The organism is Pseudomonas syringae (genome assembly GCF_000737245.1).
In the GTDB taxonomy this organism is placed as follows: Bacteria; Pseudomonadota; Gammaproteobacteria; order Pseudomonadales; family Pseudomonadaceae; genus Aquipseudomonas; species Aquipseudomonas syringae_J.
Genome location: NZ_JPQU01000056.1, coordinates 172,853 through 226,200 on the forward strand (window position 1 = coordinate 172,853; position 53,348 = coordinate 226,200).

45 protein-coding genes (1 of these 45 cut by a window edge) are annotated in these 53,348 nt (G+C 58.7%); 23 read left to right on the forward strand and 22 right to left on the reverse strand.

Annotated elements, in window-relative coordinates; all coding sequences use genetic code 11:
- The 3 genes from IV01_RS06225 to psrA all read right to left on the reverse strand — a co-directional run.
- On the reverse strand, positions 1-320 hold the beginning of the coding sequence (locus IV01_RS06225; RefSeq protein WP_032630408.1) for an S-methyl-5'-thioinosine phosphorylase. 421 nt of this gene lie to the left of the window's left edge; the window shows 320 of its 741 coding nt (coding positions 1-320); the start codon lies at positions 318-320; its stop codon lies off the left edge, out of view.
- A gap of 9 nt (positions 321-329) precedes the next feature.
- A complete protein-coding gene (nagZ, locus tag IV01_RS06220; protein WP_195758810.1) occupies positions 330-1,328 on the reverse strand; it encodes a beta-N-acetylhexosaminidase in 999 nt (332 codons plus the stop codon).
- 86 nt (positions 1,329-1,414) lie between these two features.
- The gene (psrA, locus tag IV01_RS06215) at positions 1,415-2,131 is read right to left on the reverse strand and encodes a transcriptional regulator PsrA (RefSeq protein ID WP_032630410.1); all 717 of its coding nucleotides are present in this window, start codon (positions 2,129-2,131) and stop codon (positions 1,415-1,417) included.
- Positions 2,132-2,379: 248 nt separating this feature from the next.
- On the opposite strand from psrA, the gene lexA reads away from it, so the two are divergent.
- Together lexA and sulA are read left to right on the forward strand one after the other, a co-directional pair.
- Positions 2,380-2,988 (forward strand): transcriptional repressor LexA, encoded by a 609-nt coding sequence (gene lexA / locus IV01_RS06210; protein WP_032630411.1) that lies wholly within the window; start codon positions 2,380-2,382, stop codon positions 2,986-2,988.
- A gap of 9 nt (positions 2,989-2,997) precedes the next feature.
- Entirely contained in the window at positions 2,998-3,468 is a 471-nt protein-coding gene (gene sulA / locus IV01_RS06205) for an SOS-induced cell division inhibitor SulA (protein ID WP_032630412.1), read from the forward strand.
- A 7-nt stretch (positions 3,469-3,475) separates the two neighbouring features.
- Here sulA and IV01_RS06200 read toward each other — a convergent pair whose 3' ends face one another.
- From IV01_RS06200 to IV01_RS06170, 7 genes are all read right to left on the reverse strand, one after another.
- Positions 3,476-3,709, reverse strand: coding sequence for a hypothetical protein (locus IV01_RS06200; protein ID WP_032630413.1), 234 nt, complete (start codon positions 3,707-3,709; stop codon positions 3,476-3,478).
- A 109-nt stretch (positions 3,710-3,818) separates the two neighbouring features.
- On the reverse strand, positions 3,819-4,340 hold the full coding sequence (locus IV01_RS06195; RefSeq protein ID WP_032630414.1) for a DUF6586 family protein: 522 nt from the start codon (positions 4,338-4,340) through the stop codon (positions 3,819-3,821).
- A gap of 268 nt (positions 4,341-4,608) precedes the next feature.
- Positions 4,609-7,218 (reverse strand): type I DNA topoisomerase, encoded by a 2,610-nt coding sequence (gene topA / locus IV01_RS06190; RefSeq protein ID WP_032630415.1) that lies wholly within the window; start codon positions 7,216-7,218, stop codon positions 4,609-4,611.
- Positions 7,219-7,332: 114 nt separating this feature from the next.
- The gene (locus IV01_RS06185) at positions 7,333-7,569 is read right to left on the reverse strand and encodes a DUF1653 domain-containing protein (RefSeq protein ID WP_032630416.1); all 237 of its coding nucleotides are present in this window, start codon (positions 7,567-7,569) and stop codon (positions 7,333-7,335) included.
- 101 nt (positions 7,570-7,670) lie between these two features.
- A complete protein-coding gene (gene fadA, locus IV01_RS06180; RefSeq protein ID WP_032630417.1) occupies positions 7,671-8,846 on the reverse strand; it encodes an acetyl-CoA C-acyltransferase FadA in 1,176 nt (391 codons plus the stop codon).
- 21 nt (positions 8,847-8,867) lie between these two features.
- The gene (gene fadB / locus IV01_RS06175) at positions 8,868-11,015 is read right to left on the reverse strand and encodes a fatty acid oxidation complex subunit alpha FadB (RefSeq protein ID WP_032630418.1); all 2,148 of its coding nucleotides are present in this window, start codon (positions 11,013-11,015) and stop codon (positions 8,868-8,870) included.
- 607 nt (positions 11,016-11,622) lie between these two features.
- Complete coding sequence (locus tag IV01_RS06170) at positions 11,623-12,060, reverse strand: hypothetical protein (RefSeq protein ID WP_032630419.1); 438 nt, start codon at positions 12,058-12,060, stop codon at positions 11,623-11,625.
- 110 nt (positions 12,061-12,170) lie between these two features.
- On the opposite strand from IV01_RS06170, the gene IV01_RS06165 reads away from it, so the two are divergent.
- A complete protein-coding gene (locus IV01_RS06165; protein ID WP_032630420.1) occupies positions 12,171-12,611 on the forward strand; it encodes a universal stress protein in 441 nt (146 codons plus the stop codon).
- 168 nt (positions 12,612-12,779) lie between these two features.
- On the opposite strand, the gene IV01_RS06160 is transcribed toward IV01_RS06165, so the two are convergent.
- Positions 12,780-14,696, reverse strand: coding sequence for an ATP-binding cassette domain-containing protein (locus IV01_RS06160; RefSeq protein ID WP_032630421.1), 1,917 nt, complete (start codon positions 14,694-14,696; stop codon positions 12,780-12,782).
- Positions 14,697-14,910: 214 nt separating this feature from the next.
- Here IV01_RS06160 and IV01_RS06155 point away from each other — a divergent pair, with 214 nt between their 5' ends.
- Positions 14,911-16,839: a transglycosylase SLT domain-containing protein gene (locus IV01_RS06155; protein ID WP_032630422.1), complete on the forward strand. Its 1,929-nt coding sequence runs from the start codon at positions 14,911-14,913 to the stop codon at positions 16,837-16,839.
- A 117-nt stretch (positions 16,840-16,956) separates the two neighbouring features.
- Here the strand turns inward: IV01_RS06155 and IV01_RS06150 are convergent, their stop codons facing one another.
- Positions 16,957-17,766 carry an MOSC domain-containing protein gene (locus tag IV01_RS06150; RefSeq protein WP_032630424.1) on the reverse strand — a complete coding sequence of 270 codons (810 nt, stop codon included), beginning with the start codon at positions 17,764-17,766 and terminating at the stop codon, positions 16,957-16,959.
- Between the two features lie 94 nt (positions 17,767-17,860).
- Positions 17,861-18,790, reverse strand: a complete 930-nt coding sequence (locus IV01_RS06145; RefSeq protein WP_032630425.1) for a chemotaxis protein CheV — start codon at positions 18,788-18,790, stop codon at positions 17,861-17,863.
- Between the two features lie 324 nt (positions 18,791-19,114).
- On the opposite strand from IV01_RS06145, the gene IV01_RS06140 reads away from it, so the two are divergent.
- Positions 19,115-19,570 carry a hypothetical protein gene (locus IV01_RS06140; protein WP_032630426.1) on the forward strand — a complete coding sequence of 152 codons (456 nt, stop codon included), beginning with the start codon at positions 19,115-19,117 and terminating at the stop codon, positions 19,568-19,570.
- Positions 19,571-19,573: 3 nt separating this feature from the next.
- On the opposite strand, the gene yegS is transcribed toward IV01_RS06140, so the two are convergent.
- Entirely contained in the window at positions 19,574-20,479 is a 906-nt protein-coding gene (gene yegS, locus IV01_RS06135; protein WP_032630427.1) for a lipid kinase YegS, read from the reverse strand.
- A 482-nt stretch (positions 20,480-20,961) separates the two neighbouring features.
- On the opposite strand from yegS, the gene IV01_RS06130 reads away from it, so the two are divergent.
- From IV01_RS06130 to IV01_RS06080, 11 genes are all read left to right on the forward strand, one after another.
- Positions 20,962-22,398 (forward strand): undecaprenyl-phosphate glucose phosphotransferase, encoded by a 1,437-nt coding sequence (locus tag IV01_RS06130; protein WP_032630428.1) that lies wholly within the window; start codon positions 20,962-20,964, stop codon positions 22,396-22,398.
- Positions 22,398-23,855, forward strand: a complete 1,458-nt coding sequence (locus IV01_RS06125; protein WP_032630430.1) for a mannose-1-phosphate guanylyltransferase/mannose-6-phosphate isomerase — start codon at positions 22,398-22,400, stop codon at positions 23,853-23,855. The genes IV01_RS06130 and IV01_RS06125 overlap by 1 nt, the downstream gene beginning before the upstream one ends.
- A gap of 200 nt (positions 23,856-24,055) precedes the next feature.
- The gene (locus IV01_RS06120; protein WP_229636145.1) at positions 24,056-24,835 is read left to right on the forward strand and encodes a polysaccharide biosynthesis/export family protein; all 780 of its coding nucleotides are present in this window, start codon (positions 24,056-24,058) and stop codon (positions 24,833-24,835) included.
- A 16-nt stretch (positions 24,836-24,851) separates the two neighbouring features.
- Positions 24,852-26,846 (forward strand): exopolysaccharide transport family protein, encoded by a 1,995-nt coding sequence (locus IV01_RS06115; RefSeq protein ID WP_032630431.1) that lies wholly within the window; start codon positions 24,852-24,854, stop codon positions 26,844-26,846.
- 1 nt (position 26,847) lies between these two features.
- Complete coding sequence (locus tag IV01_RS06110) at positions 26,848-28,026, forward strand: glycosyltransferase (RefSeq protein ID WP_032630433.1); 1,179 nt, start codon at positions 26,848-26,850, stop codon at positions 28,024-28,026.
- 1 nt (position 28,027) lies between these two features.
- On the forward strand, positions 28,028-29,335 hold the full coding sequence (locus IV01_RS06105; RefSeq protein ID WP_032630434.1) for a cellulase family glycosylhydrolase: 1,308 nt from the start codon (positions 28,028-28,030) through the stop codon (positions 29,333-29,335).
- Between the two features lie 2 nt (positions 29,336-29,337).
- Positions 29,338-30,549 carry a glycosyltransferase family 4 protein gene (locus IV01_RS06100; protein ID WP_032630435.1) on the forward strand — a complete coding sequence of 404 codons (1,212 nt, stop codon included), beginning with the start codon at positions 29,338-29,340 and terminating at the stop codon, positions 30,547-30,549.
- A complete protein-coding gene (locus tag IV01_RS06095) occupies positions 30,546-31,646 on the forward strand; it encodes a glycosyltransferase family 4 protein (protein ID WP_032630436.1) in 1,101 nt (366 codons plus the stop codon). Before IV01_RS06100 ends, IV01_RS06095 begins: the two co-directional genes overlap by 4 nt.
- Positions 31,646-33,049 carry an O-antigen ligase family protein gene (locus IV01_RS06090; protein WP_032630437.1) on the forward strand — a complete coding sequence of 468 codons (1,404 nt, stop codon included), beginning with the start codon at positions 31,646-31,648 and terminating at the stop codon, positions 33,047-33,049. The genes IV01_RS06095 and IV01_RS06090 overlap by 1 nt, the downstream gene beginning before the upstream one ends.
- Positions 33,046-33,867 carry an acyltransferase gene (locus IV01_RS06085; protein WP_032630438.1) on the forward strand — a complete coding sequence of 274 codons (822 nt, stop codon included), beginning with the start codon at positions 33,046-33,048 and terminating at the stop codon, positions 33,865-33,867. The genes IV01_RS06090 and IV01_RS06085 overlap by 4 nt, the downstream gene beginning before the upstream one ends.
- A gap of 9 nt (positions 33,868-33,876) precedes the next feature.
- Entirely contained in the window at positions 33,877-35,283 is a 1,407-nt protein-coding gene (locus IV01_RS06080; protein WP_032630439.1) for a lipid II flippase MurJ, read from the forward strand.
- 138 nt (positions 35,284-35,421) lie between these two features.
- On the opposite strand, the gene IV01_RS06075 is transcribed toward IV01_RS06080, so the two are convergent.
- The 7 genes from IV01_RS06075 to urtA form a co-directional block, all read right to left on the reverse strand.
- A complete protein-coding gene (locus IV01_RS06075; RefSeq protein WP_032630440.1) occupies positions 35,422-35,769 on the reverse strand; it encodes an FmdB family zinc ribbon protein in 348 nt (115 codons plus the stop codon).
- Positions 35,770-35,918: 149 nt separating this feature from the next.
- Entirely contained in the window at positions 35,919-37,148 is a 1,230-nt protein-coding gene (fmdA, locus tag IV01_RS06070) for a formamidase (RefSeq protein ID WP_032630441.1), read from the reverse strand.
- Between the two features lie 124 nt (positions 37,149-37,272).
- Positions 37,273-37,962 carry an urea ABC transporter ATP-binding subunit UrtE gene (gene urtE / locus IV01_RS06065; protein ID WP_032630443.1) on the reverse strand — a complete coding sequence of 230 codons (690 nt, stop codon included), beginning with the start codon at positions 37,960-37,962 and terminating at the stop codon, positions 37,273-37,275.
- A 13-nt stretch (positions 37,963-37,975) separates the two neighbouring features.
- Positions 37,976-38,737, reverse strand: coding sequence for an urea ABC transporter ATP-binding protein UrtD (gene urtD / locus IV01_RS06060; RefSeq protein ID WP_032630444.1), 762 nt, complete (start codon positions 38,735-38,737; stop codon positions 37,976-37,978).
- Positions 38,734-39,906 carry an urea ABC transporter permease subunit UrtC gene (gene urtC / locus IV01_RS06055; protein WP_032630445.1) on the reverse strand — a complete coding sequence of 391 codons (1,173 nt, stop codon included), beginning with the start codon at positions 39,904-39,906 and terminating at the stop codon, positions 38,734-38,736. Before urtC ends, urtD begins: the two co-directional genes overlap by 4 nt.
- An 11-nt stretch (positions 39,907-39,917) precedes the next feature.
- Positions 39,918-40,835, reverse strand: a complete 918-nt coding sequence (urtB, locus tag IV01_RS06050) for an urea ABC transporter permease subunit UrtB (protein WP_032630446.1) — start codon at positions 40,833-40,835, stop codon at positions 39,918-39,920.
- Between the two features lie 150 nt (positions 40,836-40,985).
- Complete coding sequence (urtA, locus tag IV01_RS06045) at positions 40,986-42,230, reverse strand: urea ABC transporter substrate-binding protein (protein WP_032630447.1); 1,245 nt, start codon at positions 42,228-42,230, stop codon at positions 40,986-40,988.
- A 533-nt stretch (positions 42,231-42,763) separates the two neighbouring features.
- Between urtA and IV01_RS06040 the strand changes: the two genes are divergently transcribed.
- The 3 genes from IV01_RS06040 to IV01_RS0125395 all read left to right on the forward strand — a co-directional run bounded on the left by IV01_RS06040 (position 42,764) and on the right by IV01_RS0125395 (position 47,046).
- Positions 42,764-46,165, forward strand: coding sequence for an ATP-binding protein (locus tag IV01_RS06040; protein ID WP_032630448.1), 3,402 nt, complete (start codon positions 42,764-42,766; stop codon positions 46,163-46,165).
- Complete coding sequence (locus IV01_RS06035; RefSeq protein ID WP_032630449.1) at positions 46,140-46,817, forward strand: response regulator; 678 nt, start codon at positions 46,140-46,142, stop codon at positions 46,815-46,817. Before IV01_RS06040 ends, IV01_RS06035 begins: the two co-directional genes overlap by 26 nt.
- A gap of 76 nt (positions 46,818-46,893) precedes the next feature.
- Positions 46,894-47,046 (forward strand): hypothetical protein, encoded by a 153-nt coding sequence (locus IV01_RS0125395; protein ID WP_032630451.1) that lies wholly within the window; start codon positions 46,894-46,896, stop codon positions 47,044-47,046.
- A gap of 121 nt (positions 47,047-47,167) precedes the next feature.
- Here IV01_RS0125395 and IV01_RS06030 read toward each other — a convergent pair whose 3' ends face one another.
- Positions 47,168-48,250, reverse strand: a complete 1,083-nt coding sequence (locus tag IV01_RS06030) for an MBL fold metallo-hydrolase (RefSeq protein WP_032630452.1) — start codon at positions 48,248-48,250, stop codon at positions 47,168-47,170.
- Between the two features lie 223 nt (positions 48,251-48,473).
- Between IV01_RS06030 and IV01_RS06025 the strand changes: the two genes are divergently transcribed.
- The 4 genes from IV01_RS06025 to IV01_RS06010 all read left to right on the forward strand — a co-directional run bounded on the left by IV01_RS06025 (position 48,474) and on the right by IV01_RS06010 (position 53,194).
- Positions 48,474-49,100, forward strand: coding sequence for a TetR/AcrR family transcriptional regulator (locus tag IV01_RS06025; protein ID WP_032630453.1), 627 nt, complete (start codon positions 48,474-48,476; stop codon positions 49,098-49,100).
- Positions 49,101-49,522: 422 nt separating this feature from the next.
- A complete protein-coding gene (locus IV01_RS06020; RefSeq protein ID WP_032630455.1) occupies positions 49,523-50,872 on the forward strand; it encodes a GntP family permease in 1,350 nt (449 codons plus the stop codon).
- On the forward strand, positions 50,873-51,733 hold the full coding sequence (locus tag IV01_RS06015; protein ID WP_032630456.1) for a MurR/RpiR family transcriptional regulator: 861 nt from the start codon (positions 50,873-50,875) through the stop codon (positions 51,731-51,733).
- 3 nt (positions 51,734-51,736) lie between these two features.
- On the forward strand, positions 51,737-53,194 hold the full coding sequence (locus IV01_RS06010; protein WP_032630457.1) for an N-acyl-D-amino-acid deacylase family protein: 1,458 nt from the start codon (positions 51,737-51,739) through the stop codon (positions 53,192-53,194).
- Positions 53,195-53,348: the final 154 nt, after the last annotated feature.

Consider the following 53,348-nt stretch of genomic DNA (forward strand, 5'->3'; position numbering starts at 1 on the left):
TCGATCAGGTCATGGGGCACACAGAAATGCCCGGTGCCCATGGTCGGGTGAATCCCGCCCACAGCGTTTACGGCCAGAATCGCCTCGGCTCCCGCTTGCTTCAAAGCCCAGATATTGGCCCGGTAGTTCACCTGATGAGGTGGCAAACGATGAGGATGGCCGTGACGGGCCAGGAACATCACTTCGCGCCCCGCGAAGTCGCCCACCTGGATTTCGCCAGACGGCACGCCATAGGGCGTATTCATGGGCAACGACTGACGAATGTTCAGCCCGTCCAGCTGGGTCAGGCCAGTGCCGCCGATAATCGCGTAGACCGTCATGGAGATTCCTTAATCAATCAACTGCGCACTGCGCAGGGCTTCAATGGCCGCAAGCCAGCGTGGATGCTGGCGGTATTCGGTGCTGGCAAAACCTTGACCACGCATACCGGCAATCCGTGGCGAAGGCTTGACCTTCAACCGTTGCACCGCACTCAGTGCCAGCTCCGCTGCCGCACGGTCATTGCAAACCAACCCCATGTCGCAACCAGCTGACAGGGCAGCCTCGATACGACTGGCGGCGTCGCCCACCACATGCGCACCGGCCATGGACAGGTCGTCACTGAAGATCACGCCCTCGAAGCCGAGTTCGCCGCGCAAAATATCCTGCAGCCAGCGTCGGGAAAAACCGGCGGGCTGCGAATCTACCTGCGGATAGATGACGTGAGCCGGCATGACCGCAGCCAATTGCTTGCTGAGGCGAGCAAACGGCACCAGGTCATTGGCGCGAATCTGCTCCAGACTGCGCTCGTCGGTAGGAATCGCTACATGAGAGTCAGCTTCGGCCCAACCGTGGCCGGGAAAATGCTTGCCGCAGGCGGCCATGCCCGCCGCATTCATGCCACGAATGAATGCACCGGCCAGCAGCGCGGCGCGCTCAGGATCCCCTTCAAAGGCACGAGTGCCGACCACTCCGCTACGTTGATAGTCGAGATCCAGCACCGGCGCAAAGCTCAGATCCAGCCCCACTGCCAACACTTCGGTTGCCATCAGCCAGCCGCACTGCTCGGCCAGGATTTCAGCATTGGGTTTGTCAGCAATGTGGCGCATGGCCGGCAGACGCACAAAACCCTGGCGCAGACGCTGCACGCGACCGCCTTCCTGATCAACCGCCAACAACAGGTCAGGACGCACCGCGCGGATGGCTGCACTCAGCTCACGAACCTGACGCGGATGCTCGATGTTGCGGGCAAAAATGATAAGGCCGCCCACTTCGGGCTGACGCAGAAACTGGCGGTCTTCAGCGGTCAACCAAGTGCCCGCCACATCCACCATCAAAGAGCCTTGCAGGCCAGAACTCATAAAAAAACACCATTGCCGATATCCAATCCGGGCAATGGTGCTTGATCATCGAGTCTGGCGCAATGCGCGAAGGCTCAGGCCTTGGCCGTGCTTGGCTGGCCGGTGCTGCTTTTGCTGCGCGGCTTGAGCTGCGCCGCCATCATCGCCTCATCGCTGACACCTGTTTCAGCCCGCATGCCTGCGGCCAGGAACGGGACCATCAACCGCATGACCTGTTCAATGGACGTGTTCACGCCAAAGTCGGTTTCGGCGATCGCGCGCAACGCCTTTATGCCGGACATGCTGAACGCAGCCGCACCGAGCATGAAGTGCACGCGCCAGAACAATTCGATGGGCGGGATGCGGGGTGCCGCTTCGTTCACCAGGGTCATGTAACGGCGAAACACCTTGCCGTACATGTCCTCAAGATACCGCCGCAAGTGGCCCTGGCTCTGACTGAAAGCCAGTCCCAGCAAACGCATGAAGATCGACAGGTCATTGCCGCTGCGCGGTTGCACCACCAGCGCCTGCTCGACCAGAATTTCGAGAAGCTCTTCAAGAGTGGGCTTGTGTTCGGGTTTGGCCGAACGACGCTCCAGCTCACGATCGAGACTGATGCAGAAAGGGCCGAGAAATCGCGAGAAAACTGCCTGGATCAGAGCTTTTTTTGAACCGAAGTGATAGTTCACTGCGGCCAGATTGACTGAAGCTTTGCTGGTAATCAGACGCAGTGAAGTCTCGGCGAAGCCCTTCTCCGCGAACAACTGCTCAGCAGCATCAAGAATGCGTTCAACTGTTTCCGACTGGGCCATGGTTTTCTGCCTGACAAACACTTGTTTGAAACATACGTTTCAAACTATATCGTTGTCAAGTGCGCCCACTCGTCAAACCCTGAAGAGGTCGCTATTTAACCATATAATCCGAGGCCTGTAGCCACTCACGCGACGATTGCCCAAGCCAATCGGCTCGTCTCTGCACTTGATTATCAAAAAGGAAGATTGCCAAGCCGCGCGCACTGTATATAATCCCAGTCACTGTATAAAAAGACAGAGCGATCAACATGATTAAACTGACGCCACGCCAAGCTGAAATTCTGGGATTCATCAAACGCTGCCTGGAAGATAATGGCTATCCGCCAACCCGTGCGGAAATCGCTCAAGAACTGGGTTTCAAATCGCCCAACGCTGCCGAAGAGCATCTCAAGGCGCTGGCACGTAAAGGCGCGATCGAAATGACGCCGGGCGCCTCTCGCGGAATTCGCATCCCTGGCTTCGAAGCCAAGACCGACGAAAGCAGCCTGCCTATCATTGGCCGGGTCGCTGCCGGCGCACCGATTCTGGCTCAGCAACATATCGAAGAGTCTTGCAACATCAACCCTGCGTTTTTTCACCCGAGTGCCGATTACCTGCTAAGGGTGCACGGCATGAGCATGAAAGACATCGGCATCCTTGATGGTGACCTGATCGCTGTGCATACCACCCGTGAAGCTCGCAATGGCCAGATTGTGGTAGCCCGCATCGGTGATGAAGTCACTGTAAAACGCTTCAAACGCGAAGGTAGCAAGGTATGGCTAATTGCTGAGAATCCGGATTTCGCACCTATTGAAGTGAATCTGAAGGATCAGGAACTGGTTATCGAAGGCTTGAGCGTCGGCGTCATTCGCCGCTAAGGAGACATTATGCAGTTCGTCCAGGCACCGCATGCGCAATTACCCCTTTTTGAAGCATTCATGGCACAGCCCATCGCGCCACTGCTCAAAGAGGCAGTCGAAACGTCATGGAACAATGAACCAGAGGTGTTCAGCGAGTTGTCATTGCGTGGTGCTGCGGGGAACTGCCTGAGTCTATTGGCACCCATTCTTCGAGAACTGAGCCAGGACAGCGATGCCCGCTGGCTAACCCTCATTGCGCCTCCGCCCAGCCTTACCCAGACCTGGCTGCGTGATGCGGGACTCAATCGGGAGCGCATTCTGCTGCTGCAACCCCGCGGGACGCAGAGCGCGCTGGAACTTGCCCGTGAAGCACTTCGACTGGGTCGGAGCCACACGGTGGTGAGCTGGATCAATCCGATCAGCGGGGCATCACGTCAACAGCTGATCAGCGCGGCGAAGCTTGGGGATGCACAGAGCCTGAATATCCGCCTGGGTTAAATCCTGCTCAGTGCAGGACTCGCGGACCGGTGTCCTTTTCCAGCTCGCCTTCAGCCATACGGCCAGCCATCTGAACACCCACGCTTAACATCGCCTTCGCGACTTCAACATGCTGGCCCTGAAGGAATTCCTTGGCATCGGCAGAGAAAGCCAGGGTCACCAAGGAACCCTCATCATCCGCACGGCGCAGCTCGATGCGGCCATCAGGCAGTTCGACAATTTCAAGAAAAGATGTTGGCATCAGGACAATACTCCACGAAAGGCGGCATTGTAGCAGCCAGTCGACTCAGTCCCTAGGATCTGTTCCCGTTTTATGACGAGCGCGCTGCCGGGATATTCATCATCGCGTTTCAGCACTCGCTCAAGCCTTCGCGGAAGCGGATGGCCAGCCCTTTGAGCTGCTGACGCCAGCTTTCCATTTCTTCGCGATTCAATTCAGTTTCAGGCTCTTCATCGAGATTCACCGCCACGATCAGCGGTTGAGTCACGTCGCCCTTGACCTTTTTCGGTGCACGGGGCGGTTCGAAAAGACCGTTATAGGCGGCCAGTAACTGTGCAAGCCAGGTTTCGCGGCTCTGAGCCAGCTCCACCAGTTCAGCCATTTCCGGAATAGCTAGAGCGTCCAGCACATCCTGGGTCAATAGCATCTCAGCACGCGGCGCATTGGCCTGAGGCAGACGATAATAACCGGCAATCTCGTGACACAACCCCAACAGCGCACCGTAAAGATGGAACAAGGCAGACTCGCGCTCCGCCTGTAACAGCGCCTGAGCATTCATTGCCCGCCCCTGCTCGGCCTTGCCCATGGACTCCAGAGCAAGTCCGGCGAAATAAATCTTCTGATTGGTACGGGTATAGAGTTCGTGGGCCATGGTGGCATCCTCTGCAACGCTGAGCTGAATAAAAGTCCGACATCTCTAAATTGGCATGCATTCCTGTGGGAGCGACCGGGGTGGCGCTACACCTTGCTCGCGAAGGAGCCGGAACAACCCAAGCATATCTTCAGACCTGAACACCGCCTTCGCGAGCAAGGTGTAGCGCCACCCCGGTCGCTCCCACAGATATCCCTCCCAAATAAAACAACAAAGCCCCCGGCACATGCAACATACCGAGGGCTTTGCGTTCAGTCAGGCGCCGGGATCAGCGCTTGTCTTCGACCTTCCACGCTTTGCCATCGTAGAAGGCTTTCCAGCCGGTCGGCTTGCCTTCGACTTCGGTCTGTACATATTGCTCTTTGGTCTTGCGGCTGTAACGGATCACCGATGGGCGACCGTCCGGATCTTTCTTCGGTGCTTCACAGAGGAAGTGGTACTTCGGATCGATCTCGTCCTTGTGCGGGGCGATTTCCATGACCAAAGGTGCGCGGGTCTCGCGGTTCTTCGGGAACTGACTGGCGGCCAGGAACAGACCTGACGCACCGTCACGCAGGATGTAGGTGTCGTCGACCTTATCGCATTTGAGCTCCGGCATTTTCACCGGGTCCATTTTCGGCGGAGCCGCATCACCGCTTTTCAACAGCTTGCGGGTGTTCTTGCAGTCCGGGTTGGTGCAGCCGAAGAACTTGCCGAACCGGCCCGTCTTGAGCTGCATCTCGCTGCCGCACTTATCGCACTCAAGGCTAGGACCTTCATAGCCCTTGATGCGGTAGGTGCCCTCTTCGACTTCAAAGCCCACGCAATCCGGGTTGTTACCGCAGATGTGCAGCTTGTGCTTCTCGTCCAGCAGGTAGGCATCCATTGCTGTGTTGCAGATATGGCAGCGATGCTTGCCACGCAGAACACGGGATTCTGACTCACCCTCATCGTCTTCGGCAATTTCGTCACCTGGCGTCAGGTTGACGGTCGCCTTGCAACGCTCTTTGGGTGGCAGGCTGTAACCGGAGCAGCCCAGGAACACGCCGGTAGAAGCGGTACGAATTTGCATTGGACGGCCGCACACCTTGCACGGGATGTCGGTCATCACCGGCTCGTTAGAGCGCATCCCGCTGTCCGGTGCCTCAGCAACTTCCAGTTTCTTGCGGAAATCCCCGTAGAACTCATCCAGCACGTTCTTCCAATCGCGCTCGCCCTGCGCCACGTCATCGAGGTTCTCTTCCATGCCGGCTGTGAAGCCGTAGTCCATCAGGTTGGAGAAGCTCTCGGACAACCGCTCGGTAACGATATCGCCCATTTTTTCCGAATAGAAACGGCGGTTGTGCAGCGCAACGTAACCACGATCCTGGATAGTCGAGATGATCGCCGCGTAGGTCGAAGGACGACCGATACCGCGCTTCTCCATCTCTTTAACCAGGCTCGCTTCCGAATAACGCGCAGGCGGTTTGGTGAAATGCTGGCTTGGATCAAGCTTGATCAGTTTCAGGCTGTCGCCCTGAGCCATGTCCGGCAGAACATCATCGTCGCCCGGTTTGGTCATCTGCGGCAGCGCGCGGGTGTAACCGTCGAACTTGAGGATACGGCCCTTGGCGCGCAGCTCAAACGTACCGGCTGCCACACTCACGGTGGTCGACAGGTATTGCGCAGGCGGCATCTGGCACGCCACGAACTGGCGCCAGATCAACTCGTACAAGCGCTCAGCGTCACGCTCCATGCCGGTCAGCTTGCTTGGATGGGTATTCACGTCAGAAGGACGAATCGCTTCGTGAGCCTCTTGTGCGCCTTCCTTGCTGCTGTAGACATTCGGCGACTCAGGCAGGTACTTCTTGCCGAACTCCGACTCGATGTAATCACGCACCATGCTGACCGCATCGGCCGACAGGTTGGTGGAGTCAGTACGCATGTAAGTGATGTAGCCTGCTTCATACAAGCGCTGAGCCATCATCATGGTTTTCTTCACGCCGAAGCCCAGGCGATTACTCGCAGCCTGTTGCAGTGTCGAGGTGATGAACGGTGCCGAAGGCTTGCTGCTGGTGGGCTTGTCTTCACGCTTGGCGATGCTGTAGCTGGAAGCCTTGAGCTTCTCCAGCGCGGCCATGGCCTGCGCTTCATTGAGCGGCTTGAACGCCTCGCCGTTTTCCCGAGCGACTTCGAAGCGCACATTGGCGCCCTTGGCAGTGCCCAGATCAGCGTGGACTTCCCAGTATTCTTCGGGGTTGAACGCACGAATTTCCCGCTCGCGCTCCACCACCAGCTTCACTGCAACCGATTGCACTCGACCTGCGGACAAGCCACGCGCGACTTTTTGCCAGAGCAGTGGCGAGACCATGTAGCCCACAACCCGGTCTAGAAAACGACGCGCCTGCTGTGCGTTGACACGATCGATGTCCAGCTCGCCCGGTTTAGAAAAGGCTTCCTGAATGGCCTTCTTGGTGATCTCGTTGAACACCACGCGCTTGTAGCGGCTGTCGTCACCCCCGATGGCTTCGCGCAGGTGCCAGGCAATGGCTTCCCCCTCGCGGTCCAAGTCCGTCGCGAGATAGATGGTGTCAGCATCTTTGGCGAGCCGGCGCAGCTCTTCGATCACCTTCTCCTTGCCGGGAAGGATTTCGTATTTGGCTTTCCAGCCGTGATCCGGATCGACACCCATGCGCGCCACCAGCTGCTTCTTCGCCTTCTCTTTCGGCGTGAGCACCGGGCCTTCGCCTACAGCGGCCTTGCCGCGTTTGACGGGCTCTTTGTTGGCGCTAGCCGAACCGCTGGTGGGCAGGTCTCGGATATGGCCGATACTCGACTTCACCACGTACTGGTTGCCCAAATACTTGTTGATGGTCTTGGCCTTAGCCGGGGATTCCACGATGACCAGCGATTTGCCCATGGATCAGAAAATTCCTGAATACTGAAAATGAAAGACGGTTGGAACCTGTCGAGGCCCCGCTATATATAGTGGCTGCAAGATGAGGTCAAGCACGGGTTTGCGATTGAACTCGTCTCACGGCCTTGAAAAGAGGCTCGGTTCAGCCTGAACCAAAGCAAAGCGCGGCACCTGCTCGCCGTCAACCTCGACGGACTCCAGGAACATGCTCAGCGGCCTGACCCACAGGCCATAGTCGCCATACAACGCCTGATAAAACACCACTTCTTCCTCGGTCTCGGAGTGCCTGGCAACACTAAATACGCGGTACTCGGGGCCTTTGTAATGGCGATAGAGCCCTGGCTGTAAATTCATGTTGCTGTCCTCTCAGGAAACACTGGAAACATTTTTAAAAAGGTTTTTGCAAAAATGCAAAAGCCGGGGCACTGGGCCCCGGCTTGTATCAGTCCGACAAATCAGACGCGTTCGAAGACAGTCGAGATACCCTGCCCCAAACCGATACACATGGTCGCAACCCCGAGACTGCCGCCATTTTGCTTCATGACATTGAGCAAAGTGCCGGAAATCCGTGCGCCGGAGCAACCAAACGGATGACCCAGGGCGATGGCGCCGCCGTTCAGGTTAACCTTCTCGTTCATCTTGTCGAGCACTTTCAAATCTTTCAGCACTGGCAAGGCCTGTGCGGCGAAAGCTTCGTTGAGCTCGAAAAAGTCGATATCCGAGATGGTCAGACCCGCGCGTTTCAAGGCTTTCTGGGTCGCCGGAACCGGACCATAACCCATAATGGCCGGATCCACACCCGCAACTGCCATGGAACGGATCACCGCCATTGGCTGAATACCCAGATCCTGGGCCCGCTGCGCGGACATCACGATCATGCACGAGGCACCGTCAGTAATTTGCGAAGACGTGCCCGCCGTCACAGTCCCGCCCTTTGGATTGAAGGCAGGTTTCAACGCTGCCAGGCTTTCCAGGGTGGTTTCAGGACGGATGGTTTCGTCGTAGTCGAAGACCTTGAGGAAACCGTTCTCGTCATACCCTTGCATCGGGATGATTTCGTCCTTGAACTTGCCTTCCAGGGTCGCCTTATGGGCAAGCTGGTGCGAGCGCACGCCGAATGCATCCTGCTGCTCACGGGTAATGCCATGCATTTTACCGAGCATTTCAGCGGTCAGACCCATCATGCCCGATGCTTTGGCCGCGTACAGCGACATGTGCGGGTTAGGATCAACGCCGTGCATCATGCTCACGTGACCCATGTGCTCAACGCCGCCCACGACAAACACATCACCGTTGCCAGTCATGATTGCTTGTGCGGCAGTGTGCAGCGCGCTCATGGACGAGCCACACAGACGGCTCACGGTTTGAGCGGCCGAAGTGTGCGGGATCTGGGTCAGCAACGATGCCATGCGTGCAATGTTCCAGCCTTGCTCCAGGGTCTGGTTGACGCAGCCCCAGATCACGTCTTCGACTTCGGCCGGATCGACCTTGCTGTTGCGCTCCAGCAGCTTGCTGATCAGATGCGCTGACATGTCTTCAGCGCGAGTATTGCGGTGCATGCCACCCTTGGAGCGGCCCATGGGTGTGCGACCGAAGTCGACGATCACCACATCTCTTGGATTCAAACTCATACATTCACTCCTGAAAGGCGCTTAACCAAAGAAGCTCTGACCATTTTTGGCCATTTCACGCAGCTTCGCGGTCGGGTGGTACAGAGCGCCCAAATCAGCATATTGATCGGCCAGGGCAACGAATTCGGCGACACCAACGGAATCGATGTAACGCAACGCACCGCCACGGAATGGAGGGAAACCAATACCGTAGATCAAGCCCATATCAGCTTCAGCGGCGGTCTCGACAATGCCGTCTTCCAGGCACCGCACGGTCTCCAGACACAGAGGAATCATCATCCAGTTGATGATGTCCTCGTCGGACACCTCACGCTGTTCGTAGATGACCGGCTTGAGGATTTCCAGAACGGCAGCGTCAGTGACTTTCTTCGGCTTGCCCTTCTTGTCAGTCTCGTAAGCGTAGAAACCTTTGCCGTTTTTCTGACCCAGGCGGTTGGCGTCGTAGAGCGCGTCGATCGCCGAGCGACGGTCGTCCTTCATGCGGTCCGGGAAGCCTTCGGCCATCACGTCGCGGCCGTGGTGGCCAGTGTCGATACCAACCACGTCCATCAGGTACGCCGGGCCCATTGGCCAGCCGAATTTCTCCATAACCTTGTCGATGCGTACGAAATCCACACCAGCGCTGACCAGTTTGGCAAAGCCGCCGAAATACGGGAACAGCACGCGGTTGACCAGGAAGCCTGGGCAGTCATTGACCACGATCGGGTTCTTGCCCATTTTCTTGGCGTACGCCACTGTGGTGGCAATAGCCAGCTCACTGGACTTCTCGCCACGAATGACTTCAACCAAAGGCATCATGTGCACAGGGTTGAAGAAGTGCATGCCGACGAAGTTTTCCGGACGCTTGAGGGCTTTGGCCAGCAAACTGATGGAAATGGTCGAGGTATTGGAAGCCAGGATCGTGTCTTCGCCCACCTGAGCTTCGACTTCAGCCAGTACCGCCTGCTTGACCTTGGGGTTTTCGACGACGGCTTCAACCACCAGGTCGACGTTGCCGAAATCGCCATAAGACAGGGTTGGACGAATCGCATTGAGCGCTTCAGCCATCTTCGGTGCGGTCAGACGGCCTTTTTCGACGCGATTGCCCAGCAATTTCGAGGCTTCGTTCAGGCCCAGCTGAATGGCGTCTTCACGAATATCCTTCATCAGGATCGGCGTACCTTTGACGGCCGACTGATAGGCAATACCACCGCCCATGATGCCCGCGCCCAGCACGGCAGCCTGCTTCACGTCTCTGGCAACTTCGTCGTAGACCTTGGCTTTCTTTTTCAGCTCCTGATCGTTCAGGAACAGGCCAATCAGGCTCTGCGCCGCAGAGGTCTTGGCCATCTTGACGAAGCCAGCAGCTTCGATTTCCAGCGCTTTGTCACGGCCGAAGTTGGCCGCTTTCTGGATGGTTTTGATTGCTTCGACCGGAGCCGGGTAGTTCGGCCCTGCCTGACCGGCCACAAAACCCTTGGCGGTTTCGAAGGCCATCATCTGCTCAATGGCATTGAGCTTGAGCTTTTCCAGCTTCGGCTGACGTTTAGCCTTGTAATCGAACTCGCCGGAAATGGCGCGCTTGATCAGGTCCAGAGCGGCTTCCTGAAGTTTTTCGGGAGCGACCACCGCATCGACTGCGCCGACTTTCAGGGCGTCATCAGCACGGTTCTCCTTGCCGGATGCAATCCATTCGATGGCGTTGTCGGCACCCACGATGCGCGGCAAGCGAACGGTGCCGCCAAAGCCCGGGTACAGACCCAACTTGACTTCCGGCAGGCCGATTTTCGCAGTGCTGGACATGACGCGGTAATCCGCAGCCAGACACATCTCCAGCCCGCCACCCAAGGCAATACCATTGATGGCCACCACGGTCGGCACGCCAAGGTCTTCAAAATCGCTGAAAATCCGATTGGCTTCCAGATTACCGGCCAGGAGTTCAGCGTCCGGCAACTTGAAGTTGTCGACGAACTCAGTGATATCAGCACCGACGATAAATACGTCTTTGCCGCTGGTGACAATTACACCCTTGATCGAACCATCAGCTTTGATGGTGTCCACGGCCTGACGAAGGTCGTTGAGGGTGAGACGGTTGAACTTGTTGACGGACTCACCCTTGAGATCGAAATTCAATTCGACGATGCCACTCTCAAGAGCCTTAACCGTGATGGCTTTACCTTCGTAAATCATCAACTGATCTCCACGATATGGAAGCTGAACAATACACACCGGACGCTGGGGTCTGGCGAGACTACGACGTCCCCGTCGATGAAACGCCAAATCTTCAGGCACACCCGTCGATGCAGTAGCCGGGATCTGTAAGAACTGTCTTACTACCAAACGCTCAATTCATACGCCCGTTTGATTTGGGTACGCACACCTTCATGCAAATCCTGCAAATTGTCAATTCGACGAATCATCAATAAATCCGGGAAATCGGCGATTAACATCACAGCAATATCACAGCAATCGGCCGCTGCGTATGGGCGTGATCGACCTCTATTCACTGCGTTTATGGTGAATGGAAGATGAACGGCTGAGGAAGGTTTTGCACCGTTGGTGCTCACAGCTGAAAATAAACTCGCCAAAGCGCGACAAAACGGAGCAAAAGGTCTACATTCAGCGCACGAAAGCACGATGCAGCTTGCTACGACAGCTGCCAACTGCTCTAGTCGGCGACTTTGGGTATTGCACCGCAAAGCGCTACAGATTACGGCCTGCCTGGCCAACCCCGGCCCGATGTTGTTATCGGGCTTTTTAATGCCTGCGATTTAAGCCCTGCCCATGAGGCACACCCTCAGGCGAGGGCTTTGAGCACCGCTGCAATACGCTGCAAAACTTCTGTCTCGCCCCTCTCCGACCAATACAGAGCAATCATCTGTTGATCCGCTTCGACCTTGAAAACGTCGGCCGGCAGGGTGCTGAACTGCGCCATCAACAGCGCGTCTTCACAGGGTTCACGCCAGCGATTGAGCCAAACGCCCGAATCGGCTTGCCAGTACGCCCATGAAGTGGCCTGAGCGCTACGACGGGGACGATGGTATTGCGCGCATGGGCTCGGCGGCTCCTTCGAGAGCCAGTGCGGCCATTCCTGCGGCGCGAGCTGCATGGCCAGGCCGATGCGCCGAGCCTCAAGGCGTAGAGCCATTTTGCCACCTTGCTGGCGAGAAGGCTTGAGCCACACCAGCGGACTCAACATCACACCAATGATTGACAGGATGATCCAGAACGTCATATTGCTTGCTGCCTTTTTAGCTACACACCCGAATTTGAAAACAATGGCCTGCCCAGATTGGCATCAGCGGGCCATACTAAATGCATCGCAACCCTACGGAGGACTTCCTCATGAAGTATGAACATATCCTGGTCGCCGTTGACCTTACTGAAGAGTGCAGCCCTGTCCTTGCCCGCGGTCGCGAAGTGGCAGTGCGCAACGGCGCCAAGCTGTCCCTCGTTCACATCGTAGAACCCATGGCCATGGCCTTCGGTGGCGATGTGCCCATGGATCTTTCCCAGCTGCAACAGCAGCAGTTCGATCAAGCCAAGGAAAAACTGTCGGCCCTCAAAGCTCAGTTCCCTGAAGTAAACATCGGCGATGCGCACCTGGTTTACGGCCAGCCACGCCAGGAAATTCACGAATTGGCGCAAAAGCAAGGCTGCGATCTGATTGTGGTCGGCAGCCATGGCCGCCACGGCCTGGCATTGTTGCTTGGCTCTACCGCCAATGACGTGCTGCACGGCGCGCCTTGTGACGTACTTGCAGTGCGCCTTAAAAAGGCTGAGTGATTCAACGCATTTCCTGTAGAAGCTCACGAGCAACGCGAGGCAGCGATAGCGATTTTTCTGACACACCGCTATCGCGGCCTCGCGCTGCTCGTGAGCTCCTGCAAGAGCCGTGTTTGAACCAATAAAAAGCCCGGATCACTGATCCGGGCTTTTTATTTGCTGCTTATATCAGGCATCCAGCTCGGCCCAACGCTCCAGCAACCCGTCCAGATGTGCCTGGCGGTTTTCCAGTTGCGCCATCACCGCCGCAGTTTGCTCGGCAGGACGCTGATAGAAGGCAGGCTGAGCCATTTCGGCGGTGAGGGCTGCGATTTCCCCTTCCACTGCGTCGATCTCCTCCGGCAGCGCTTCCAGCTCGCGTTGCAGCTTGTAGCTGAGTTTTTTCTTCGGGCTCGCCACTGGCATTTCCTTGGCTGCCACCGGTGCAGCCTCAACCACAGCGGTCGCCAGCTCGGCTTTGCCGGATTTGGTGTCGCTCACGCCCAGCAAGCGCGGAGAACCGCCCTGACGCAGCCAGTCCTGGTAGCCACCAACGTATTCACGAACCTTGCCTTCGCCTTCGAACACCAGAGTGCTGGTGACCACGTTATCGAGGAATGCCCGGTCGTGACTGACCATCAGCACGGTACCCTTGAAGGTCAGCAAGACCTCTTCAAGCAGTTCAAGGGTCTCGACATCCAGATCGTTGGTCGGCTCATCGAGCACCAGCAGGTTAGCTGGCTTGCTGAACAGTTTCGCCAGCAACAGACGCGCTCGCTCACCACCAGACAACGCCTTGACCGGCGTACGGGCACGTTGCGGGCTGAACAGGAAGTCGCCCAGATAGCTCAGCACGTGGCGGCTCTGGCCGTCGATGTCGATGAAATCACGACCTTCTGCGACGTTGTCGATGACTGTCTTCTCGAGGTCGAGCTGATGGCGCAACTGGTCGAAGTAAGCCACGTCCAGACGTGTGCCGACGTCAACCGAGCCGCTGGTGGGCTGCAGATTGTCGAGCATCAGCTTGAGCAGCGTGGTCTTGCCAGTACCGTTGGCACCCAGCAGACCGATACGGTCTTCGCGCTGCAGGACCATGGAGAAGTCTTTGATCAACATCGGGCCGCCCGGATGGGCGAAGCTGACGTTATCCAGAACCATGACCTGCTTACCGGACTTGTCGGCGGTATCCAGCTGGATATTGGCCTTGCCGGTGCGCTCACGACGCTCGCCACGTTCAACACGCAATGCCTTGAGGGCACGCACACGGCCTTCGTTACGGGTGCGACGGGCCTTGATGCCCTGACGGATCCAGACTTCTTCCTGGGCCAGACGCTTGTCGAACAGTGCGTTGGCGGTTTCTTCCGCTGCCAGGCTGGCTTCCTTGTGGACCAGAAAGCTGGCGTAGTCGCCGTCCCAGTCGATCAGGCCGCCGCGATCCAGCTCGAGAATGCGCGTCGCCAGGTTTTGCAGGAAGGAACGGTCGTGCGTAATGAACAGCACAGCCCCCTGGAAATCCTTGAGGGCTTCTTCCAGCCAGGCGATTGCACCGATGTCCAGGTGGTTGGTTGGCTCGTCGAGCAGCAGCAGATCGGGCTCGGATACCAGCGCCTGAGCCAGCAACACGCGGCGACGCCAGCCACCGGAGAGCTCGGCCAGGGTTTTGTCGGCCGGCAACTGCAAGCGACTCAGGGTGCTGTCGACCAGTTGCTGCAAACGCCAGCCGTCGCGGGCTTCGAGGTCCTGCTGGACGTGCATCAGTTTGTTGAGGTCTTCCTCGGTAACGCAGTTCTGCGCCAGGTGATGATACTGAGCCAACAGCTCGCCCACGCCATCCAGACCTTCGGCAACGACGTCGAATACTGTCCGATCGTCGGCTACTGGCAATTCCTGGGGCAGCTCGCCGATCTTGAGGCCCGGAGCACGCCAGACAGCGCCGTCGTCGGGCTTCTGCACGCCTTTGACCAGCTTCAACATGCTGGATTTGCCAGTGCCGTTACGGCCGATGATGCACACCCGCTCACCACGGGCGATCTGCCAGGACACCTTGTCCAACAACGGCATAGCGCCGAATGCAAGGGACACATCGCTGAATTTGAGCAGGGTCATGAGCTTCTCCAAAAACCGGGGGCGCATTCTACCTGAGATAGCCAGGGGATGTCGGGATTGAATGACGACGGCCCTGCCCTGACGACTCAAGTCGCGTCCTTTATAGCGTTCAATTATTTCCAAGTGAGTAACCCCCGTCGGCAATGCTTTCACCCGGAGCTGGCAAAAGGCTAAGCTAGCGACACTTTTCACGGTTCATCTGCTCGGAAGTCTCATGCGCAGTCGCTTGTTCAGCCTTTTCTCATGCCTGCTCCTCGCGGCTACCGCGGCCCAATCCGTTCACGCGGTAGATCTCAGCCAACAACGTCAGTATTACGATGAGGCCAAACGCGCACTGGCCAAAGGTGACACTGGCCCCTATCGCATGTATGCCTCTGCCCTGGCGGACTATCCCCTGGAGCCGTACCTCGCTTACGACGAGCTGACCGCACGGCTGAAAACCGCGAGCAATGCGGAAATCGAGAAATTCCTGGCCGAGCATGGCGACCTGCCCCAGGCCAACTGGATGAAACTGCGTTGGCTGCGCTGGCTGGCCGAACGTGGCGACTGGCAGCCCTTCGTCAAGTACTACGACCCGAAGATGAATTTCGTCGAGCTTGACTGTCTTTACGGTCAATACCTGTTGGGCCACGGCAAAAAAGCCGAAGGCTATGCCAGCGCTGAAAAGCTGTGGATGACTGGCAAGACCCTGCCCGCCGCCTGTGACGGCTTCTTCGCCCAATGGGCAACTGACGGGCAACTACCGGAACAGAAACGCTGGCAACGGGCGAAATTGGCGGCGACAGCGGGTAACTATTCCCTGGCGACCACTCTGGTCAACAGCCTCAATAGCCTCGCCCCCCAGGGCAAGCTGTTGCTGGATATCGCCAAGAAACCGGAGATGCTCAACAATCCGGCCCAGTTCGCGCCGGTGGACGAAGCCATGTCCGACGTCGTAGGCCTCGGCCTGCGTCGCCTGGCCAAGCAAGACCCGCAAAAAGCCATGGAGATGCTCGACGGCTACGCTGCCAGAATGCATTTCTCCCACGAAGAAAAAGTGCAGATAGCCAAGGAAATCGGTCTGACTCTGGCCCGTCGCTACGATGGCCGCGCCTTGGAGGTCATGACTAAATACGACCCGGACCTGCGGGATAACACCGTGACCGAATGGCGCCTGAGGTTGCTCCTGCGTTTAGGCCAATGGGAAGACGCCTACGAGCTGACCCGCCGGCTGCCCAAAGACTTGGCTGACACCAATCGCTGGCGTTATTGGGAAGCCCGCTCGCTGGAACTGGCGCAGCCGAAAAGCCCACTTATCCCGTCGCTGTACAAGGACGTGGCCAAGGAGCGGGACTTTTATGGCTTCCTGGCAGCCGACCGGACCCAAAGCTCATATCAGTTGAACAACAAACCCCTGCTGCTCAGCCAGGCGCTGATCACCAAGGTGCGCAACACGCCCGGCGTGCGTCGCGCGCTGGAGTTCCATGATCGCGGGCAGATCGTCGATGGTCGCCGCGAGTGGTATCACGTCAGCCGCCACTTCAGCCGTGATGAAATGGTTGCTCAGGCCAAGCTGGCCTATGACCTGAAATGGTACTTCCCGGCGATTCGCACCATCAGTCAGGCGCAGTACTGGGACGATCTGGACATCCGCTTCCCCATGGCCCACCGTGAAACCCTGGTGCGAGAAGCCAAGGTCCGCGGCCTGCATTCAAGCTGGGTGTTTGCAATCACCCGCCAGGAAAGCGCATTCATGGACGATGCCCGCTCAGGCGTGGGTGCCAGCGGCCTGATGCAGTTGATGCCTGCCACGGCCAAGGAAACGGCGCGCAAATTCAGTATTCCGCTGGCTTCGCCGCAGCAGGTATTGGATCCTGACAAGAACATCCAGCTGGGAGCCGCTTATCTGAGTCAGGTGCACAGCCAGTTCAACGGCAACCGCGTGCTCGCCTCTGCTGCCTACAACGCTGGCCCCGGCCGTGTGCGGCAGTGGCTCAAGGGCGCCAACCACCTTGCGTTCGATGTCTGGGTGGAAAGCATCCCGTTCGACGAAACCCGACAGTATGTGCAGAACGTGCTGTCTTATTCGGTGATCTACGGGCAGAAGCTCAATTCGCCGCAGCCGTTGGTAGATTGGCATGAGCGGTTTTTTGATGATTTGTGAAGTGTATCGGCCTTAGCAACGGGGCGACCTTATCGCGGGCAAGCACCGCTCCCACTGGGGAATGCAATCACCTGTGGGAGCGGTGCTTGCCCGCGATAAGGGCACCACTTTTTTAATTTACTCCAACACCACCACCGGCATCCCCACCTCAATCACTCCCGGTCCATCACTGACCATGTTCTGCCCAAACCACACATCCCCTTCCCGTTCACGATAGGTCTTCAACGTGGCAAGCGGTTCGCGATCAGCATTGCGCTCGCCTGTTGCAGGATCAATAGTGGTGAGGATGCAGCGCGTACAGCCTTTGAGCAGACGGAATTCGATGTCGCCTATGCGAATACGCTTCCAGCCGTCCTCGGCAAAGGCTTCAGCGCCCTCCACCACCAGATTTGGCCGAAAGCGCAGCATCTCCTGAGGCTTGCCGATTCTGGCCGACAAGTCATCCAGCGACGCCTGACCGATTAACAGCAAAGGAAAGCCGTCGGCGAAACCAACCCGGTCATCCACAGTGCCGTAACCGCTGGGCAGCCAGCGGGCGCGATCGGCAGGGACATGGACCATGCGGGTGGGCTTGCCTATGAATTCAGTGACCCAGCTGGCAGCCTCGTCACCCGCGTCGGGCACACGCAAGGTATCGCGCCACACGGTCACGCCGCGCAGTTGCTGTTCTTCATTGACCGGGATGGGTACATCGAGGGCCGCAAAGCCAGGCGCCGACAGGGTAACGCCGCCAGCATCGTTCCACAGCACCGACAGCTGCGACATCTGCGGCAAGGCGCGTTGGGTCAGGAATCGCCCGCTGGCTTCGTCTACCAGCATCCAGCGACGGTCGCCTGTCATCCCCAGTTCGTCAAACGACGCCTGTTGCAATACATCGGCTTTGCAGGATTTAAGCGGGAAGCGATAGAGCGCGCTGAGGTACGACATGACCTGTTCCTTGTCTGGCAGGGGTAAAGCGAAGTGAATGAAACACTAGCTTATACGACCCACCACCAGACAAGTCACGCCACAGAGTTCTGAATCAGCCCTGAACCATCATCAAACGCTCGCGCACCATGTCCACCAGTTTGTCTGGCTGGAACTTGGAGAGGAAATTGTCGCAACCGACTTTCTTGACCATGGATTCGTTGAAGCTGCCAGACAGCGACGTATGCAGTACCACATACAGTTCGCGCAAGCGCGGGTCGTTACGAATTTCCGTGGTCAGGCGATAACCGTCCATTTCCGGCATTTCAGCGTCGGTGAAGACCATAAGCAGTTTGTCGGTCATGACCACGCCACTGTCGGCCCAGCTCTTGAGCATGTTCAGCGCCTTGAGGCCATCGCTGGCGACGTGTAGCTTGAGGCCGAGCTGAGTGAGGGTGTCGCGCAACTGGCTCAGTGCGACCTTCGAGTCATCCACCAACAGAACTTCACGGCCCACAGCACCGGCGAGCAACGGATCTTCAAGCTTCTCGCTGGAGACCTTGGCGTTATAAGGCACGATCTCGGCCAATACTTTTTCCACATCAATGACTTCAACCAGTTGGTCATCCACTTTACTGATAGCAGTCAGATAATGCTGGCGACCGGCGCTGGCCGGTGGCGGCATGATCGCATCCCAGTTCATGTTGACGATGCGGTCCACGCCACCCACTAGGAAGGCCTGCACCGAGCGGTTGTACTCAGTCACGATAATGGTGCTGTTTGGCCCCGGCACCAGCGGGCGCATACCAATGGCCTGGGACAGGTCGATCACCGGCAGGGTCTGCCCGCGCAGGTTGACCACACCACAGACGAAAGAATGACGCTGAGGCATCAGGGTCAGTTTTGGCAGCTGCAGCACCTCCTGAACCTTGAACACGTTGATGGCAAATAGCTGACGGCCCGCCAGGCGGAACATGAGGATTTCAAGGCGGTTCTCGCCCACCAATTGTGTGCGTTGATCTACCGAGTCGAGAATGCCAGCCATTTATAGCTCCAGAAGCGTGGTCACAGTGGGTCTGCCAAGACGTTATCGGCTGAAATGGGCAGGACCTTAATCGTTATAAAAATGCCCCGCGCTGGCGCTGGTGGCGCATTAGCATCACATCTAATTTCACTCTCATCAACGTCAAACGCTTCTTTGAATTGAATTGCTTTCCCCGTAGGAGCTCACGAGCGCCTACAAACACTGTGCCTGGGGCAATTTCACCATTTTCAGAATTGCCCTACAGACTTTCTCTTCAGGTACACATTAACGTTCAAGTTCCAAGCGGACACTGATCGTTATCCATGATGTCTGGAGAGAGAAAGCATGCTAAACGGCACAGACTGGCAAACCACTCACCCGGAATTTATCGGCGATGCACAGCGACTCCTGGCCCGATGCCAAGAGTGCCTGGCACACCTGGAGTTGATCACCGATGACGGCGACGCTGTGGATTGTCTGCTTGCCAGCCTGACTCGCCTTTCCGAAACAGCCGCAAATGCGCAGGTCGATTGCATGGCCATGCTTTGCTGCGATATGCGGCAAACCCTCAGGCTCGCGTGGGTAGGTCAGTGTCTGAGCGGCGAAAGCCTGCCGATTGTGAAGAAATGTCTGACCTTGCTGGCCTGGCAGCTGGAGCTGATAGATCTGCGCACCGGTCAGTTAGCGCTGGATGACGGTGAGCAGAAAGACCTGCTGGAAGAACTGGCCATGACTTGCGGATCAGCCAGCCCTCAGCAACAGCCTGAACAGTGCCTCGCAGTTGCGCAGACAGTCAGGTAAACATCAAGCGATCCGCTGCACAGGAGTGAATAGTGGCGAGTCGCTTGGCAAATGCACATTCAACGCCGCTGGTCGGGCCGAGAATCGCAGGTTTTCTCCGGACAAAGGTTCGCCATCCAGATTGATGTCCAGACCTTGGGTTGACTTGAGCTCAATCCAGGGCAAGCGTGCACGAATGAACATGTTGTCGATGCCGAGACCGCCTTCCAGCAGACTGCGCAGTGTGCCGACCAGCTCTTGAGGTGCCGGCAGGATACTGATGTCCAGCAGGCCGTCGTCAGCCAATGCCGATGGACAGAGCACGTGCCCGCCCCCTGCCTGCCGACCGTTGCCGATACCGAGAGCCAGCAGGTCGCCGCTCCAGTGGAAATCCGGACCGTTCAATTCGCCATACACCGCACTCAACTCACTGAAACGCGACAGGCCGGTGAACAGATACGCCGCGCCACCCAAGACCTTCTTCAAGTCCTCGGAGGTATTGGCGGTGACCTGACTGCCGAACCCGCCGGTGGCCATGTTCATGAAAATCTTGCCATTGACTTCGCCCAGGTCGACGGCACGCGCTGGTACATCAAGCAAATCAAGCGCAGCCTCAGGCTCAAGGGGTACCCCGGCCGCCTTGGCAAAATCGTTGGCGGTGCCCAGCGGCATGATCGTCAGCTGGGCATCGGTATTGGCCAGCGCAAGGGCCTCGGCAATGTCGCGCAGTGTGCCATCGCCACCGCCGGCGATTATCTGAGTGTGCCCGGCGGCAAGCGCCTCACTTACCAGACGCTGAGCATCGCCGCCTTCCCAGGTCAGACGCACATCCAGTTCCCAGCCTTGGTCGCGCTTGCTGCTCACCGCTGCGCGTACCTCTTCGTTGAGTGATTGCTTGCCGTGCAGAATCAGAATTGCCCGTTTTGTCATTGCTACGCCTCCCATCATTGCTGCGCCTGCCCAGTGATTCGATAGATGTGACCTCGGCAGGAGAGAAAAAGCCCCTTTAAATCAGATAATTTTTTCAGGATTTTTTGCCTGGAGAGAAATCGTGGTATTGCCCTGCAAACATTAGGCGAAGAATTGACGAGGCGGCGATCCAAAGCACGCTCCGCGACAAAAACCCTGATTAAACCCGAGACAATATTTGAGTCATAGGCTTTACTCCCCACAGCATTCATTCGAGGGGGAATCCTACAAGAAGTAGCGAAAAACCCTACATTCCTAAAGCATTAAGCCTTTTAACCCACTCAAAAGGACATTCCACGAGAGAAGCTAACGAAATGTCAGTTAATTGACTAATTGAAAATAAAGCCAGTAAAAAGATGGTTTATTGACTATAAGTGTTGAGCGCCTCGAATTAATCGTGGACCGCAGTCGAGCAGTAATGGACCGACGAAGTGAGGTAGTAGATGCGATTGCAGCCTGTTGACAGCCTTCTGCAGACCCGAAGCAGCATGATTGAGTACTTCTTGTTTGGAGTCCGCATGGTTCACGGGATTACCTGCATTCTGCCCGGCATTTTCATATTGGTGCTCGCTGATGGCAGCATCACCGAAATCCCTCAAAGTTACTTTGGGGCGCTACTGTTTTTTGGCCTCATCAGCGTACTGATTTTCCAGGCTCTGGGATTGTATTCAGAAGCGCTGTTCAGCAACGCACCCAGGTTTCGCCAGCTCATCCTCGCCTGGTCCGGGGCGTTCTGCCTTCTACTGTTTATCCATGAAAGCCTGGATTTCGTGGCCTACATCTCCCACGAGGAATTAGTGCTCTGGTACATCGCCAGCCTGGCGCTGTTCGGCATCGAGCGGCTGTTCATGCTGGTGGGTTTCAAGCACCTGATGCACAAAGGCTTCTTCCTCCAGAACGCGGTGATTCTGGGTGCAACCGAGAATGGTCAGCGGCTGGCCGAATACCTGTTGCAAAACCAGGACATCCGCTCCGGCGTCTCAGGCTTCATTGATGACCGCATCGGGCGCCTGCCGAAAACCATGGCGGGGCTGCCGCTGCTCGGCAACAGCGATGATCTGGAACGTCTGATTCGCGAAGAAAAGGTCACTCAGGTCCTGGTCGCCCTGCCCTGGTCGGCTGAAAACCGCATGGATTACATCATCCGCGAGCTGCGCAGATTCCCGGTCAATGTCCTTCTGGTTCCGGACATGATCGCCTTCCGCCACGCTCACAACCGAATCACCGAAGTCGCCAGCCTGCCGATGTTCAATGCGTCCGATGTACCGCTTTCCGGTTGGTCGCCGTTTTTCAAACGCGCTGAAGACATGTTGCTGTCAGTCCTGGCGTTGGTGCTGTTGTCGCCGGTGATGCTGTGTACGGCCATTGCCATCAAACTGGATTCGTCCGGTCCGGTGTTTTTCTGGCAAAACCGTTATGGCTATAACAACCGCATGATCAAGGTCTGCAAATTCCGCTCGATGCACCACCACCAGGCCGATGCCACGGCGGAAAATCAGACCACCCGGGGTGATGCCAGGGTTACTCGGGTCGGACGTTTCATTCGCAAGACCAGCCTGGATGAGCTGCCGCAGTTGTTCAACGTATTGGCAGGCACCATGTCCATGGTGGGTCCGCGCCCCCATGCAACCGCCACCAAGGCGGCCGGCATTCTCTTTGAGCAAGCGGTGAAGGAGTACACGTCACGCCATCGAGTCAAACCAGGCATTACCGGTCTGGCGCAGATCAATGGCTATCGTGGTGAGACAGACACCGTAGAAAAGATCGAAAAGCGGGTGGAGTTCGATCTTGAGTACATAGAAAACTGGTCCGTCTGGTTCGACATTTATATCCTTCTGCGCACTGTTCCGGCAGTGCTCTTTACTCGTGAGGCTTATTGATGAGCATCCTCATCCCTTGCATCATTGCCGGCGGTGCCGGCACCCGACTCTGGCCAGTCTCGCGCGAAGCTGTGCCCAAGCCGTTCATGCGCCTTCCCGATGGCGAAAGCCTGCTGCAAAAAACCTTCATGCGCGCGGTCGGCCTGCCCGACGTGCAGCGCCTGCTGACCGTGACCAACCGCGAAGTCTACTTTCGTACCGTCGACGACTATCGCCTGCTCAACAAAGGCAAGGTCAAGCTGGACTTCATCCTTGAGCCGTTCGGCCGTAATACGGCCCCGGCCGTCGCGGCCGCGGCGCTGCATGTCGCCCGGTTGTATGGCAAAGATGCGCAGTTGTTGATCCTGCCCGCAGACCATCTGATTGCCAATGGCCCGGCCTTTACCCAAGCCGTTCAAAGCGCCCGGGAGCTCGCAGCCGAGGGCTGGATGGTGACGTTCGGCATCGTCCCCGGCAAACCGGAGACCGGATTTGGCTACATCGAAAAAGGTCAGTCGCTCAACAGCCAGGCTCATCAGGTCGCGCGTTTTGTCGAAAAGCCGGACGCCACAACGGCTCAAGCTTACGTGGATGGAGGTTTGCACCTGTGGAACGCGGGCATGTTCTGTATGCGCGCCGACACCTTGCTGCGGGAATTCGAAACCCATGCGCCGGAGGTATTGGCTGCCGTCAAAGCCTGTCTGGAGCAAAGCGGCACCAAGGAAGGCAATCAAGAATTGCAACTGGAGCTGGACAGCCCGTCATTTGCCCAGGCGCCCGACATCTCCATCGATTACGCCTTGATGGAGCGCTCGCAAAAGGTCGCCGTCGTGCCTTGCGATCTGGGCTGGAGCGACATCGGCTCGTGGCAGGCCGTGCGCGAACTGACGGCGGTGGACGAGCATGGCAATCAGTGCAATGGCGAAACCGTTCTGCATGACGTCAGCAACTGCTACATCGACTCCCCCAAGCGGCTGGTGGGTGGCGTTGGCCTGGACAACCTGATCATCATCGACACCCCAGACGCCTTGCTGATTGCTGATGGCACACGCAGCCAGGACGTGAAGTTCATTGCTCAGGAACTCAAACGCCAGGGCCATGACGCCTATCGCCTGCATCGCACCGTCACCCGGCCGTGGGGCACCTACACCGTGCTGGAGGAAGGCAAGCGCTTCAAGATCAAACGCATCGTGGTGCGCCCGCAAGCGTCACTGTCCCTGCAAATGCACCATCACCGCAGCGAGCACTGGATCGTCGTCAGCGGCATGGCCCAGGTCACCAACGGCGAGCGGGAATTCATGCTCGACACCAACGAATCCACGTTCATCAAACCGGGGCACACCCATCGCCTGGTTAATCCCGGGGTCATCGATCTGGTCATGATCGAAGTGCAGAGCGGTGAGTATCTGGGTGAGGATGACATCGTGCGCTTCACTGATATTTACGGGAGGGTGCCCGCTGAAACCAGCAAGGCCTGACTGTTGAGCCCACAGTGAACTGGCCTGGCACCGCCTGGCCGCAGTGACCCTCAGCCTGACAACAGGTCAATAGACTGGCACGAAAAACGCAATCCACGACGCCACAGGATCCGAGGCGCCAGAAAAACAGCACGCAGTTCCGGCCCACATGAGTGTTTTACCCGTACGGGAGTAGTTTCATGCGAGACAGGAGTTTAGGGTTGGCCAGGTATACGGTGCTCGCGTTATGCGCGTTCCTGCTCAGCGCCTGCAATACGCCGGCGCGAGTCGGCGTACCTGACAATGATGCTGAAATCGACGCAGGTCTGGCGGCCGGGCGGGCCCTGGCCGGTCAGCCTGCGCCGCTACAGCGGGTTCGTCCAGGCGATACCTTGCGCATCGTGCGCAATACCGGGGAAGCCCCGTCGATTTCCGCCTTCACGGCCAATTCGATTTACGAGCTGACCCTGTTTCCGGTCCTTAGCGATGGCACCTTCACCTATCCCTATATCGGCACCGTGCGAGCGGCAGGTCTGACCCTGCCTCAACTGACCGAGCTCCTGCAGGACAAACTCAAAGACGTTTATCGCGACACCGCGATGACCATCAATATCTCGCAATCCCCCGGCAACACGGTGTTTGTCGGCGGCGCCGTGCGCAATACGGTTTCGCTGCCGGTGACCGTGGCCACCACTCTGGTGCAGGCCATCGTCGGCGCTGGCGGTGTCGCTCCGGAGGGCAATGCGAGCCTGGTTGCGCTGCTGCGCCAGGAAGACACTGGCCTCTATAAGACCTATTTCTTCGATTACAGCAAGTTGCTCTGGGCTGACAGTTCAGGCCCTCGAGCTCCGGTGCTGCTGCAACGTGGCGACGTGGTCTTCGTCCCCAAATCCTCGGCGGGTGACAAGTCCGACGGTGTGAATCTGTATTTCAACCAACTGATTCCTTTCGCGAAATCGCTGGGTTTCGGGGTGAACTACAACTTGCGCAGCCAAGATTAATCGTCGGGGAAAAGTCATGATCAATATCCGTTCATTGCGCGACTTGCTGCGTCTGTTTTTTATCTTCAAGCGCGAAGTCAAAATCACCGTCCTGCTGACCTTCATCGTCATCGTGCTGGGTGCATTCCTGCTGCCAAACCGCTACGAGTCCACCGCTCTCCTGCTGGTCAAGCCTGGCCGTGACAGCAGCACCGTGCCCATCGAGTTCGCAGACCGCCAGGCCATCGTGATCCCCAGCGCCCAGCGCGATCCGATTCTGGACGAAGAACGCATGCTCACCGGGCGTCCGATCATGCGCATCGTCGCTGAGAAGTACCTGGCTGAATTGTCCAATCGCCCGGTGGAGCAAGGTTTCCTGGCATCGGTGAAAAATATCGTCAGAGATACCCTGGCGTCGGTGGTAAACGTCATGCGTGGCGCTTTGCAACTGGTGGGTCTGGTCGAAAAACGCTCCCCGGAAGAACGCCTGGCGGAGGATCTGGGGAAAAACTTCAAGGTGTCCCATGAACCGGGTTCGACGGTGATGGAGCTGACGTTTTCCTGGAACGATCCGGCAGTGGCGCGTCAGGTGCTGGAAACCTGGATCGAACAGTACGAACAGGAGCGCACTCGGGTTCTGGGCCGCGTGAGCCTTTATCAGTTCTACGAAACGGAAGTCAAAGCCACTCAGGCGCGAATTCTCAGCTACAAGAAACAGATTCAGACTTACCTCAATCAGCTGGGCGCGGTGAGCATTGCCCAGCGTCTGGCAGATACGTCCCAGGGCCTTAACGACCTCACTACTGAGCGCAACAACACCATGCGCTCCATCGCGTCTACCAAAGCGGGTCTGGATAAATTGCTGGAGCAACTGGCCAAGCAATCGAAGACCGTCAGTGCCGGTCGTGAGTTGAGCCTCAACCCCAATCGGCAGGATCTGCAGAACCGCATCAACGGTAAGGAAGTCGAGCGTCAGGAACTGCTGCGTTCCTTCAAGGATTCAGCGCCGCCGGTGCGCGCCCTCAATGAAGAAATCAGCAATCTGCAAAAACTGCTGAACAAGCAGGATGAAACCATCCAGCGTTCGGAAAGCATTACCCCCAACCCGATCTACAACCGTATGCAGAACGTACTGGCCGACCAACAGACCAGCTATGCACGACTGCTGACGCAACTGAACCAGCAGAATCTGCAACTGGCGCAGTGGGAAAAGGACCGTCAACTGGCGCTGAATCTGGAGCCGGAAATGTCGCGCCTGCAAGGCGAACTGGACGCCAGCGAGAAGAGCTTCGCGCTGTACAGCAGCAGCCTGGAAAAAGCTCGCATCGACCGCGAGCTGGATCGCAGCCAGATCAGCAACATTGCGATTATCGAGCAGGCCACTTACAACCCCAGTCGAGTGTTCCCCAAAAGCCTGGCGATGTTGCTACTGGCGTTCCCGCTCAGCCTTGGCGTAGGGCTGGTCGCGCTGTACTTCTTCTATCTGCTGGATCAGCGGATCCACGACGGTGACAAGATCGAATCGCGCTTTGGGGTGCCGGTCTGGACCAGCCTTCAAGAACTCAATGCGACTCAGGGCACCCACAACACCGCTTTCTCGGCGAGTCTGCACCGGCTCTACGGCACCTTGCCGTTGCGTCAGGTCGCAGAAAAAGGCCTCGCACTGGGCTTCACGTCGTCCCGCGCTGGCGAAGGCGTAAGCTTTGTGATCGACAATCTGACCCGATTGCTGGTCGAGCACGGGCACGTGGTTCGCTCCGAGAATTCGGGACCTGCCGCCCCGGGTGAAATTGTGCTGATCGATGCGTCAAATATCTTCACCAATGAGGATGCTTTCGCCCATCTGCGCGAAGCCGACCTGATTCTATTGGTGGTTGAAGCCGAAGAAACCACCGTGCCGATGCTGGAAAACGTGCTGTCGACGCTGCAGACCGCGTTCAAGAAAGTCGACGGCATCATCATCAACCGCCGCCGTTATAAAGTGCCGGCGCGGGTGCTGGACTTCCTCAAGCGCTTCCAGAGCAGGGGTTGATATGCATATCGCACTCCTCGCTCCATTGCCGCCCGAGCAAAATGGCATTGCCGATTACGCAAGCCATCTGAAACACGCCCTGGAAAACCTCGGTATCCAGGTCAGTACACCGTTACAGGGGGTGGGCAACGACCCACTGCTCGCGGTTAGGCGGGTGGCCGAAGTGGACTGGCAGGGTATCGATCTGGTGCATGCCGAAATCGGCGGCGGCCGGTTAGCAGAGTTTCACGCCTTGCGTGCCTTGCGCAAGCGCTTCGACCGATTGCCGCTGACCGCCACGGCGCATGACCCGGAACGTCTGGTGTGGCGGCGGGCCAAATTACCCTGGCCGCTGTCCATAGCCAATGCGATGCCTTCACCCCTGCCGCAAATTGCCACAGTGCTGGCCGACCCGCTTTGCCTGCGTGAAGAACAGCAACTGGCCCGCAGCCTCACCCGCTTGGTGACTCTGACCCAGGCCGGCAGTGTTGCCTTGTGCCAGCGCATGGGCCTGAATCAGCAGCAAATGGCGGTAATCGCCCACGGCAACCTGGCGATCGAGCCTGTGCCGCTGCCACCTGCGCGACCTTTGAAGCTGCTGTATTTCGGATTTATCTATCGCGGCAAAGGGATTGAAGACCTGCTCGATGCCATGGCCGAGCTGATCTTGCGTCAACCCGAATTGCGTCCGCGTCTGCGCCTGACGCTGGCAGGCGGCAGTGAACCGGAAATGGCGTTCGGCCCGTCCGGCAGCTACCTGGACCAGTTGCGCCTGCGTATTCGCCGACTGGGTCTGAGCGATCTGATCGACTGGGATCTGGACCTGCCCGCCGACACCATTGCCAAGGTGATCCAGGCCCATCACGTGATGATTCTGCCCTACCGTGAGTCCAGCAAACTGAAGATTCTTGGCCAGTTACGCGGCACCAGCGGCGCGCTGTCCTGGGCGGTGGCCTGTGGTCGCGGGGTGATTACCTCCGATGCCCGCTCTTTTGCCGAAGAGGTTTCCCACGGTAATGGCCTGATTTACCCACAGGGTGACGTGCCCGCGCTGACCGACGCCTTGAGCCAACTCTGCACCCAGCCAGAGCTCGCCAACCAGTGGGCGGAACAGGCCGCAGCACTGGGTCAGCAGAGGGTCTGGAGCCAGACAGCAGATCACTTTTATCGTTTGTTCCGACAAGCATGCGAGGCGACCTGAGATGAAATCTGCAGCCGGTTTGTGGTTGGCAACACTGCTTGCCTGTTCGGCCCTGGCCCCCGTCGCCGGAGCGGAGACCATCCTGCGTGGGCCACGCACAGTGGTCTGGCAGGACTTTCTCGGGGTCAACGCGCAGTTTCAGTATTTCTCACCCGCCGCCTATCAGCAGCAGATGGATCAATTGGACGCTCTGGGCCTGAACTGGGTACGCCTGACCATTCACTGGCCGCTGATCGAGCCGGTGCAGAACAGCTTCGACCTCCGGGATCTGGACGGCGCCATGGCGACCATGAATGCCCACCACTACAACATCCTCGCGTACATGGTCGGCTCCGCACCCTTCGCCAGCAGTGGGCCGGAAGGCGCGTCCAGCCGCGACCAGTACCCGCCCCGGGATTTCAATGTCTTTGCGGCGCGCATGACCTCGCTGGTCAAACGCTATCCGCAGGTCAATAACTGGCAGGTCTGGAACGAGCCGAACATCGTCTGGCTGCCCAAGGAGGACCCGGCCGCCTACGACACCTTGCTGACCACCACCGCCGACGCCATTCGGGCCGCCGAACCGGATAAAACCATCGTCACCGCCGGCATGGCCTATTACAGTCAGATGCACAGCACGCCGGGCTATATGTTGCAGACCCTGCTGGAACGAGGCCTGGGCACGCGCAATATCGTGGCCGCCTACCACCCCTACTCCGAGTTTCCGGAGGGCGACTCACCGCCAGACCGCGACTTCCTGGTCCGAGCCAACGCCATGAACAACTTGCTTCACAGCAGTGGAGTGCAGCAGGTCTGGGCTACTGAATGGGGCTGGTCCAGCTACAACGGGCCGGTGGAAATGCAGGCCATCATCGGCTTGCAAGGTCAGGCGGACTACACGCTGCGCCGGCTCGCGCTGATGAGCGCCCTGGATTTTCAAAGGATCTTCCTGTTCAACCTCAGCGATCTGGACGCCCGCGCCAGTGCCCGGGACCAGGCCTATGGTTTGCTCGATCTGCAAGGCAATCCGAAGCCGGTCTACACTGCGTTGCTCAATTTCCTGAACATCACCGGGCCACGCCTGGAGCCCTCCGACCCGCCCGGCGTCAGCGCGGTGCCCAGCGATTTGTATGCCGTCGCCTGGACCCGGGACGACGGTAAAAAACTGCTGATGTTCTGGAGCGCCACCGGCACGACCCTGACCTTTCCCGGTATCAAGTCGGCCGTGGTTCATGACCCGCTGACGGGTTCACATACCGAGGTAGACAGCGCCCAAGGCATCAGCCTGGCGCTCAAGCCGACCCTGCAAATTCTGGAATGGAAGCCTTGAGCATGCGAATTCTCTGGACACTGCCTTACCTTCCCTGGCCCACCACCAGCGGCGGCAAGACCCGGGAATATCACCTGCTGCGCAATCTTGCGGCCCGTGGTCACCAGATCACCTTGCTCGTGCAGTCTAAAACCGAACTGGATCAAGCCGCGCGGGAGGCCCTGGAACCCTGGCTCGAACGGCTGATCGTGCTGCCCCGTCGGCCCCTGAAAAGTGCCCGAACGTTATTGGCCGTCGCCGTCGCCCCGGTGCCGATGCTGGCTTGCATCAACGGCTACGCCCCACGTCTGAGCGAGGTCTTCGAGGGTTTGCTGGAAGAACCCTGGGACATCATCCAGATCCAGCACACTTACGCCTTTGAACCGCTGGAGATCCCGTTGCACAAGTCCGGCAAACCGTTTGTGCTCACTGAGCACAACGTTGAATCAGCGCTGGGCGCTGCCAGCTATGATCGCCTGCCACGCTGGGCCAGCCTGTTCGCCCGTTTTGATCGCTGGCGTTACCGGCGCTGGGAGAAACAGGTGTTTGATCAGGCCAGTCAGTTGATCGCGGTCACCGAAGACGACGCCAGGGAAATCAGCCGTTTGAGTGGCAAGGCCACGGCGGTAGTGGTCAATAGCGTCGATTGCACCTATTACGCACAGGTCAAACCTGACCATTACTGCCGCCGTCTGCTGTTCATTGGCAACTACGAGTACGGCCCTAATGTCGATGCCGTCGAATGGGCACTGGACGAGATTCTGCCGAAAGTCTGGCAACAGGTGCCGACCCTGCGCTTCGCCATTTGTGGCTATGCCCTGCCCGAAGCGTGGCGTGAACGCTGGCCCGACCCGCGCATCGAATTCCAGGGATTTGTACCGGACCTGCGCGCCCTGCAAAGCAACACTGCGGTGTTTTTCGCGCCGTTGCGCCAGGGCGGCGGCTCCAAGCTGAAAGTGCTGGAGGCCATGGCCGCCGGGCTGCCGGTAGTGACGACGGCACAGGGCGTTTCCGGTCTGGCGGTGGTCAACGGCGAGCATTACCTGGGCAGCGACGATGCGACCCAACTGGCGCGGATCATTGTCGAGGTCATCGATCAGCCCGCGCGACTGGCACAGATTGGCGAGGCCGGTCGCGCGTATGTTCAGGCGCGACACGACTGGTCCGCTTCCGCCGCTCAACTGGAGCGTATCTATACCCAGCTCACGCCCGCCAAGGAGCAAGCGCGCCCATGATGACAGGACTCGATTACCGTCCGGCCACCGGTTACCCCAACAGCGGCATTGGTCGGCAGAACCTGGCTCTCGAATATGCATTGCGCGCCAACCCCAGCACACGGGTTCAATTGTTTACCGTCGCCCCGCAAGATCACCCCATCCGGCGTCTGGCTTACTGCCCATCATGGTCGACGCCCTTGCATGGTCTGCATCGGCTGCCGGAGCGCCTGCGTTTCGAGGGCCTGTTTCTGCCCAAAGCGCTGCGCGATGCCGAGGTGCAGGTGTACATCTGCAACATGAACATGGGCTTGCCCCTGGGCCGCAAACCGGCGGGACTGCGCTATATCCTGCAATTGCAGGATCTGTTTCAGTTGACCCTGAAAAACAGCCACGGCTCAAGACTCAAGGCCGCGATCTACGGCGTCACGGATCGCCTGTCCATCGGCCATTCGGTGCGCGTGGCGGACCGGATCTGGACCCCTTCACAATTCACCGCTGATGAGTGCGCACGGCTGTTCCCTGAGAGCCGCGACAAACTGCGGGTGCTGCCGGCATTGGTCAGCGGCTGGAGCGATGCCCCGGCCGATCTGCAAGGCTGGAACCTGCCGCAGCGTTACTGGTTGTGCGTCGGTACCCGGGAGCCGCGCAAGAACATGCCGTGGTTCGTGGATGCCTGGCAGAACGCCCGCCGGCAATTTGCAAACATCCCGGACCTGATCCTGATCGGCGCGCCAGAGCATTTGCCGGCCGCGCAACAAGGCTTGGCGGGCCTGCATTTCCTGAGTGATATCAGTGACGCCGAACTCCACGCCCTGTATCGCGGTGCCAACCGTTTCTGGCACCCGTCTTACGCGGAAGGCTTCGGCTTGCCGGTGGTGGAAGCCATGAGCGTCGGCACCCCGGTCGCCATCGCCACCGGCTCTTCGCTGGATGAAATCACTCCTCCTGGAAGCCCACGCTTTTCACCCACCGACAGCCAGGCACTCATCACGCTGATGGGTGAGCTGGCCAGTGCCGAACCGCAAGATCCAGAAACACTCAAGCAATGGGCCGCGGGCTTTGGCCCTAGTGCATTTCAGCAACGCTTCGATGAGTTGATCGAGGAGTTGAACTGATGCCATTGGCAGCGCCGGTTGGCTTGCTGTTCGCTCTATTGTTCGGAGTGCTGATTCTGCTGCTGCCGCCCTTGAAGGTGATCGCAGCCATGATAGGCGTAGTGGCCATCGCGACGGTGATTCGTAAACCGATGCGCGGCCTGTTGCTATTCGGAGTGCTGGCCGCCTTTCTCCCCTACTCCACCGTCAATATCGGCTTTCGCACCACGGTCTCCGAAGCCCTGCTGATGCTGGTCTGGGCAGCGTATCTGGCCCATCGAATGTTCTCCAACCTGGCGCCTTTACCACCCTTGCTGCGCACTGAACGCTGGTTGATTGCACTCATGCTCTACAGCGCACTGCCTTTCGTCGTCGGCCAGTTGACCATCACCGCCCTGGGCAATGGCCCGATCAACTGGATACGCTGGCTGTTCAACCTGTCGATCCTGTTTCTGGTGCCACGCATGCTCAACACCCAGAAGGCCCGGGAGCAGATGATCCTCGCGGTGCTGCTGGGTACCCTGTTGCTGCTGTTGCTGTCGATTCCGTTGTTTCTGGTCCAGCGCAACGCTCAGGCCATGATTCCGGTGCTCACCAGTTTGGGCTATGGCGGCGTCGACGTGCTGGCTGAAAGCCTGACCTCCCTCGCCGACCGCATGGGTTCGCCGTGGATGCATCCCAACGTGGCGGGCGGTGCCATGGCGCTGGTGGTGCCATTGGCGTTCTGCATCGGCATGACCCGCACTGGCTGGGTGAAACGCCTGGGCTTCGCGGTGGCGATATTGGGTAGCCTTGGCCTGCTGCTGACCGGCTCCAGGGGCGCATTGGTCAGTCTGGTGCTGGTGATGATGTGGATGGCGCGCAAGCGGGTGCCATTCATTGGCCGCGTACTCATGGGCGGGCTGATTGCCGGTTCATTACTGCTGATGTTTTATCCGCCGCTTCAGGAGCGCCTGTTTACGCTGTTCACCAATGACGACACCAGCACCGCAATCCGCTTTCTGGAGTACAGCCATTTCCCTGACGCGGTAGCGATGTTCCCAATGGGCATCGGCTTCAAGATCGACCCGCCCGTGCCCGGCGCAACGCTGTTCGGGATCTCCAACCTGTGGCTGAACTTTGTCTACAAACTGGGTCTGCCCGGCATGCTGCTGTTCATCGCGGTGATCGGCAGTTGGTGGCGAGAAACCCGACCCGAGCAGGGCTTCATTGGTCTGAACCACGACAATGCCGTCTGGCTTGGCACCACCACTGGCGTGCTGGCTGCCCTGACCAGCGGCCTGTTCGACCACTACTTCAGCTTCACCAGCGTGTTGATCGCGCTGTTCTGGCTGATGCTTGGCATCAATCTTCATGAGGCCATACGCTTGAAGGCCGAGGCAGTCCTTCATAAAGCCTTACCAGAGCAAGGACCCCAGCCATGAAACACCGTTTGATGCATTCCCATGACCTGCGCCTGGCCTTGCCGGAGTACGCACGGAAAATGGGTGTGGAGCTCGAAGAACTGGAAGCCGCCTACCAGTGGATGCTGGAAAACGAAGTGTGCTTCGAAACCCGCATCAAGAATCGCACTCTGTCGTTCATCAGTTACCTGAATATCGAGCCGCGCATCACGCACCCGTTGGCGCGGCGCTTCTACCGCCTACTGGCGTCGGAAATGCAAGGAGCGTTGATCCCTCTTTACGGGATCAACTGGCCAACCTTGCGCGACCGCATGCTGCGCACCTGGGAGCAGGCTTACAACATTCTGATCTGCAAAATCCCCAGCCATACCGTACGTCTGGCCTGGTTACGCATGGGTGGGGCGAAGATCGGCAAAGGTTCCAGCGTGTGGCGCAATACCGAAATCCTTGGCGTCGACAGCCTGCGCATCGGTGAGGACTCCACCGTCGGTTGGCACTGCCAGCTGGATGCACGCGGCGGCCTGAGCATCGGAGACCACGTGACCATCGCGTCCCACGTGCTGATTATTGCGGGCGGCCACGATGTACACGCGTCGGAATTCTGGGCTGTCGGCGGGCCGGTGGTGATCCACGACTACGCCTGGATCTGTACCCGCGCCCTGCTCTCGTTCGGTGCCGAAATCGGCGAAGGCGCTGTCGTTGGCGGTGGCTCTGTGGTGTCCAAACCCATCCCGCCCTATGCCATCGTCAGCGGCCCGAATGCCGAGATCAAAGGCGAGCGCGCCCGTGGCCTGAATTACAAAGTGGGCGGCAAAGGCCTGTTCACTTTGTTTCATTGAGAACAGCGGATGCTCGGTTCCACGTTATGGCTGACCCTGGCGACTCTCACCGGCCTGGCGGCAGGCTTTGCCCGGGAATGGTTGCTGGTGGCGGCCTGGGGAGCAGGCGCGCAAAGCGATGCGTTCCTGGTCTCGATGTTTCTGCCCGAGGCCTTACGCATGGCGCTGGCTGCCGGGTTGTTGAGCGCCGCTGCGTTGCCGTTGTATCAGCAACGGGACCTGCGAGCGCAGCAACGCTGGCTGACGGCGCTGGCCCCTCGCCTGCTGATATGCGGGCTGGCGCTGGCGCTGTTGTTGAGCGTCGGTGCGCCGCTGTGGGTGCGCGGGGTCGGGCCAGGTCTGGATAGCGACGGCTACGCATTGGCCGGCAGCAGTCTGCATTGGCTGGCGTGGTGCGCACCGGGCTTTCTTCTGCATGGCCTGTTGTGTGTGCCGTTGCTGGCTCATTCGCGATTTGTCATGGCCGGTCTCGGCTCGCTGCTATTCAATCTGCCGCCGGTGCTTTATCTGGCCATCGCCAGTCATGGGGCGACACCGGAGGGGCTGGCGCTAGCGTGCGTATTGGGCAGTGTATTGATGCCGGCCGCGCTGTTGCCCAGCCTGCTGCGGTTAGGCTGGAAACCGTGGCAATGGCAAACCGAGCCCGGTGCGGGCCGCGAATTGCTGCAACGAATTGGCCCGTTGCTGAGCAGTAACCTGGCCAGCCAGGGCCTGGCGCTGCTGGAACGTATGGTTGCGTCGTTGCTCGGCGAAGGCGCGGTGACCTGGATCAACCTGGCGCGCAAGCTGATCAACTTGCCGCTGATTGCGTTGATGAGTCTGAATCAGGTTCTGCTGGGTTTGATGAGCGGCAGCGCTGTCGATCAGCGTCTGGGGCTGCTGCGCAAAGGCTTGAGTAGCGCCACCCTGCTGACCCTGCCCGCCATCGCTGGCTTGATCGGCGCGTCCAGTACGCTGGTAGTGCTGTTACTGCCCAGTCTGGCCCATGACGGACCGCTGCCGGAGCTGCTGGCCTGGTTTGCCGTGCCCTTGATGTTCGGTGCCTGGAACGCCCTGCTGGCGCGTTATGCCTATGCCGCTGGCGACACGCGCATGCCACTCAATTGCGAACTCACCGGCAGTTTGTGCAACGCAATTCTGCTGGGCGTGCTGCCGTTTTTTCTCGGGCTGATCGGCATTGCCATCGCGGCATTGGTGGGCGCTATTGTCACCGGCTTGCTGCTGATGCGTCGCCAAGGCTTGCTGAAGTTTGTCCCGTGGCGCAGCCAATGGGCACTGGGTGCAACCGTGATGTTAATGGCCGCGCTGGTGCTTCATCCGATTGGCAATATCTGGCTGCAGCTGGGGTTGAGCTGTGCTTATGGCGCGGTGTTGTTGGCAGGCCTTGCGCTGTGGCTAAAACCTTGGAAAGTCTGAATTTTTTCCTGATATCTGCAGACTCTGTGGGAGCAAGCTTGCTTGCGAAGACGGTGTCTCAGGCTCAGATACATTGTCGGATGTACTGACCTCTTCGCGAGCAAGCTCGCTCCCACAGGTATTGGCTTCAACAGCACCTCAATGACTAATCATCCAAGGCCTACCCGCCGCCTTGCCTTTAAGCGCATGAGGATTGGCCTTGGTCGGCACCACCGGCTTACTCGGCCCGCAGCAACTGCAACCACTGGGGTGGCGTTTGCTTTCCTGGTACTCGGCAACCGTCTTGGGCGCATGGGCGCTCCGCTCGTTGGTCTCGATAGCGCGGCGTTTATTGCCCGACACCGTGCTCAAGCCCGGCGCCGACAAAATTACCCGCATGCTCGACTCGCCGCATTGCGGGCAAGCGCATGGTTGACCGCTCTCGGCCATGGGCCTGAGCGCGGTGAAGTCCCCACAGCTGGGGCAATCGAATTCGTACATGGGCATGGGTACGCTCCAAGTGGGCTTTTATAACGTGGGGCGAGCTTGCTCGCGAAGAGGCCGGTACATCCACACACTTTTCAGCGCCTTGTAGAACGCCTTCGCAAGCAAGCTTGCTCCCACAGGTTTCGATGCCACGGTTTAACGGGGCCAACCTACAAATCGTAAGCAATCGGCAAATCCACCAGCCCATCGATGAACTTGGTAGGCCCGTTGGCGTTGGGGTTGATATCGAACTGAAAGATCTCGGTCGGCAACCACAACGTCGCGCAGGCGTTGGGAATATCGACGATGCCGCTGATATGCCCTTGCACTGGCGCCGAACCCAGCAGCGCATAGCCCTGAGCCGGCGAGTAACCGAACTTGGTCAGGTAGTTGATGGCGTTCAGGCAGGCCTGGCGGTAGGCGATGTTGACGTCCAGATAATGCTGCTTGCCTGACTCGTCCACCGAGATACCTTCGAAGATCAGGTATTTGTTGTAGTTGGGGACGATGGGGCTTGGCTTGAACACCGGGTTTTTGATGCCGTATTTCTCCATGCCGCCCTTGATCAGCTCGACGCGCATGTGCACCCAGCCGGCCATTTCGATAGCGCCGCAGAAGGTGATTTCGCCGTCGCCCTGGCTGAAGTGCAAGTCGCCCACCGACAGCCCCGCGCCATCCACATACACCGGAAAGAACACCTTCGAACCGCGAGACAAGTCCTTGATGTCGCAATTGCCGCCATGCTCACGGGGCGGCACAGTGCGTGCGCCGGTAGCGGCGGCCATATCCCGGGCCGGGCCTTTGAGTTTGCCCAGGTGCGCGGTTTTCGCAAAAGGCGGGTTAGCCAGTGGCGGTACACGGCCTGGGTCGGTATCGATCAACTCCTGCTCGCGCTTGTTCCACTCGGCGAGCATCTTGTGGTCCGGCAGACAGCCGATCAGGCCGGGGTGAATCAGGCCGGCGAACTCGACACCGGGAATGTGCCGGGAGCTGGTCATCATGCCTTTGAAGTCCCAGATGGCTTTCTGTGCCGACGGGAAATGATCGGTGAGGAAGCCACCGCCGTTGTTGCGAGAAAAGAAACCGTTGAAGCCCCATTGCGAGTCGGCGCGAGCACCGATGTCCAGCAGGTCCACGATCAGCAGATCCCCAGGCTCGGCGCCATGCACGCCAATCGGCCCGGACAGGTAATGCACGGTGGACAGGTCCACATCGCGCACGTCGCTGGCGTCGTCATTGTTCTTGATCGCACCGGCAGTCCAGTCGTAGGTTTCGAGGATAAAGTCATCCCCCGGCTTGACCCACGCCGCCATCGGAATATCCGGGTGCCAGCGGTTGTGGATGTTCTCGTTCTCGGTGGCAGGCTGGTTGAGGTCAACTTTGATCAGGGTTTCGGTCATGGCGTTTCTCCTTTGGGATAGATGGCGCCCCTATCGCGGGCAAGCGCGCTCCTACAGGCAACCCCATGTAGGAGCGCGCTTGCCCGCGATGACGGCAGGTCGAACAACAAAAAACTTTGATCGGCTACACCGACAAATACCGACTGATCGTCGCTTCATCGACATTGGCCCGGGTCTCTTCAATCACGAAACGGCCCTTCTCGATCACCAGGAAGCGGTCAGCGATTTCCAGGGTGAACGACAGCACTTGCTCGGAGACCACAATGGTCAGGTTGCGCAAGGTGCGGATCTCTTTGAGGGTGCGGGCGATGTCCTTGATGATCGACGGCTGGATGCCTTCGGTGGGTTCATCCAGCAGCAGCACCTTGGGATTGGTGGCCAACGCCCGGGCAATCGCCAGTTGCTGTTGCTGCCCGCCGGACAGATTGCCGCCGCGCCGACCACGCATGTCGTAGAGCACTGGAAACAGCGCATACAAATCTTCCGGGACGATGCCGCGAGCCGATGCGGGTAAGCCGGTCTGAATGTTTTCCAGCACGCTCATGGCCGGGAAAATCATCCGCCCTTGCGGCACGTAGGCCATGCCGTGTTCGACCCGGGAATGAGTTTCCATACCGGACACATCGACACCCTCGACCTGAACCTGCCCGCTCCATTGCGGCAGGATGCCCATCAGACTTTTGAACAACGTGGTCTTGCCCATGCCGTTGCGGCCCATGACCGCGACGATTTCCTGCTTTTCGACGCTCAGGTCCAGACCGTGAAGGATCTGGCTCTGGCCATAACCGCACGCCAGCTGATTGATCTTGAACATGCCGCGCTCCTGATTAGTGGCCCAGATAGACTTCAATGACTTTCGGGTTGGCCTGCACCGACTCCATGCTGCCCTCGGCCAGCACCTTGCCCTGGTGCAGCACCGTGACCTTGTGGGCGATGCTTTTGACGAATTCCATGTCGTGTTCGATGACCAGCACCGAGCGGCCCTGGCTGATGCGATTGAGCAGCTCGGCGGTTTGCGAGCGCTCACTGACGCTCATGCCTGCCACCGGTTCGTCGAGCATCAACAGTTGCGGGTCCTGCATGAGCAACATGCCGATTTCCAGCCACTGCTTCTGGCCGTGGGACAGCAGCCCCGCCTGCTGCTCCAGCAAATCGCCGAGGAAGATATCCGCCGCCACCGCCCTGACCCGGCTCACCACGTCTTCGCTGCGCTTGAAGAACAGTGCACCGAACACCGAACGTCCGGCAGGAAAGGACATTTCCAGGTTTTCGAACACGCTCAAGTTGTCGTAAATCGACGGGGTCTGAAACTTGCGGCCAACTCCCGCACGCACAATGTCGTACTCGTGCATCTTGGTCAGTTCACGACCTTCGAACTGGATGCTGCCGCCCGTGGCGCGGGTCTTGCCGCAGATCAGATCCAGCACGGTGGTCTTGCCTGCGCCGTTGGGGCCGATCACCACGCGAACCTCGTTGCGATCGATGTAGAGATTCAGATCGTCTACCGCCTTGAACCCGTCGAAGGACACCGTCAGCCCCTCAATGGCCAGCACCGGTTTGTGCATCTGGAAACCTGTCGGGCTGGTCATTGTTGAGTCTCCAGTGGCGTGACGCTGGCTTTGGGCATGGCCTGAACCGGTGTGATATGGGTTTTTTCGAGCACTGGCACAGGTTTAGCCCGCACCCCGGCCAACCACTTGCGCCCATGGCTTTCCCACAAACCGGCCAGACCGTTGGGGAAGTACATGACCACCGCGATGAACAGGCCGCCCATCAGGTACAGCCACAATTCCGGGAAGGACTCGGAGAAGTAAGTCTTGCCGTAGTTGACCAATAGCGAGCCGTACACCGCGCCCAGCAGCGACATGCGCCCGCCTACTGCGGCGAAGATCACCATCTCAATGGACGGCACGATGCCCACGAATGACGGCGACATGAAGCCCACCTGCAAGGCGAACATCGCCCCGCCAATCGCCGAGAACGCGGCCGCTACGCAGAACACGAAGATCTTGAAACTGGCCACGTCATAACCAGAGAAACGCACCCGTTCTTCCTTGTCGCGCATGGCCATCAACAGCCGGCCGAGCTTGGAGGCGAGGATGAATTTGCCGATCAGAATGCAGGCGAACAGCAACGCTGCGTTGATGAAATACAACGCCAGTTTTGCGCCGTCGCTGCGGATGTCCCAACCCAGCAAAGTCTTCAAGTCGGTGATGCCGTTGACACCGCCGGTGAGGCCCTGCTGACCGATGATCAATACGGTGAGAATCAGCGCGATGGCCTGTGTGACGATGGAGAAATACACATCACCGACCCGGCGTTTGAACATCGCCAGGCCGATCACCAGAGCGAGGACTACCGGCACGGCAATCACTGCAATCACGGTGAAGGTGAAGCTGTGAAATGGCACCCACAACCACGGCAGCTCGGTGATCTGGTTCCAGTCCATGAAGTCCGGAATGCCGGGAGTAGACTGGATCTTGGTACTTTCCGGGTCTGAGGCTTCGAGCTTGAGAAACATCGCCATGCAGTAACCGCCGAGGCCAAAAAACACCCCTTGGCCGAGGCTCAGAATCCCACCGTAACCCCAGCACAACACCAGACCGACAGCGACGAAAGCGTAGGTCAGGTATTTGCCGACCATGTTCAGGCGGAAGGCATCCAGGGTCAGTGGGAACACGACCAGGATCAGGGCAGCCAGGATCAATAGACCGATGACACCCTGTCGCCCACTGAGCACCTTGTTTAGAGCATTCATGGGATGGCCTCTTATTTACGCACTTTGCTGGAAAACAACCCTTGCGGGCGCAACAGCAGGATCAGAATCACCGCCGACAGAGTCAGCACCTTGGCCATGGAACCGCTCATGAAAAACTCGGAGATTGATTGGGTCTGAGCGATGGCGAACGCCGAAGCAATGGTGCCGAACAGGCTTTGCGCTCCGCCGAAAACCACCACCAGGAAGGTGTCGACGATGTACAGCGAGCCAGCAGTCGGGCCTGTCGAACCAATGGTGGTAAAGGCTGCACCGGCGACCCCGGCCACGCCGCACCCCAGGGCGAAGGTCATGCGGTCGACCTTGCGGGTGTTGATGCCCACCGCGCGACTCATGATCCGGTTCTGCACCGTGGCGCGGACGTGCAGGCCCCAGCGGGTGCGGTACAGCATCAGGAAAATGGTTGCCGTCATCAGAATCGTCAGGCCCATGACGAACAGGCCGTTGCGCGGAATTTCAATCGCGTCGCTGAGGCTCACCGAGCCCATCAGCCAGTCTGGAGGAGTGGCGCTGACTTCACGGGCGCCGAAGATCGAACGAAAGGCTTGCTGCATCACCAGGGACAACCCCCATGTCGCGAGCAAGGTATCCAGCGGACGATGGTACAAACGGCTGATCATCACCGATTCGACGACCCAGCCAATGGCACCGGCCACCACGAACGACAGCGCGATGGCGAAGAAAAAGTAGTAGGGCTGCATGGACGGCATGTACTGCAAGGTCAGGCTGGACATGACGTAGGTGGTGTAAGCGCCGATGGTGAGAAACTCACCGTGGGCCATATTGATCACGCCCATCTGGCCGAAAATGATCGCCAGCCCCAGGGCCATCAGCAGCAGTACGCAGAACACGGAAAGTCCGTTAAATCCCTGCATGGCCGCGATGGCACCAAATTCCGATAGCCATTCCATGATGATGGTCTCCGAGGGTAGTGAATTGTAGGAGCGCGCTTGCCCGCGATCGGCTGCGAAGCAGTCGCAAAAATAGTGAACGCACCATCGCTGGAAGGTCGTTCCGACCTTATCGCGGGCAAGCGCGCTCCTACGGGGTTTCGTCAGCTGTTATTGGTAACCCTTTGGAAACGGATTCGGCTCAATCAGCTCCGACTCATAGACCACTTTGAACTGACCGTCAGCCTGCACCTCACCGATGCGGGTCTTGCTCCACAGGTGGTGGTTTTCGTGGATCTTGACGTAGCCTTCAGGCGCGGTTTTCAGTTCGATGCCAGGCGATGCGGCCACCACTTTGTCGATGTCGAAGCTACCGGCCTTCTCCACCGCCGCTTTCCATAGCCATGGGCCAAGGTAGGCAGCCTGGGTCACGTCGCCCATCACCGAATCCTTGCCGTACTTGGCTTTGAAGGCGTCGACGAACGCTTTGTTGTTGGGGTTATCCAGGCTCTGGAAGTACTTCATCGAAGCGAAGAAGCCCTTCATATTTTCGCCGCCGATGCCCAGCAGTTCGTCTTCGGTGACCGACAGGGTCAACAAAGTCTGCTTGGTGGAATCAACACCCGCCGCCTTCAACTGTTTGTAGAACGCCACGTTGGATCCACCGACCACGGCGGCGAACACTACGTCAGGTTTTTTCAGCTTGACCTTGTTGATCAGCGAACCGAACTGGGTGTTGCCCAGCGGGTAGTAGTCTTCGCCGACCACGGTGCCATGCAGAACGTTTTCAATGTGTTTGCGGGCGATCTTCATGGAGGTGCGCGGCCAGATGTAATCCGAACCGATCAGGTAGAAGGTCTTGGCACCTTTGGTCTTGGCGATCCAGTCCAGGCTCGCGAGGATCTGCTGGGTGGCTTCCTGGCCGGTGTAGATCACGTTTTTCGACTGTTCCAGGCCTTCATAGAAGGTCGGGTAATAGAGCAGGCCGTTTTCTTTTTCGAAGACTGGGAGCACCGCTTTGCGCGAAGCCGAGGTCCAGCAACCGAACACGGCGGCCACCTTGTCGCCCACCAGCAGCTTTTTGGCTTTTTCAGCGAAAGTCGGCCAGTCCGAGGCGCCATCCTCCTGAACTACCTTGATCTGCCGACCGAGGATGCCCCCCGAGGCGTTGATCTGTTCGATGGCCAGACGCTCGGCCTGGATCGAACCGGTCTCGGAGATCGCCATGGTGCCGGTGGCCGAGTGCAGCTGGCCAACGGTCACTTCGGTGGCGGTTACCGCAAGCCCGGTGGTGTTGGCATCATCAGCCAGCGCCACCTGGCCAAATACCCCGGCCGCAATCAGCGAAAGCGCAGCCGCGCCCAACGCCAATCGACGCGGCAAAAAACGTTTGGCGCCTGTCAGTCGTGAATCCATCTGGTCCCGCTCCTGTGCTTGTGGGTTCGTGCAATTCCCAAGGGGCATCGCTTCGAAGTTGCGGCAAGCATGAAGTCGGCAGGCAAAAGCCGGTATACGCACCATGACGTACTGAGCTACGTCATTTGACGTAGGGCTGGTTTGGGCAAAAACGTGGATGATTGCGCGCAAATGAGCTGCAAACACAGAACCTGTGGGAGATTCTATGTTTGCTCGCAAGCGGATGTGACGTGGGACCGGCTTTAGCCGGGAAGGCGGCATTTCAGACGATAAATATCGGATGGATGTACTGGCCTCTTCCCGGCTGAAGCCGGTCCCACAAGTCCGAGGATCGACCGTTGGAGCGAGGCTTGCCCGCGAAGAACGATAACGCGATCTGTCTGGATTACCGCGTCGACTTATTCGCGGGCAAGTCGGAATGCCGCCCACTGCTCCCACAGGATCAGCACCGTGCCAGGGGGATTGCATTCACAGGCACGGAAGTTGCTGTCAGCTCGTCCATAACCACAATCATTCCTTCAGGAACACAGCCTGTGCGACCCTCCGGCTCCCAACGCATCGTCAAGGTACGCCGCGATTACAACAGCCTGGTCGCTGACGAGACCATGGAGGACTACGCCTTACGTTTCACGCCAAAATCCTTCCGCAAATGGTCGGAATTTCGCATCGCCAACACCGCCGTCGGCGCGGTTTCGTTTCTGGCGCTGGAGGCCATCGGTGGTGCGCTGGTGATGAGTTACGGCTTTACCAACACCTTGTGGGCGATCCTCGCCACAGCCCTGGTGATCTTCCTCACCGGTCTGCCGATCAGTTACTACGCGGCCCGCTACGGCGTGGACATGGATCTGCTGACCCGTGGCGCAGGTTTTGGCTACATCGGTTCAACCATCACCTCGCTGATCTATGCCAGTTTCACCTTTCTGTTTTTTGCTCTGGAAGCGGCAATCATGGCCTTGGCCATCGAGCTGTATTTCCATATCCCCCTGGCCATGGCCTATGTGATCTGTTCGATCATCATCATCCCGCTGGTCGCCTACGGCATCACCCTGATCAGCCGTTTACAGATGTGGTCGCAGCCTTTGTGGCTGACCTTGCTGCTGGTGCCGTACATCTTCGTGATCTGGAAAAACCCCGAAGCTCTCAGCGACCTGACGACCTTTGCCGGGCGCGAAGGCGAAGGTGGCACCTTCAATCTGCTGTTCTTTGGTGCAGCGTTCAGCGTCGCGCTGTCGCTGGTGACGCAGATCGGCGAACAGGTGGACTACCTGCGCTTTCTTCCGGAAAAAACCCGCAAGAACCGCAAACGCTGGTGGGCCGCGCTGCTCATGGCCGGGCCCGGCTGGATCATCCCAGGTGCACTGAAGATCATGGCCGGCGCGTTTCTGGCCTTTCTCGCCCTGCAACACGAAGTGCCCATTGAGCGGGCCGCAGAGCCGACACAGATGTATCTGGTGGCCTTCCGCTATGTGTTCAGTTCCCCGGAATGGGCGCTGGCAGCCATGGTGCTGTTTGTGATTATTTCGCAGATAAAGATCAACCTGACCAACGCCTACGCCGGGTCGCTGGCCTGGTCGAATTTTTTTGCCCGGGTCACCCACAGCCATCCGGGCCGCGTCGTGTGGCTGGTGTTCAACGTTGCTATCGCCCTGATCCTCATGGAACTGGGGGTGTTCGACGCCATTGAGCAGGTGCTGGGTCTGTACGCCAATGTGGCGATTGCCTGGATCGGCACGCTGGTGGCGGATCTGGTGATCAACAAGCCGCTGGGGTTTTCACCCAAGTACATCGAATTCAAGCGCGCCCACCTCTACGACATCAACCCGGTGGGCGTTGGCGCCATGGCAATTGCCTCGCTGCTGTCCATCAGCGCCCATTTCGGGGCGTTCGGCGCACTGGCTCAGGCAGCGCCGCCGCTGATCTCCCTGACCACCGCCTTGATCGCCGCACCGCTGATCGCCTGGCTGACCAAGGGCAAGTACTACATCGCCCGCACCAGCGACCCGCTGCAATTATTCCCTTTAGGCCAGCAAACCAGCCTGCGCTGCGGTTTGTGCAGCAATGAATTCGAAACCCCGGACATGGCGTATTGCCCGGCTTACAGCTCGCCGATCTGCTCGCTGTGCTGTTCGCTGGACGCGCGCTGCGCAGACCAATGCAAAAGCCGGGCGCGGCTGTCCATGCAGTTCGAAGATCTGGTCAGCAAGCTCTGGCCGAAGCTGCCGCTGCATTATCTGCACACCCGACTGGCGCAATACCTGGGCTTGCTCACGGTGCTGCTGCTGACCATTTCCGGGGCGCTGGCGGTGATATACGGGCAGGTGTCCCATAGCCTCATCGACCAGTCACCGGCAGTGCATCACACGTTATTTTTGGCCTTTCTCAAGGCGTTTTTCACGCTGTGCGTATTCGCCGGAATCCTCGCCTGGTGGGTGGTGCTGACCCGAGAAAGCCGCCGCGTCGCCCTGGAAGAGTCGGATCGCCAGACCTCACTGCTGATGCAGGAGATCGACGCCCACGACAAGACTGACCAGGCCCTGCAAGCCGCCAAGGAAGCCTCGGAAGCCGCCAATGCCGCGAAAAGCCGCTACGTCACCGGTTTGTCCCATGAACTGCGCACACCACTGAACAGCATTCTCGGCTTCACCCAGATTCTGCAACGCGACCCCACTACCCCTCCCCATCAGCAAGACCCGCTGGCAACCATCCTGCGCAGCAGCTCGCACTTGCTGTCGCTGATCGACGGCTTGCTGGACGTGGCCAAGATCGAGGCCGGCAAGCTACGCCTGGAAACCTCGGAAATTCTGTTTCAGGAATTTCTTCACGATCTGGAACAGATGTTCGCCCCCACCGCCCGGGAAAAAGGTCTGACCTTCAGACTCGACATCGTGGGCCGCATGCCCGCCGTGGTGCGCGGCGACGAAAAGCGGGTGCGGCAGATTCTCATCAACCTGTTGGGCAACGCGGTGAATTTCACCGACAGCGGCGAAGTCTGTCTGCGGGTCAGCTATCGCCGGGAAACGGCGATCTTCGACATCATGGACACCGGCATCGGCATCGCCCCGGAGCAGATCGAGCGCATCTTCCAGCCCTTCGAGCGCGGCGGGTTGGTGCGCCAGGACAACGGCGTCGGCCTGGGCCTGACCATCACCCGGATGCTGACGTCATTGATGGGCGGCGCCTTGTCGGTCACCAGCCAGCCCAACGAAGGCACACATTTTCAGGTCAGGCTGTTTCTGTCCGAGGTACGAGTGCCAAAGGCGGTGATACATGTGGACCACGACGTGATCGGTTATCAGGGTGAGCGACGGCTGATTCTGGTGGTGGACGACCACATCGAACATCGCAAAGTCATCAGCGGCATGCTCACCCCCTTGGGTTTTGAAGTGGCGCAGGCGGCCAACGGTCAGGAAGCGATTCGCCAAGTGTCGCTGCTGCATCCGGACCTGATCCTCATGGACCTGTCAATGCCGGACATGGACGGTTGGGAAACCAGCCGACTGATTCGCCGCAACGCCCTGTCCCTGGCGCCGATCATCATTATTTCCGCCAACGCCAACCCGTTCACCGATGACAAGGAGCGCAGCCTGCCGCAGGTCTGCAACGACTACCTGGCCAAACCGGTGCACATTCAGCAACTGCTCGAACGCATCCAGCATCACCTGCAACTGCAATGGCTGCGCCGGGCACGTGCGCAACCGGTCACCAAATCACCGTGGCAGCTGCCGCCCCGCCAGGACCTGCTGGATCTGTATGAGTTGTGCGGGCTGGGCTATGTGCGCGGGATCCAGGCCAAACTCGACGCCATCGAACGAGACAGCATCACCAGCGCCAGCTTTGTCGCCGACCTGCGAACACTCGCCAAAGGTTTTCGTCTGGATGAACTCAGCCTGCACCTCAAGGAGGCCCTGAATGAACGCACTGACCCCGCCCGCTGAAAACGGCGTGATTCTGATCGTAGACGACACCCCGGACAATCTGGCGCTGCTCTCCGATGCCCTGGACGAAGCCGGGTATATGGTGCTGGTGGCGCTGGACGGCACCAGCGCCCTGAACCGCATTCAACGCCGTCGCCCGGACCTGATTCTGCTCGACGCGATGATGCCCGGCCTGGATGGCTTCGAGACGTGCCGGCGGATCAAGGCGCAACCGGACAGTGCCAACATTCCGGTGCTGTTCATGACCGCCCTGACCGACAGCGAGCATGTGGTCAAAGGCTTCGAAGCCGGGGCCATCGACTACGTGACCAAACCCATCGTCTGCAACGAAGTCCTGGCCAGGGTCGCCTCCCACCTGCGCACCGCGCGCATCCTGCAATCAGCCCGCAGCGCCTCGCAATCGGCCAGCCTGGGCTTCGACGACAAACCCGCCTACGGCAAACTGTCCAGCCGCTTCCAGCTCACCGAACGGGAAATCGAAGTGCTGCGCTGGGTGTCCTGTGGCAAGACCAACAAAGACATCGGCGACATCCTGCAACTCAGCCCCCGCACCGTGAACAAGCACTTGGAGCACATCTATATCAAGCTTGGGGTTGAGACGCGAACAGCGGCAACATCGGTGGCGTTGGCGGCGATGACGGATCGGGTGTGAGCGGCGATAAAGATATCGAATCTTGTGCGCGTCCCGTTGCCCAATCTCTACCGACAACAACATAGAGAGCGCCGAGATGAGCCAGCCAGAAAAAGATCAGGAATCGAAACGCGGAGACCTCGACCACAAACCGGAAAATGCCGGCAAGGTGGGCGAGCAGAACAAGCAACTCAATGAGAAAGGCGAACAGCCGAGACCGGGTACGCCGCCGGATCCGAAGCAGGCTTGATGATTGATGCAATCGCCTGTGGGAGCGGTGCTTGCCCGCGATAAGGCTGAACGCGAGTCAGCAGGTAAATCACCTAAACCTTATCGCGGGCAAGCACCGCTCCCACAGGCCACAACCCCCATCAAGCACTACGCCGCGCGGGCCTGAATCCGTTCATCTTCTCCACCGACACTTCCCGCACTCCTTCCACCCCCAACCACCAGGCATGGCCACGCCCAGGGTATTGCACGTAGAAGGGTTGGCCCATCTGTGGGGTGGTAATCGTGATGTTCTTCTCCCAGGCCAACGCGATGATGCGGTCGAAAGGTTCGTGCCAGGCGTGCATCGACAAATCAAACGTGCCGTTGTGGATCGGCAGCAGCCACTTCCCGCGCAGATCGATGTGGGCTTGCAGGGTTTCTTCAGGTTGCATGTGCACGTCCGGCCACTGGACGTTATAGGCGCCGGTTTCCATCAGGGTCAGGTCAAACGGCCCATACTGCTCGCCGATGGTTTTGAAGCCGTCGAAATAGCCGGTATCTCCGCTGAAGAAAATCCGCTGGCTTTCGTCGTGCATAACCCACGATGCCCAGAGACTGCGGTTGCCATCCAGTAGCGAGCGTCCAGAAAAATGCTGAGAGGGCGTGGCCACGAACTGCATGCCGTGCACTTCAGTGGATTGCCACCAGTCCATTTGGGTGACTTTCCCGGCGGGTACGCCCCACTCCATCAAGGTGTCGCCCACGCCCAGCGGCGTGAGGAAATGCTCGGTTTTGGCCTCAAGCGCCTTGATCGCCATTTGATCCAGATGATCGTAATGGTTGTGGGACAGGATCACGGCTTTGATCGGTGGCAGGTCCTCAAGGGTGATTGGCGGCTGATGAAAGCGCTGTGGCCCCGCCCATTGCACCGGCGACGCGCGCTCGGCGAACACCGGGTCAGTCAACCAGAACACACCGCGCATTTTCAGCAAGACAGTGGAGTGGCCCAAGCGATAGACCGTGTAGTCCGGCGCTGCGAGCAATTGCTGACGGGACAGCGGCTGTACCGGGACCTCGCCTGCCGGGCGGGTCGATTTGGGTTTGTTGAACAGCATGTCCCAGAAAATACCCAGGGTCTTGGTAAAGCCCATCTGATTCATGGCCACCGGGTTGCGATAACGGCCCTCGTGCTTTTGCAGGGTGGGTAAAGACTGAGCTGAGGAATTTGCGGTGATTTTGGCCATGGTCTGCTGACTCCTGCGCGGATGAAAACTGTTGGAGCTGGCTGTAGGAGCCGCCAAAGGCTGCGAGGCGATATACCCGAAAATCGCTTCGCAGCCTTCGGCAGCTCCAACAATGTAACTAATCTTTACACTACACGGTGTAGTTTTAAGCTTGCATCATCTGTGGTGACAAGTAAACTGCCGAGTGTACTTTCTTTTTATACACCTGTTTGAAGCGAGACCTATGAAAGCGCCTACCCTGCGACTCACTGACCGAAAACGCGAAGCTATCGTGCTGGCAGCTATTGCCGAGTTTCGTGATACCGGGTTTGAAGTGACCAGCATGGACCGCATTGCGGCACGGGCTGAGGTCTCGAAACGCACGGTGTACAACCACTTCCCCAGCAAAGAAGAACTGTTTGCCGAGATCCTCCAGCGCCTCTGGTGCCGTATCGGTGAACTCCCGGATTCACTCTACCGGCCCGGTATGACACTGCGTGATCAACTGCGCGGCATGCTCCAGGCAAAGATGAAAACGCTTTCTGACCCCAATTGTCTGGACCTGGCCCGGGTTGCCCTGGGTGCCACCATCCACTCTCCGGAACGGGCTCAAGTCTGGCTGGCGCGACTGGACGAAAAGGAAGAAACCTTTGCGTTATGGATCCGCGAGGCCCAGGCCGACGGCAGACTGAAACCCGCCGACCCGACCTTCGCCGCCACCCAGATGCATGGCTTGCTCAAGGGGTTTGCCTTCTGGCCACAGGTCACCTTCAACAGGCCGATCCTCAGCGATGAGGAGCAGACTCAAGTCATCGAATCTGCGTTGGATCTGTTTCTGGGGTGGTATGAGGTCCCGGTGGAAGACGTGTAATCAGGGGGGCCGCGGTGTCCCTGACCAAGCGCTTTCGCGAAGCAAAGATATCCCCGTAGGAGCGCGCTTGCCCGCGATGCGATTTCATAATCAGCCCATTTTTAGCCTGTACCGACGTCATCGCGGGCAAGCGCGCTCCTACTGAGTGAGTGTTGGCTCCTGAGTTTTACCTGTGGGGACATCGTGATCCCTACCCACATTAGAAATTAATTTTCATAAGTTGTTTTTAATTTCTGTTTTCGTGTAAATTATTTTCATCACGAAAACAGAGATAAAAATAATGACTGCCTGTGATCGCCGTTCCCCCAGCCTTGCTCCGTCTTTAGCAACACCTCTGCCGAGATTTTCTGGAACCCCTCCTCACCGACCCATCCGTCTGTGCTGAGCCATTCAAACTCCACTCTCTGCAAGGATCATGCTCCATGACGCCATCCCCTGGTCTGTCGCTGTTGGTTTACGCCGCTGTCGCGATCATCGCCTTGATCGTGTTGATTGCCCGTTACCGCCTCAACCCTTTTATCGTCATCACCCTGGTTTCCGTCGGCCTGGCGCTGGTCGCCGGCATGCCCGCCAGCGGTGTGGTTGCCTCCTATGAAGCCGGTGTCGGTAAAACCCTGGGGCACATTGCCCTGGTGGTCGCGCTGGGTACCATGCTTGGCAAGATGATGGCCGAATCCGGCGGTGCCGAGCAGGTGGCCCGCACCCTGATCGACCGCTTCGGTGAACGCAATGCCCACTGGGCCATGGTCTGCATCGCCTTTCTGGTGGGGCTGCCACTGTTCTTCGAAGTCGGCTTCGTATTGCTGGTGCCAATTGCCTTTACGGTGGCGCGCCGGGTCGGGGTGTCGATTCTGATGGTCGGTTTGCCGATGGTCGCCGGTCTGTCGGTGGTCCACGCGCTGGTGCCGCCCCACCCGGCCGCGATGCTCGCGGTTCAGGCTTATCAAGCCTCTGTGGGCCAGACCCTGTTCTACGCGATTCTGATCGGCATCCCGACCGCGATCATTGCCGGGCCGATCTACGCCAAATTCATCGTGCCGCGCATTCAATTGCCGGATGAGAACCCGCTGGCCAGGCAGTTTCTTGATCGCGAGCCACGGACCAAACTGCCGAGTTTCGGCCTGACCATGGCCACCATTCTGCTGCCTGTGGTACTGATGCTGCTGGGCGGCTGGGCCAACCTGATCAGCACACCGGGCAGCGGTTTCAACAGCTTCCTGCTGTTCATCGGCAACTCGGTAATCGCCCTGCTGCTGGCCACCTTGCTAAGCTTCTGGACACTGGGTATCGCTCAAGGCTTCAATCGCGACTCGATTCTGAAATTCACTAACGAATGCCTCGCCCCGACCGCCAGCATCACGCTGCTGGTCGGTGCGGGTGGCGGTTTGAACAAGATTCTGGTCGACAGTGGTGTAACCAACGAAATCGTCGGCCTGGCCCAGGATTTCCACCTGTCGCCACTGCTCATGGGTTGGTTGTTCGCCGCCCTGATGCGTGTCGCAACCGGCTCGGCAACCGTAGCGATGACCACTGCTTCCGGTATCGTCGCGCCCGTCGCTCTGGGCCTTGGCTATCCGCATCCCGAGTTGCTGGTGCTGGCCACAGGCGCAGGCTCGGTGATTTTTTCCCACGTCAACGACGGTGGTTTCTGGCTTATCAAGGAGTACTTCAATATGACCGTGGCACAAACCTTCAAGACCTGGACGGTGCTGGAGACCTTGATTTCCGTGGTGGCGTTCGCGCTGACGCTGGGTCTGGCGCAGGTTCTCTGAGTGGACATCCTTTACCAGATACGCGCTCGACAGGACTCATTCAGCGCCGGTGAAGCGCGTATCGCGAAACTGATCCTCAGTGACGTGGCGTTTGCCGCCAGCGCCAGTCTGGATGAGCTCGCCAGCCGGGCCGAGGTCAGCAGCGCCACCCTGTCGCGCTTCGCCCGCAGTATCGGCTGCCGGGATCTGCGCGACCTGCGCCTGCAACTGGCTCAGGCCAGTGGCGTGGGCAGCCGATTTCTCAATCCGGAGCAGACACCCGAGCAATCGGCGTTTTTCTCGCAAATTGTCAGCGACATTGAATCGACCTTACGTCAGCACCTGGCAGGCTTCGACGAATCGCGCTTCGCCGCTGCGGTGGCGATGCTGAGCGGGACGCGAATGATCCACGCGTTCGGCATGGGGGGCTGCTCCAGTCTGTGCAGCGAGGAATTACAAACCCGCCTGGTGCGTCTGGGCTTTCCCATCGCCGCTTGCCGGGATCCGGTGATGATGCGCTTGATCGCAGCGACCCTTGGCCCGGAAAACAGCCTGATTGCCTGCTCCCTCAGTGGCCGCACGCCGGAGCTGATTGAGGCGCTAAAACTGGCCCGCAGCTACGGGACAAAAATTCTCGCCATCACCCTGCCCGACTCACCACTGGGCCAGTTGGCCGATGTAGTCCTGCCGTTGCAGATCGCCGAGACCAATTTCATCTACAAACCTACGGCAGCGCGCTACGGCATGCTGCTGACCATCGACGTGCTCGCCACTGAACTGGCGCTGCTGGCACCTGAGGACAATCAGGAACGGCTGCGGCGGATCAAGCTGGCCCTCGATGACTATCGCGGCGGTGAAGACGGCCTGCCGTTGGGGGACTGAACCATGCTTTATGACCTGATCATTCGCGACGCACTGGTGATTGACGGTAGCGACCAGCCGGGGTTTCGCGCCGACGTGGCGATTCGCGAGGGTCGCATCCAGCGGATCGGCAACCTGGACGGCGTCTCGGCAGTTGAGGAAATCAACGCTGCAGGCCGGGTCCTGGCACCGGGCTTCATCGACGTGCATACCCACGACGACACAGTGGTGATCCGCAAGCCGCAGATGCTGCCCAAGATCAGCCAGGGCGTAACCACAGTGATCGTCGGCAACTGCGGGATCAGTGCCTCGCCGGTATCCCTGGCAGGCGATCCACCGGATCCGATGAACCTGCTGGGCACCTCGACGGCTTTTGTTTATCCGCGCTTCAACGACTATCGCAATGCGGTGGACAAGGCGCGCCCAGCGGTCAACGTCGCCGCGTTGATTGGCCATACAGCATTGCGCAGCAATCACATGGATGATCTGCAGCGCAGCGCAAGCCCGGACGAAATCAGTGCCATGCGCGCTCAGCTGCGCGACAGCCTGGAGTCAGGCGCATTGGGCTTGTCCACCGGGCTGGCCTACGCCTCGGCGTTTTCTGCGAAGACTACTGAGGTCAAGCAACTGGCCGAGGAATTGACGGCATTTGGCGCGGTATACACCACCCATCTGCGCAGCGAATTCGAGCCGGTGCTGGAGGCCATGGACGAAGCTTTCGACATTGGCCGCCACGCCAAAGCGCCGGTGGTGATCTCCCACATGAAATGCGCTGGCGCCGGGAACTGGGGGCGCAGTCCGCAATTGTTGGCGTCGCTGGAAAAGGCCGCAGAAAATCACCCGGTGGGCTGCGACTGCTATCCCTACGCCGCCAGCTCATCAACGCTGGATCTCAAACAGGTCACCGACGCGTTTCGCATCACCATCACCTGGTCGACGCCGTACCCGGATCAAAGTGGTCGAGATTTGAAAGACATCGCCGCCGACTGGCAACTGTCGCTGCTGGACACCGCCCGCAAGCTACAACCGGCGGGCGCGGTGTATTACGGCATGGACGAGAAAGACGTGGAGCGGATCATGAGCCATCCGCTGTCGATGATCGGCTCCGATGGCCTGCCGGAAGACCCATTTCCCCATCCGCGCCTGTGGGGTGCTTTTCCCAGAGTGCTCGGCCATTTCAGCCGCGACCTGGGTCTGTTCCCGCTGCATACCGCGGTGCACAAGATGACTGGCCTGTCAGCGGCGCGCTTTGGTTTGCACGAGCGCGGCCTGATTCGTGAAGGCTATTGGGCGGATCTGGTGCTGTTCAACCCCGATACCGTGCGCGACGTGGCGGACTTCAAAGACCCGAAACGCGCTGCCGAGGGCATTGATGGGGTTTGGGTCAATGGTCAGTTGAGCTATGCCGATGGCAAAGCCCAGGGTGAGCGGCAAGGAAGGTTTTTGCCGAGGAGCGGGTCGTTGGTGGATGGGTTTAGCTGATACCTGACCAGTGAATCCAAAACCCTGTGGGAGTGATCTCAATATTGGCGCAACGACGTGGGACCGGCTTCAGCCGGGAAGGCGGTATTTCAGACAATAAATATCGGGTGGATGTACTGGCCTCTTCCCGGCTAAAGCCGGTCCCACGTCGTCG

Coding starts and splice junctions, on each gene's coding strand:
- psrA (WP_032630410.1), bottom strand. CDS start 2,131: ATGGCCCAGTCGGAAACAGTTGAACGCATTCTTGATGCTGCTGAGCAG.
- lexA (WP_032630411.1), top strand. CDS start 2,380: ATGATTAAACTGACGCCACGCCAAGCTGAAATTCTGGGATTCATCAAA.
- sulA (WP_032630412.1), top strand. CDS start 2,998: ATGCAGTTCGTCCAGGCACCGCATGCGCAATTACCCCTTTTTGAAGCA.
- IV01_RS06200 (WP_032630413.1), bottom strand. CDS start 3,709: ATGCCAACATCTTTTCTTGAAATTGTCGAACTGCCTGATGGCCGCATC.
- IV01_RS06195 (WP_032630414.1), bottom strand. CDS start 4,340: ATGGCCCACGAACTCTATACCCGTACCAATCAGAAGATTTATTTCGCC.
- topA (WP_032630415.1), bottom strand. CDS start 7,218: ATGGGCAAATCGCTGGTCATCGTGGAATCCCCGGCTAAGGCCAAGACC.
- IV01_RS06185 (WP_032630416.1), bottom strand. CDS start 7,569: ATGAATTTACAGCCAGGGCTCTATCGCCATTACAAAGGCCCCGAGTAC.
- fadA (WP_032630417.1), bottom strand. CDS start 8,846: ATGAGTTTGAATCCAAGAGATGTGGTGATCGTCGACTTCGGTCGCACA.
- fadB (WP_032630418.1), bottom strand. CDS start 11,015: ATGATTTACGAAGGTAAAGCCATCACGGTTAAGGCTCTTGAGAGTGGC.
- IV01_RS06170 (WP_032630419.1), bottom strand. CDS start 12,060: ATGACGTTCTGGATCATCCTGTCAATCATTGGTGTGATGTTGAGTCCG.
- IV01_RS06165 (WP_032630420.1), top strand. CDS start 12,171: ATGAAGTATGAACATATCCTGGTCGCCGTTGACCTTACTGAAGAGTGC.
- IV01_RS06160 (WP_032630421.1), bottom strand. CDS start 14,696: ATGACCCTGCTCAAATTCAGCGATGTGTCCCTTGCATTCGGCGCTATG.
- IV01_RS06155 (WP_032630422.1), top strand. CDS start 14,911: ATGCGCAGTCGCTTGTTCAGCCTTTTCTCATGCCTGCTCCTCGCGGCT.
- IV01_RS06150 (WP_032630424.1), bottom strand. CDS start 17,766: ATGTCGTACCTCAGCGCGCTCTATCGCTTCCCGCTTAAATCCTGCAAA.
- IV01_RS06145 (WP_032630425.1), bottom strand. CDS start 18,790: ATGGCTGGCATTCTCGACTCGGTAGATCAACGCACACAATTGGTGGGC.
- IV01_RS06140 (WP_032630426.1), top strand. CDS start 19,115: ATGCTAAACGGCACAGACTGGCAAACCACTCACCCGGAATTTATCGGC.
- yegS (WP_032630427.1), bottom strand. CDS start 20,479: ATGACAAAACGGGCAATTCTGATTCTGCACGGCAAGCAATCACTCAAC.
- IV01_RS06130 (WP_032630428.1), top strand. CDS start 20,962: ATGCGATTGCAGCCTGTTGACAGCCTTCTGCAGACCCGAAGCAGCATG.
- IV01_RS06125 (WP_032630430.1), top strand. CDS start 22,398: ATGAGCATCCTCATCCCTTGCATCATTGCCGGCGGTGCCGGCACCCGA.
- IV01_RS06115 (WP_032630431.1), top strand. CDS start 24,852: ATGATCAATATCCGTTCATTGCGCGACTTGCTGCGTCTGTTTTTTATC.
- IV01_RS06110 (WP_032630433.1), top strand. CDS start 26,848: ATGCATATCGCACTCCTCGCTCCATTGCCGCCCGAGCAAAATGGCATT.
- IV01_RS06105 (WP_032630434.1), top strand. CDS start 28,028: ATGAAATCTGCAGCCGGTTTGTGGTTGGCAACACTGCTTGCCTGTTCG.
- IV01_RS06100 (WP_032630435.1), top strand. CDS start 29,338: ATGCGAATTCTCTGGACACTGCCTTACCTTCCCTGGCCCACCACCAGC.
- IV01_RS06095 (WP_032630436.1), top strand. CDS start 30,546: ATGATGACAGGACTCGATTACCGTCCGGCCACCGGTTACCCCAACAGC.
- IV01_RS06090 (WP_032630437.1), top strand. CDS start 31,646: ATGCCATTGGCAGCGCCGGTTGGCTTGCTGTTCGCTCTATTGTTCGGA.
- IV01_RS06085 (WP_032630438.1), top strand. CDS start 33,046: ATGAAACACCGTTTGATGCATTCCCATGACCTGCGCCTGGCCTTGCCG.
- IV01_RS06080 (WP_032630439.1), top strand. CDS start 33,877: ATGCTCGGTTCCACGTTATGGCTGACCCTGGCGACTCTCACCGGCCTG.
- IV01_RS06075 (WP_032630440.1), bottom strand. CDS start 35,769: ATGCCCATGTACGAATTCGATTGCCCCAGCTGTGGGGACTTCACCGCG.
- fmdA (WP_032630441.1), bottom strand. CDS start 37,148: ATGACCGAAACCCTGATCAAAGTTGACCTCAACCAGCCTGCCACCGAG.
- urtE (WP_032630443.1), bottom strand. CDS start 37,962: ATGTTCAAGATCAATCAGCTGGCGTGCGGTTATGGCCAGAGCCAGATC.
- urtD (WP_032630444.1), bottom strand. CDS start 38,737: ATGACCAGCCCGACAGGTTTCCAGATGCACAAACCGGTGCTGGCCATT.
- urtC (WP_032630445.1), bottom strand. CDS start 39,906: ATGAATGCTCTAAACAAGGTGCTCAGTGGGCGACAGGGTGTCATCGGT.
- urtB (WP_032630446.1), bottom strand. CDS start 40,835: ATGGAATGGCTATCGGAATTTGGTGCCATCGCGGCCATGCAGGGATTT.
- urtA (WP_032630447.1), bottom strand. CDS start 42,230: ATGGATTCACGACTGACAGGCGCCAAACGTTTTTTGCCGCGTCGATTG.
- IV01_RS06035 (WP_032630449.1), top strand. CDS start 46,140: ATGAACGCACTGACCCCGCCCGCTGAAAACGGCGTGATTCTGATCGTA.
- IV01_RS0125395 (WP_032630451.1), top strand. CDS start 46,894: ATGAGCCAGCCAGAAAAAGATCAGGAATCGAAACGCGGAGACCTCGAC.
- IV01_RS06030 (WP_032630452.1), bottom strand. CDS start 48,250: ATGGCCAAAATCACCGCAAATTCCTCAGCTCAGTCTTTACCCACCCTG.
- IV01_RS06025 (WP_032630453.1), top strand. CDS start 48,474: ATGAAAGCGCCTACCCTGCGACTCACTGACCGAAAACGCGAAGCTATC.
- IV01_RS06020 (WP_032630455.1), top strand. CDS start 49,523: ATGACGCCATCCCCTGGTCTGTCGCTGTTGGTTTACGCCGCTGTCGCG.
- IV01_RS06010 (WP_032630457.1), top strand. CDS start 51,737: ATGCTTTATGACCTGATCATTCGCGACGCACTGGTGATTGACGGTAGC.